This is a genomic window from Flavobacterium sp. GT3R68 (assembly GCF_007109225.1).
Taxonomy (GTDB): domain Bacteria; phylum Bacteroidota; class Bacteroidia; order Flavobacteriales; family Flavobacteriaceae; genus Flavobacterium.
This window is the reverse complement of record NZ_VJZK01000004.1, coordinates 173,015-229,355: the sequence shown is the minus strand read 5'-3', so window position 1 is coordinate 229,355 and position 56,341 is coordinate 173,015. Positions and strand designations below refer to the sequence as shown.

Here is a 56,341-nt window from a genome sequence, read left to right as displayed (position 1 = left end):
ATAATAATTCCCAATACGACACCTTTCAACAAATCGGTAAATACTACGGCGAGCAATGTCGCAATAAACGGCAAAAACTGATATTTCCCCTTTTCCCAAAAATGTTTGAAAGTTGCCGGCTTCGCCAATTTGTAACCAACCAAAAGAAGAACGGCGGCTAGTGTCGCTAGGGGGATTTTATTCAAAATTAGCGGAATTGCCACTACACTTATCAATAACAAAATCCCGTGAATAATGGTAGACATTTTTGATTTGGCACCGGCATTATTATTAGCCGACGAACGAACTACCACAGAAGTCATGGGTAAGCCGCCAATAAGTGCACTTAGGATATTACCAATTCCCTGTGCCTTCAATTCCACGTTGGTATCAGTATACCGTTTTTGGACATCCATTCTGTCAGAAGCTTCAATGCAAAGCAATGTTTCAATAGATGCAACAATAGCAATTGTCAAACCAACAATCCATACTTTCGGATTCATAATCCCAGAAAAATTTGGTGTAACAAAAATGGTTTTAAATTCATCAAAAGATGTTGGAACCGGTAATGAAACAAGGTGTTCTTTGGCAATAGCAAGTGAACTGCCGGAAAGCGTGAAAATTTCATTCAGTACTACACCAATGACAACCGCTACAAGTGCTCCCGGAATTAACTTTAACTTTTTGAGGAAGGAAACTTTGTCCCAAGCAATCAATATCAATAATGAAATTATTGTGATGACAACGGAACCCAACTGGATATAATCAAACACCCCTAACAAAGTGGAAAAAGTATTGCTTCCATCCATTTGTAAAAAGGACTGGTCCCCTTCAAAATCATTGTCGTAACCAAAAGCATGGGGTAATTGCTTAAGAATAATAATAATCCCGATTCCGGCCAGCATCCCTTCAATTACATTGGTGGGAAAATAATTCGAGATACTTCCGGCTTTGATAAAGCCCAGTCCCAATTGGATTAAACCGGCAATAAAAACGGCGGTTAAAAATATATCGAAGGCTCCCAAATCGCTGATGGCCGTTAATACGATAGCCGTTAAACCTGCAGCCGGCCCAGAAACACTGATATGTGATTTACTGAGATAACCGATAACTATTCCACCAATAACTCCTGAAATAATACCTGAAAACAACGGGGCTCCTGACGCCATCGCAATACCTAAACACAATGGCAACGCCACTAGAAAAACCACTAAACCCGAAGCAAAGTCAGATTTAAGGTTGGCAAAAAGATTGATTTTTTTTGTCATAATACCTTAATAAAATTGAATACAAAGATTTGGTCACATTAAAAAATGTAACAGATTGATTTTAAATGAATAAAATCCGTAGTGTATTAAACTTGATCAGGTGGGGGAATGAAAATGCTTCCGGCAATATTATCATGCTTGGATAGATTTTCCGAAAGAATTAGGCTAGACGTAAATCCTGATAAATTAATCAGTTCATAATTGGAATCAAACTTAAACTCTGCCTTGATTTCCTTATGCGATAACTCGTCTTCAGACATACTGTAAAAACAAGATGTATCGGTACTTTTCTCTATCAAACTCACAATTGTGGGAGTCGAAAGAAAAATCACAAAAACGAACAACATTATTTTGACAGCAAATTTCATTGGGGCCAAAAATAGGGTTTAATCGTCGTATTTAAAAGGCATCATCTAATAATTAGAAAAAAATTAACATATTTCAGCTTTATAAAAACGAACAAAAAGCATAACGAAAAACTATAGTTTTTGTAAATTCGCATCAGAAATTACTATAACTATGACTATTACACAATTACAATATGTTCTCGCAGTGGCAGAACACAAAAATTTTACACTTGCTGCTGAAAAGTGTTTCGTTACGCAGCCAACCTTAAGCATGCAGATCCAGAAAATTGAGGAAGAACTCAAGATCCAGATCTTTGACCGGACCAAAAAGCCGATTCAATTAACTGACATTGGTCAAAAAATAGTGACTCAGGCAAAAAACATTGTCAATGAAGCCAATCGGATTAAGGATATTGTTGAACAACAAAAAGGTTTTGTTGGTGGAGAATTCAGACTAGGCATTATCCCGACCATTATGCCTACGCTGCTACCGATGTTTTTAGGTAATTTCATCAAGAAGTATCCAAAGGTAAAACTCATCATTGAAGAACTTAACACCGATGAAATAATCCTACGCTTAAAAAACGGAAAACTTGATGCTGCCATTGCTGCCACTCCTCTTATGGAGGAGAAGCTGAAGGAAATCGTTTTGTATTACGAACCTTTTGTTGCCTACATTCCGGAGAATCACAAAATGGCTAATAAAACTGAAATTGAAGTGTCCGATTTAAATCTGGATGAAATTTTATTATTGCAGGATGGACATTGTTTCCGTGATGGAATTCTAAATCTTTGTAAAAATCAGGATCTTACCTCCGATAATTCTTTTCAACTGCAAAGCGGAAGTTTTGAAACGTTAATCCGTTTAGCGGATGAAGGATTAGGAACTACCCTTTTACCTTTTTTACATACCTTGGATTTAAGAGAAAAAGACCGCGCGAAGCTGCATCATTTTAAGGAACCGAAACCTGCACGTGAAGTCAGCCTTATTTTTCCGAAGACCGAATTAAAAATTCATATAATTGAAGCTTTACGGCAAACCATTGCAGGTGTAATCAAAGGAGCGATTGTTTTTCATAACGTGGAAATCATAAGTCCGATTTCAAAAAAGTAAAAACAACAATAAAGGAGCCAAGTGCTCCTTTTTTTATCGACAGTGGGAAGTTTAATTAACGATGACTAAACACGGCTTTAACTCCGGTTTTTGATTTGTGAAATAAGCCAGCCATTTCTTCAGGTGCTCAATTTCATACGGTAATAAACTTCTGATAGCTTTTTTTAACTCTTTAATAAAAAGCTGTGGGTCGAAACTAACTCTCTCGAGTGTTGATTTGGTGTAATCGTAAATCATTCTAGACATAACAAATAAATTAAAAAGGTTCTTGTAACATTTAACTATTGTAAAGATAACAAGAAAGAATCATATAAAATCAAAAAAACATCGACTAAGTGCTTAAAAATCAGATTATTAACATTTTTTAAGGGATTTTATATAAAATTTCTTACGCTAATTCAAATTTTACATTTATACTAATTATTAGGTAGTTACATTGTTTTTATAAAAAAAGGAAAACATTTCTGATTTCCTTTCCTTTTCTAATCGTTAACTATATATAAGCATTGCTTCAGTTCGGGTTTCTCGTTTGTGAAATACTGAAGCCACCTCTTCAATTGTTCAATTTCATAGGGCAATAAATTCTTGATGGCTTTTTTTAACTCTCTGATGAAAAGCTGAGGATCAAAGCTCACTCGTTCGAGCACCTCTTTCGTGTAATTGTAAATCATTCTAGACATAACAATAAGATTAAGTTATCTTAATAAGAACCTATTGTAAATGTAAAACAAAAAATAATTTATACAATTAAAATCTCCGATAAAATGTATTAAAAACACGATAAAATACATTTTATGTACAAACAATATTATTTATCCTACATATGATCCAATATAATCAAAATCTTGTAACCGATTGTAAATGAGTGATATAAATACAAAAAGAAGCCGTTTAAGCTCCTTTCAGTTTTATTTATTCACAAAAATTAGACATTGTCTTAATTCGGGCTTTTCATTGGTATAATCGAAAAGCCAATCTGTTAGTTGTTCTACTTCGTAAGGGAGCAGCATTTTTAATGCTTTTTCTAATTCTTTACAGAATAGTAAAGGGTCAAAACTCACTCGTTCCAGTATGTTTTTGGTGTAATCAAACATAGTTCTGTTCATAAAATGAATATTCAGTTTGGTGTTGGTTGGGTTATTACTATCTCAAAGTTAAGTAAAATTTTTGTGGTTTTTACAAAAACAACTGATAAATATGAAATCTAAACCCCGAATAATTTCAAGTAAAATGAGGAAATTGTTTCGCTTTTTTTACAATCCTTTGGTAGCCCTAAACATCTCTCTTTTTCCTGGCGGGCCTGCTAGCTTTTCGACTTTAAATCCTACTTCAATCATGCTGCGTTTTACGACACCACGAGCAGCATAGGTCACCAATATGCCATTACTCTTTAAAGACCTGAACATCTTTTCAAAAATTTCAGTACTCCACAATTCGGGTTGCACTCTGTATCCAAAGGCATCAAAGTAAATCAAATCAAACCGGTTCTCGTCTGCAATCTCATTAAAGAATTGTTTTCTTTTCGTTAAATCAAAATTTTCGGAAATTGGGATTTTTTCTTCCCAAGCGCATTGATGCATTTTTTCAAAAACGGTACTAAATGTTTCGGCATCCAGTTCCGAGACATAATTCATCCGTAAAACCTCTTCTGAAGAAATAGGATATGCCTCTACTCCAACATAGTCGATTTGCTGATTGCTTTTTGCAGCCTCCAAAAAAGTAATGAAAGCATTCAGGCCGGTTCCAAATCCAATTTCCAAAATAGAAACAGGCTTCCCTTCAAACAAGGAAAGCCCATTTTTTATGAAAACATGTTTTGCTTCCTGAATAGCACCATGTTTGGAATGATAGGATTCATTCCAATCAGGAAGATGTATCGTTGTGGATCCATCGGAAGTCTGAATAATTTCTCTCTTCAATTTATTGAATATATAATTTCTTGATTTTTGGAATCGGGCCGCCGCATTTCACTTCATGGCAGCGGACACAAGCGTTAATTCCTTCGTTGAAATGTTCTTTGGCATTTTTTGGATCCTTATAAATCAATTCCTGTGCTTTGATAAAAAGTGCTGCTTGTTCTTTAAAGAAGATGTCATTTTCACTTTCATCGGTCATCACTGCTTTGTGAATCTTCAGAAAATGATTCGGGAATTTTCCAATGGTATCCCCATTTTTGATTCTTTCTTTTAATCGTTGGTTGTCAACATACATCTGTTCCATCAAAGCTGCCATTTCGGACATTTCATACATCTCGAATTTCTTTTCCTTTTTATCGGATGAAGTTGAGGAACATTCGGCTTTATCCTCCTTTTTATTACAAGAAATCAAAAAGCAAAAACCAACCAATAGTAAATATTTTTTCATTACCCTTTAATTAAAACACCATTCGCCATTACTGAATAGGTCGTTTTTGGCGAAATAATACTGTCAATAGCAGCTTGCGATTTACCGGCATCTTTGGCATAATGTCTCAATTCATCAATACTCTCAACACTTACATATGCTTTTCCGCTGATTATAACTTGCTCATCTTTGGCATTTTTCGGCACAAAAAAAGCATAATCCTTAAATTTCACGAAAGCTTCTTTGTTCTCGGCTAAATCCAAAGTCATCCAACAACCTTTTTTCTGGCACACTTCTTTTATTTTGGCTTGGAATTTCACATCCAATGTATCCCCAGGTTTCATTTGGTCAAACTTGGTTATCATCTCTTCCTTGGATAAAGCATTTTTAGCAGAAATACTATCACCAAACGTAGCATAAGTTACTTCAGCTTTAGATTCAATTTTAACTTCTTTTTTACAGCTCGATAATACAAAAAGGGAGCAAACGACGATAGCAATACTTTTCATTATGTGTAAGTTTTGGGGTTTAGTGCAATTGTATGAGTGACAAAAATAGTCAGATATTTGAAACATCAAGTTAATATATACCAAAATTCAATTATTATTGAGAATTTGACAATAAATTAAAGTTCCCGAAAAGAAAAAAGAAAAAGTTGCATTATATTTTACCGCAAGTTCAAAATATCTTAATTTTTGTTAATTTAGCAGAGAAAATAACACAACAACTAATTTTTGAATTTACCGCATTAATAACTAACAATCAGTTTATTATAACGTAATATTCCATCTAACAAACTTATAATAAATGAGCTTAAAAGCTACTCAGGAAATAGATACGGTAAAAGTTACAGCTTCAAAAATTGATACAATTGATTTTGAAAACCTTTCTTTTGGGAATGTTTTTACAGACCACATGTTGGTTTGCGATTTTAAGGATGGCGAATGGCAAAAACCCCAAATTACACCTTATGCGCCTTTTCTGTTAGATCCTTCAGCTAAAGTTTTTCATTATGGTCAGGCTATTTTTGAAGGTATGAAAGCCTACAAAGATGAAAATGATGCCATCTGGCTTTTCCGTCCGGACCAAAATTACGAGCGTTTTAACAAATCTGCCGAGAGAATGGCGATGCCCAGAGTCCCTGAAGATGTGTTTATCGATGGTTTGAAGCAATTGATTAATCTGGAAAAAGATTGGGTAAAAAAAGGAATGGGAAATTCGCTGTATATCCGTCCTTTTATGATTGCAATTGGTTCTGGCGTGATTGCGGCGCCATCAACACAATACCGTTTCATGATTATATTATCTCCTGCTAAGTCGTATTATTCAGGTGAAGTAAAAGTAATCATAGCCGATCACTACAGTCGTGCTGCCAATGGAGGAATCGGTGCTGCAAAAGCTGCAGGAAATTATTCGGCACAATTCTACCCAACAAAACTTGCTAACGAAAGAGGGTTCCAGCAGATTATCTGGACTGATGATGCCACGCATACTTTATTGGAAGAAGCCGGAACCATGAATGTATTCTTCAGAATCAATGATACTTTATATACTGCGCCGGCAAGCGAACGTATTCTTGACGGGGTTACCCGAAAAAGTTTGATTTCCCTTGCGGAAAGAGACGGAATTAAAATGGAGGTGCGCCCGGTTTTGGTATCTGAAATAGTAGAAGCAGCCAAAAACGGTACCCTGAAAGAAATTTTTGGAGCCGGTACTGCTGCAGTCGTTAATCCAATCGTTGGGTTTTCATTTGCCGATGTGTATTATGAATTGCCAAAAATCGAAGATTCCATTGCATTACAACTTAAAGACAAACTGACCAATATACAATACAAAACCGCTGAAGATACTTTTGGCTGGACCGTAAAAATATAATTAAAAGATTCAATAAAATGAAAAATCCCGATAACTCGGGATTTTTTTATTTAAGGATTTCAGAAAAATCAGGTTTGAAGTAATTCGGCCCTTTCATCACTTTACCGTCTTCACGATAAATTGGCTTGCCTTGTTCATCTAATTTGCTCATGTTGCTACGCTGGATTTCATCAAAAACAGCTTCAATTTTATGTTGTAAACCGTGTTCGATGATGGTTCCGCACAAAATGTACAGCATATCACCTAATGCATCCGCAATTTCTACCTGATCGTCATTTTGAACGGCTTCCAAATATTCTTCATTTTCCTCCTTCATCAAATTGAAACGAAGCATGTTCTTGTTTTCGCCTAAGTCCCCTTTTAGGATTTCACTGTACCCTATTCCGAAAGCATAGTGAAATTCTTTCACTGCATTGAGTTGTTTCTGCATAATTTTAACTAATTAATTGATGTTGCAAAATAGTAACTTTTGATTACAAATGAGTATTTTTGCCAAAAATTATTAACTATGTTTAGTAAGGGACAATTGATTTTCGCAGGCTTGTTTTTTATTGCCTTTGTCATAGCTGTAGCGTTTTCCTATAGAAAAGATATTGCAGTACACCGACGGGTTTATAAAGGATCCTATAAAATTCTGATAGGATTTTTATTGTTTATTGGATTCTTATTCATCATCAAAATATTTTTTAAGCATTAATCTTTAAAATATCACCATACAAAACGTTCGCTATACCAGTGGGCGTTTTTTTTATATCCGTGCAGATATTCCGATTTAATCATTATACTAACAAATACGGGGCGTTTTGTAATAGACCAATTACAAATTTTAATCACTATATCAATATTATTTCTAACTTTACATCGAACCAATTCAATTGATTATGAGAATCCTTAAATATATATTTTTACTTATCCTGTTGGCTTTTGTGGCGTTGGCAGTTTTCGTTGCTACACAAAAAGGAGAATACGACGTCGTTAGAAGTAAATTTATAAAATCTCCCAAATCAGTTGTATTTGCCTACGTAAACGATTACCGCAATTGGGAAAATTGGGGTGCCTGGAAAGAAAATGATTCTGCTATGCGTTTTTCATATCCGGCAAAAACCATTGGAAAAGGTGGGTCATATTCCTGGTCGGGAACTGACGGTGTCGGAAAAATGAAAACCGTGTTTGTCAAAGAAAACGATAGTATCGTCCAAAAAATGACAATGAATGATGCTCCTTCGGATGTTTACTGGAGTTTTAAAGATACAGCCGGTGGGACAAACGTAACGTGGCGAACCAAAGGTACGATGCCATTCATGTTCAAAATCTATGCAGCTGTAAAAGGTGGGGCCGAAAAGATTATTGGTAATATGTATGAAAAAAGCCTTGTAAATCTGGACCGTAAATTGGATTATGAAATCAATACTTACAAGGTGAAGGTTCATGGGATTGTGATGAAGGCCGGCGGATATTACATGCAGCGCACCATTAATAGCTCTTTTGTTAATTTGCCGAAGAATATGAAAATCATGATGGGCAAACTTGATTACTTTTTCAAAAAAAATAAAATTCCCACCAATGGCAAACCTTTTGTAATTTACCATACTTATGATGTTGTCAATGGAATTACCAAATTTTCTGTTTGCGTTCCTGTAAAAGACCAAATAGTGACGAGCCCGGGCAGCGAAATTATGGGAGGAAAGCTGGAAGCATTTCAAGCCTTAAAAACAACACTTACGGGTGATTATTCACATAGCAAAGAAGCATGGGATGAAGCAGCAGGTTACATTTCACAAAATAATCTTAACAGAAATCCGTCGGGTCCGTCTATGGAAGTATATACTCTCGGGATTGATCAGGAAAAAAGCCCGTCAAAATGGGTTACGGATATCTATATTGCCATCAGTCCGAAAGCGGCAGTTGTACCAATCACACCAACTGTAAAAACAGTTCCAACGCCAAAAGTCACTCTGCCAGCCGTAATCAAACCTGTTATAGATCCTGCGGAAGAATTGTAATTTTTTCGATAAAATGTCTTTTTAGATTAAACCTTTTCACCTTGCGGCATTCTTACTGATAAATAATTTTCTTTGGAAGAAAAGGAATTCATACAACAGTTATTGAACCCCAAAACGCAAAACGAAGCGTTTCAAAAGCTCTTGTCGGATTACCAGAGACCTTTGTACAGTCACATCCGTAATATTGTTTTGAACCACGATGATGCCGATGATGTATTACAGAATACTTTCATCAAAGTGTATCAGTACCTGAAAACATTTAAAGGAGACAGTAAATTGTTTTCATGGATGTATCGCATAGCTACCAATGAAGCGATTACTTTCATCAATCAAAAAGCAAAACGAAACGGCACTACCAGCGAAGCAATGCAAGCCAAACTGGTTGAAAATTTAGTCGCGGACAGCCATTTTGATGGGGATGCCATCCAATTGAAACTTCAAAAAGCGATTACTGCACTACCTGAAAAACAACAATTGGTATTTAAGATGAAGTATTTTGAGGAAATAAAATACGAAGAAATGTCGGAGATATTGGGGACTTCCGTTGGCGCATTGAAAGCTTCTTACCATCATGCAGTGAAAAAAATTGAACTTTTTATGACGAAAGGTTAAACCTTTTAAACGTAATTTTGTCTTATGAATATGAGTGACTTTAAATTACATAACGAGCCTAAAACTATGTCCGGATTTAAAACTCCTGACCATTACTTTGAAACTTTTTCGGCCAAAGTAATGCAGCAACTTCCCGTACAGGAAGAGCGGAAGGTTATATCTATTTTCCAAAGAAGAAAAACCTGGATTATGGCAGTTGCCGCAGTTTTGGTTCTGGCATTGATGCTTCCGATATATAATCGCTTTTCAAATTCCGCAGAATTGGATGAAGTTACATTGGAAAATTATATCACTGACCAATCCAATATCAATCAGTACGATTTGGTAAGTTTGCTTGAAGCGGAAGACATCGAAAAAATGAAAGTGGACCTTCCGTTGGAAGATGAAATGATAGAGGATATACTTTCCACAAATACTAATTTGGAACAAATTATCACAGAATAAATATTAAACAAAATATTTTTAAAAATAAAATACAATGAAATTAAAAAATATACTTCTGATACTTCTTTTATTGGTTTCTTTCAGTTCATTCGCACAAGGCGGCAGAATGAGAGGAAAAAAGGAACAGGTTAAGGCTTTAAAAGTTGCATTCCTGACCAATGAATTATCTTTATCAACTGCAGAGGCCGAAAAATTCTGGCCAGTTTATAACGCTTTCGATGACAAACAATTTGAACTGAGACACCAAAAAATGCGTGCTTATATGGACCGTATGGATGACGGTTCCGTTGAAAAGATGAGCGAGAAAGAAGCTGCGACATTTTTAGTGCAAATGGAAAATACCGAAGATGAATTGTACCAGCTGCGGAAAAAATTTGTTTCCAATTTAAAAGGAATCCTCAGTCCGGTTAAAATCATCAAGCTGAAAAAAGCAGAAGAAGATTTCAACCGAAAATTACTGAAACAATATCGCGACAAACAGCCGAGAAGATAAAAATAGTAAAGAGAGTCAGATGGCTCTCTTTATTTTTTGAAATTAATCATGATGATTTTGTTTCTTCCTGCGGCAAAGGCAGTATCTTCATTTTGAAAATGAATTGTATGTAAGTCTTTGTCTTCGATAATTTTTCTCCAGGTTGTTCCCATATCTTCCGAATAAAAAACTCCGGAAGTTCCCACAGTCACAATTTCTTTACCTTTTTTCCCTGGAACAAACTGCACACACGATGCATAACCAAAGGCGTTGTTGATTCCTTTTAATTCCCAGGTTTTTCCTCCGTTTAGCGTAATAGCTTTATTGGCGGCATTATCTAATGGTTTCTCGTAGTTTCCACCGACTGCAAAGCCCAGTTTTTCACTGTAAAAATCAGCAGAAAAAATTCCAGTCATGTTTTGGCCCTGAATAATTGGGGTATTATAAACTACCCAGGTCGCCCCTTTATCTTCGCTTACAAAAATTCTGGATTTTTTCCCACCGGAAACTATAAATGTTTTAGTGCCTTTTATGATGATGTTGGTATTACTTGCGGCAAAAAATGCTTCTCCATCGGCTAATTTCGGGAGATTTTCGCATGTCGTTTTTTTCCATGAATTTCCTCCGTCCCTTGTAATTAGTAATGAAAAGCAAGCTTCTGTCGGATCTCCCAAGGCAATTCCCTCCGTATCGTTCCAAAACTTCATGCTATCATAAAACACTTTTTCATTCTTTTCCTGATAAACCAGTTTGTGGCTCAGGTCTTTTTTATTGATTTTATACAAAAGTGCTGGATCAGCGACACTTAGAACAAAAACAGCCTCTGATGTTTGGGCCGCACTTCTAAATTCCAACTGCAAAGTATCTTGTATTATTTTGCGTTCTTCTCTTTTTTTTGCAATCAGGTCATAAAATCCAAAACGATTTTTATCGGCTGCATACCACACTTTATTTTTATCAATCAAAATAGCCCTTACACTTATCTTATCTTCCAATAACACCTCTGAAGTTACTGATTTTACTGGCAAAGTGTGTGATGTATACATTTTTGGTTTACAGGAAAAAACCAGAATTACCAGAAGAAAATAAATGTTTTTAGATTTCATAATACGCTATTTATGGAAGCTAAAATACAATTTAAAATAAGAAATAGAAACAGGAGAGAGTAATCTTAAATATTGGCACAGTAATTGGATATAATTAAAAACAGATGAACAAAATTCTTACCCTTATGAAAACTAAAATAATAACACTCGCCCTTTTTGCCTCCCTATTTACAAGTCAAGTATTTGCGCAAGACAGGACCACTGTCAATGCAACCAGCTCAGAGATTAGTGATAACCTGGATTTGAGAGCCGTTGCTTCCATTTTCGGAGATTCAGATAATCTGGATGATTTTGAAAGACGACTTAATGATCCAAAACTTCAGATTTCTAATTTGGATTTAAACAATGATAATCAGGTTGATTATTTGCGTGTTATTGAATCAGTTGAAGGAAGAACCCACTTGATTATTGTACAGGCAGTTCTCGAAAGAGACGTGTTCCAGGATGTCGCTACTGTTGAAGTAGAACGAGACGAACACAATCAGGTGCAGGTACAGGTAGTTGGTGATGTTTATATGTACGGTAATAATTATATCTATGAGCCGGTATATGTTCATACGCCAATAATTTTTACCTCATTTTGGATCACTAATTATCATCCTTATTATTCTTCATGGTATTGGGGATATTATCCAACCTATTATTACGCTTGGAATCCTTTCCCTGTATTCAGATACAGACACCACATAGGTCTTTGCATTAATGTAAACCATCACTATAATTATGTGGATATCCGAAGAAGCCGAACTGCTATGGCAATGCACAACACCAGACGTTCAAACGGATATGAAGTTCAACATCCTACACGTTCCTTTGCTAACAGAAACAGCAGAGTAAGCAATCGTTATGAATTAGATCAAACGAGAACCATTAGAAATGGCGGTACCCGAACTGCATTGGCGAGTAACCAAACAGATGGTAACACAAGAACGGAAGGCATTAGAGGAAATACCAGAAGTACAACTTCTACACCTAGACCGACCGGACAAACTACTCCAAGAGGAAATACCAGAACAGATGGTACAACGCCAAGACCAACATCCGACGGAGTGTATACTCCAAGAGGAAATACCAGAACAGATGGTACAACGCCACGGCCAACCTCCGACGGAGTGTATACTCCAAGAGGAAATACCAGAACAGAAGGTACAACACCAAGGCCAACATCCGACGGAGTGTATACTCCAAGAGGAAATACCAGAACGGAAGGTACAACGCCAAGACCAACATCGGACGGACTAGATAGTCCAAGAGGAAATACAAGAACGGAAGAATCAACGCCACGATCAAACTCTGACGGAGCATACACTCCACGAGGAAATACAGGAACCGAAGCTTCAACACCAAGACCTAACTCTGACGGTGCCTATACTCCAAGAGGAAATACAAGAACCGAAGCTTCCAGTCCAAGAGAAAATACAAGAACAGAAGCTACACCAAGACCCGCCTCAGCCCCGAGAGAGAACAGAAGCGAAAATGCTGCTCCGAGAGGAAACAGAGAACAGGCTTCACCTTCTCGTGATAACGGTTCTCAACGAAACGAGGCTCCAAGAGAAATGGGGCAATCAAGAGGATCCAGACGAGGATAATCTAATAAGAAAAATAAACTTACAAAGCACCGAAAAATATTCGGTGCTTTTTTATTTCAATTCTTTAAAAGTAATACCTTTGCACTCTTTATTAATCAATAATTATGAGTGCGCACAGCCATCAAAAACTTCATAGCAAATTATCTGCTGCCGGGTTACTAATTACACTAGGAATTATTTACGGAGATATTGGAACCTCTCCTCTCTATGTAATGAAAGAAATCATTGGCGAGGGAATCATCAGTAAAGATTTAATTTTGGGCGGATTGTCCTGTATTTTCTGGACTTTAACTCTACAGACCACCTTAAAATATGTAATCATCACCCTTAGCGCGGATAACCATGGTGAAGGTGGTATTTTTGCCCTATACGCATTAGTAAAAAGAACCAAAATCCAGTGGTTGATAGTTCCCGCCATTATCGGAGGAAGTGCTTTGCTGGCCGACGGAATTATTACTCCTCCCATTTCAGTCTCCTCTGCAGTCGAAGGGCTTCGTATTTTTAAACCCGACATTCCAACTGTTCCCATCGTAATTGGAATCTTGTTCGTCCTTTTTATGATCCAGCAGTTTGGCACCAAGCTCGTAGGAAAGTTTTTTGCTCCTATGATGTTGGTGTGGTTTTCAATGTTGGGGGTATTGGGAATTATTCAATTGACCCAGAACCTTGAGGTTTTTAATGCTCTGAATCCTTATTACGCCTATCATTTATTGACTTCCAATGTATCCGGTCATGGATTTTTTGTATTGGGTGCTGTCTTTTTATGTACTACCGGAGCGGAAGCACTATATTCTGACATGGGACACTGCGGAAGAAAAAATATCCGAATCAGTTGGATTTTTGTGAAAATTACCTTAATTCTAAACTATTTCGGACAAGGCGCGTACCTGCTATTACATAACGGTAAGACACTCTCCGAATTAGGCCATTCAAATCCGAATCCGTTTTATTTAATGATGCCCGAGTGGTTCCAGCCTATTGGGATTGTTATTGCTACACTGGCAGCAGTAATTGCTTCTCAGGCTTTAATCAGCGGTTCCTTTACACTGATTAACGAAGCCGTTCGATTGAATTTCTGGCCAAAAATTAAAATTAATTTCCCAACCGATGTGAAAGGACAATTATACATTCCTTCCATAAACTGGCTGTTGTTCCTTGGATGCGTGGGTATCGTGCTTCACTTTGAAGAATCCAGTAATATGTCGCATGCCTATGGTTTGGCAATTATCCTTTGTATGATCATGACCACCATTCTTTTGAATTATTATTTGATAATGAAAAGGGTCAAATGGTATTTTATTGCGCCATTGATTTTAATTTACTTAACGATTGAATTTAGCTTTTTAGCGGCCAACATTACCAAATTCATGGATGGAGGTTATGTTACGTTATTTATTGCCATCTTCTTAATAGGCGTAATGTCAACTTGGTTTTTAGCAAAAAAAATTAGCAAGAATTACACTAAAATTGTAAAAATAGATACTTACAAAAAAGTATTGGCCGAATTAAGCGTGGATTTATCAATTCCAAAATATGCTACCCATTTGGTATATATGACCAACTCAAGCAGGACCGATGAAATTGAAGAAAAAGTAATGTATTCCATTCTTCAGAAAAGACCCAAAAGAGCCGATATCTATTGGTTTATTCACGTGAACATCCTGAATGAACCTTATAAAAAAGAATATAAAGTGTCCGAAGTCATTAAGGATGATATTTACCGTATTGATTTCTATCTGGGTTTCCGCGAACCTACTAAAATTAATCTGATGTTCAAGGAGGTAATCAAGGATATGGTGAAAAATGGCGAAGTAGATATTACCAGTCGCTATGAATCCTTAAATAAAAACAACATTCTTGGGGATTTCAAATTTGTACTATCTGCAAAATTCCTCTCTAATGACAGCGATTTAACCTTCTTCGAAAGCATTGTAATGAACACCTATTTCTTTATGAAGAGATTCAGCTTAACCGAACAAAATGGCTTCGGATTAGACAGCAGCTCTGTAAAAGTGGAACAATTCCCAATGGTTTTACATCCACCGGAAATTATTGACATGCGAAGAATCTATAGTCATAATCATACTAATAGTATTTAAATAACACCAATAAAAAAAGGTATTCTTTAGACTCAAAAGGTTTTAAAGAATACTTCTTTGTTTATAGCAAAAAGCTATACCTTTGCAAACTGATTTTTATAGAACAAATGAGATTACACAGAAATTTAGTTTACACGACAATCGATTCCCTGAATGCGATTTTCAATGAAGGAGAATATGCCGATAAAGTAGTTGCGAGAGCTTTAAAAAAGGACAAACGTTGGGGGAGCTCCGACCGTAAATTTGTTGCAGAAACCATCTACGAAGTTGTAAGATGGAAACGATTATATGCTGAAATTGCAGAAGTAAAAGAACCTTTCGACAGAGATAATTTATGGAGAATGTTCTCGGTATGGGCCGTATTACGAGGATATCCGATTCCGGACTGGAGACAATTGGAAGGAACACCGGAACGAAAAATTAAAGGCCGTTTCGACGAGCTTTCAAAAGTAAGAGCATTAAGAGAATCTATTCCGGACTGGATGGACGAACTTGGTGTTAAAGAGTTGGGAGAAAAAGTTTGGGCAACCGAAATCGCAGCGCAGAACCAACCTGCCAAGGTAATCCTTCGTGTGAATACTTTAAAGACTACAAAAGAACAACTTCGTGCCATTTTAATGGACCAGAATATCGAAACTGAATTTTTAAAAGATCAGCCGGACGCTTTGGTGCTGAAAGAGCGTGCCAATGTATTCCTGACAGATGCTTTTAAATCTGGATTTTTCGAAGTACAAGATGCCAATTCTCAATTGGTTGCCGCTTTCCTGGATGTAAAACCTGGAATGAGAGTAGTAGATACTTGTGCCGGTGCCGGGGGAAAAACATTGCATATCGCTTCCTTAATGGAAAATAAGGGCCAATTGATTGCGATGGATTTGTATGAAAGCAAACTAAAGCAATTGAAATTGAGAGCCAAAAGAAATGGGGCATTCAACATAGAATACCGAATAATTGATTCAACCAAAGTCATCAAAAAACTACATGAAAGAGCGGATCGTGTTTTGATTGATGCTCCATGCAGCGGTTTGGGAGTTTTAAAAAGAAATCCTGATGCCAAATGGAAATTACAACCTGAATTTATTGATAATATCCGTAAAGTTCAGGCGGAAGTTTTAGAAAATTATTCCAAAATTGTAAAGCCTGGAGGAAAATTAGTTTACGCTACTTGTTCGGTGTTACCTTCTGAAAATCAGGAACAAATTAAGCATTTCTTAACTACAGAAGCCGGAAAAAGCTTTAACTTTGTTAAGGATTCTAAGATTTTGGCCTCTGAATCCGGTTTTGATGGATTCTATATGGCTTTATTAGAGCGCAAAGAATAATACATTTTTTACAAATATATAAAAGCTCTCTAATAACATGGAGAGCTTTTTTAATTTACTATTAAGATTAAAATATACTTAATGCTGGCTTTCAATCAAATAAAAATCTTAAAACCAGTTTTATAAAAGAATATAACTTAAATTTGTTGCCCCAAAACTATATAATTTAATACCGTTAAAATGAAAAAAATCTACTTAATACTATTATTGCTTACAGTATCAGTGGCATCCGCTCAGGAAAACCATCGTAACATTACTGAAGCAACCGCTATTCCGGTTGGTTATTATAATGCTGCAACAGGAACAGGATATACTTTGAAAACCCAACTAAAAACCATTATTACGAATGGACATATCGACAGAGGATATGGTAGTGGAAGCAGTACGACAAACAATGGTTTATGGACTGCCTATGGAACAACTGACAGAGATTACTATTACGAAAATGACGGGACTATATTAGATATGTATTCTGAAAACCCAACTGGGGCCGATCCTTATAATTTTTCATACAATGGAAACCAATGCGGAACTTACGCTGTTGAAGGGGACTGTTACAACAGGGAACATATTATTCCACAATCCGTTTTCGCCTCTGCAAACCCAATGCACAATGATCCTCATTTTGTCCCTGCTACGGATGGGAAAGTAAATGGTTTAAGGTCTGATTTTCCACATGGTATGGTAGGAACAGCTTCCTCAACTACACTAAATGGTTCCAAATTAGGTAGTGCTTTGAATAGCGGATATTCTGCAGGATATGCCGGAACTGTGTTTGAACCTATAAATGCATTTAAAGGGGATATTGCCAGAATGTATTTGTATTTTGCAACACGATATGAAAGTACCGTTGCAGGATATTCTTATCCGATGTTTAATGGCAGCAGTAATCAGGTTTTTACCAATACTTTTTTGGAAATTTTGAAACACTGGCATCAGGATGATCCGGTAAGTCAAAGAGAAATTGATCGAAATAATGCCATTTATACCTTCCAGGGAAATAGAAATCCTTACATTGATCATCCGGAGTGGGTAACAACAGTTTGGGGCGCTCCATTGGCTACGACCTCTTTTGATGCTTTAGCTTCTGTTTCTGTGTATCCCAATCCATCAAAAAATCATAAAATTAATATCCAAACGGAAGTAATACTTGACACTATTCAGTTAATTACCGTGAATGGGCAAATTATTCAGGAAATCAAGAAGCCGGTTTCTCAAAATAACAACTATGTGATTGAAGATTTACCACAAGGTTTTTATATCCTGAAATTGACTTCAAATAATCAATCAACAATCAAAAAAGTAATTGTAAATTAATTTAAATTCTACTAATTGAAACCTCTCTATGAAAATAGAGAGGTTTTTTTTACATTTATAACAACTAAATTAACGAGGGGTATGGAACCATGCCAAAATTATATCGCAATAAATAAGGAATTATGGAATAAAAAAACGCCTATTCATTTTGAATCCGATTTTTATGACATCAAGGGTTTTATAAACGGTAATTGCTCCCTCAATGATATTGAATTGACATTATTGGGAGATATTTCAGGCAAAACCATATTGCACCTCCAATGTCATTATCATAGTATTTCCGAAGTTTTGAACAGTTTAACCAAAAATAATCTGGAGATCAATTCCTTGGACGAATTTGATTATTCACCATATTGCTGCTTTAATGAAACTATCGAGATAGCACCAAAAAAATACAGGATAAAACATCTGGACAATAAAATCCCGATGGTCTATACCATTGTGGCAACAAAAAAACACCAATAAAAGGATTTTAATCATTCATTGAAATCAAAAACTCTTCGTTGTTTCTGGTTTTCTTAAATCGATCGTTGATGAAATCCATTGCTTCGACAGGGTTCATATCAGAGAGATATTTTCTCATGATCCACATACGCTGCAATGTTTTCTCATCCAATAACATATCATCTCTACGCGTACTTGAAGAAGTCAAGTCAATAGCCGGGAAGATACGTTTGTTGGCAATTTTTCTATCCAATTGTAATTCCATATTTCCGGTACCTTTAAATTCCTCGAAAATAACCTCGTCCATTTTAGAACCGGTTTCCGTCAAGGCGGTTGCAATGATACTTAAAGAACCACCATTTTCCACATTTCTGGCAGCTCCAAAGAAACGTTTTGGTTTTTGCAGGGCATTCGCATCTACTCCACCACTTAAAACTTTTCCTGAGGCTGGTTGGACTGTATTGTAAGCTCTCGCCAAACGCGTAATTGAATCCAAAAGAATAACCACATCATGACCACATTCTACCAAACGCTTCGCTTTTTCCAAAACGATATTGGCAATTTTTACGTGTTCCTGCGGTTCCCTGTCAAATGTGGAAGCAATTACTTCACCACGAACGCTACGCTGCATATCGGTTACCTCCTCAGGACGTTCGTCTATCAGCAATACAATTAAATATACTTCAGGATGATTCGCAGCAATGGCATTGGCAATGTCTTTTAACAACATGGTTTTACCTGTTTTCGGCTGTGCCACAATCATACCACGCTGTCCCTTACCTATCGGTGAAAACAAATCAATAATTCGGGTAGAAATAGTGCTTTGTTTTTCGGCCAATTTGAATTTTTCAGATGGGAAAACTGGTGTCAGGTGTTCAAAAGAAACCCGATCACGAACTACCTGCGGATCGTGCCCGTTTATTTTTAATACGCGTACCAAAGGGAAGAATTTTTCGCCTTCTTTCGGAGGACGGACCACACCTTTTACAGTATCCCCTGTTTTTAACCCAAACAGTCTGATTTGTGAAGTCGATAAATAAATATCATCCGGTGAGGCCAGGTAATTATAATCTGATGAACGAAGAAATCCGTAACCATCAGGCATCATTTCCAATACCCCTTCACTTTCTATAATACCGTCAAATTCAAAATCAGAATCCCTGAAATTGCTTTTTTTTCCTTTAAAATTTGGATTTTGGTTCCCGTTCGGGTTTTGGTTCCCATTCGCATTCTGATTCCCGCTTTGGTTAGGATTCTGGTTCGGGTTCTGCTTTTGGTTTGGGTTTGGTTTTGGGTGCTGTGGTTTGGGAAGTATTTGTTCGTCTGAAACCTGATTCTGGGTCTTCGGTTCCGATTCATTCGGACTCTCTTCGGTGACGATTGAACCTTCCTTAATAGTATTATTTTTATCGAAATTTGATTTTTTGAATTTAATCAGCTTTCGTTCCTTATTTTCAGGAACAATTAATGCTTCTTTTGCAACCGCTGCATCATCTATTTCTTTCGTATGCTCCACTAACGGTTTTTCATTCGTCAAAACTCTTTCTTCACGTATAAGTTCTTCTTCAGAAAATAAAGGCTGAATCGTATTTTTCTGAATTACCAGTTTTTTTTCCGATGGCATTCGTACTCTTTTTATTTTTTCCTCTTTTGTATCAGCAGTTGGAGCGGATACCACATCAGGATTAGCCGCCTGAAAATCTAATATCTGGTAGATTAGCGTTTCCTTTTTTACACCATTAAATTTTATGGTTTTAGCTGCTTTAGCTATTTCTTGAAGCTCGGAAAGCTTCATTTCTTTTAACACAGAAATATCAAACATGAATGTTATTTGAATTTAATTGATTTTGGAAAAATAATAAATGTGGTAGGGTGTTTTATATTCTTGAATTCCCCGAAGAATGAAGTACTTACGGGTTTGTAATGCAATATTACGAATAAAAATTAATGATACAATAGTATTTATAAAAAAGAAAATATATTTTTGTCAAAGAAAACAGATCAAATGATTCAGAGAATTCAAACTATTTATTTAATTCTGGCCTTAGTAGTCACCGGGGTTCTGCCGTATTGTTTCCCGTTGTGGGAAATGGCCGACGGTACGGCTGTCTATTTCATGACCAACATGCTTTTCACCATATTATTTGGTTTAAGCACCATGCTTTCTGTGATGAGCATATTGTTTTACAAAAAAAGACAACATCAGTTTGTACTTAACAGACTGAATATCATATTGAATTTAATTTTATTAGGATTGTTTATATATCGCTCGCTAAACTTATCTGGAGAGACAAATCTTGTTTCTGAGAAAGGTATTGGGATGTTTCTACCGATTGTTGCTATCGTTTTTTTGGTTTTGGCCAATAAAGCCATCAAGAAGGATGATGATCTCGTAAAATCTGTGGACCGATTGAGATAAACCTATAAACTTAGTTTATTAGTGCGAGGAAAATCCGGATCTTAATTGATTCGGATTTTTTTATTTTAACACTGCAACTGAAAAATATATAATAAAAGTGGAATCATTATAGGAATATTCAATGAATTTAATAACTTCGCGGCTACAATTTTACAATATGAAAACAAAGTTCATTTGCTCACTGCTAACTGCCTTTATTTTAACAAGTTGTAGCAACGATAGGGCAAATCAAGAAAATTTAGATAATAACTTATCAGCTTCAAATTCATCGCTCCAAAGAGTAGATGAGGAGGATGCTTTAGAAGCGCCTTTCCGCTCTTGTTATTATAAATCCCTCGATGCAGACACCTATATTGTTTTTTTTGAGATTCCGGTAAACTATCATTATACGGTATCCGAATTCGAAGGTGTATATTTTATCAAATTGACAGCCGCCAATACAAACAATCATGCGCATTATGTTACCCGAATGGAAAAATTTACCGCTATTAAAGGCATTATAAATGTCACTTTTAAAGTTAATGGAGTAATTATTAAAAAACCAAAAGTGGTGATTAATACTTATTAAAATTCCACAATTCTGATATAAATATTGCAATCCGATTCATTTGAATCGGATTTTTTTATTTTGGTATACCCCTAAATTTAGGGATATAAAAATCACTATATTTAGGGATATCATTATATGAAAATTATATTAAATTTGAGAAAACATATTTTAAAAAATGCCACAAAAAATAAAGATATATCTTGCTGATGACCATCAGGTACTTATAGATGGGATGAAGGCAGTACTCAATACCAATCCTAATTTTATTTTTGTGGGATTTTCTCTTAATGGGAAGAATCTAATCGCTGATGTTACAAAAAGCGGAGCCGATATTCTTATTATGGATATTAATATGCCTGAAAAAGATGGTCTGGAAGTGATGAAGGATTTATCGGGAACAGCATTTCCATTTAAAGTTATTATTTTATCCAGCTATGATGAATTAAAATTGATTAAAGAAGTAATGAACCTTGGTGCCAGCGGTTACCTTACCAAGCAATGTGCCGGGGAAAATATCGTCGAAGCCATCCAGGTTGTCATTAATGGGGAGGAATACTTCTGTCAGACTGTCCGTGAAAAAATATTTAATTCCTTTGCACAGAAAAACCCAAAAATAAATACCGCAGAATCAAAAACCCATCTGGCGTTGACAGAACGCGAACTGGAAATACTTAAATTGATTTCGTTGGAATACAGTGGGAAAGAAATTAGTGAAGAACTGTTTATCAGTACGCATACTGTTGAAAGCCACCGAAAAAATTTAATTAAAAAACTAAATGTCAAAAACACCATTGGCTTAGTAAAATATGCGGTCCTCAATAACCTTATTAACCCTTAAACCTATAACCTATGCCACAAGAACTACTTGGCGATTACGCTGTAAAAAAAGACCCTACTGTCGATTTTATATTGACATTTAAAATCCCGGACAATTGTAACTACAGTACTTCTGTAGATAATGGGGTTAATATTGTCACCATTAAGCTCGATGAAGGCGAAAAAGATCCCTCACCGATTTATGTAAGATATGATATGGACTACAGCATGACTAATGGTCTGCTTACCATTCAATTTGAACAACAGGATATAACTGATACAACAACTGTGATATATGTTAAAAAGCCGAAAGTAATAGTGACTGATTTATAATTGAGATTCAACCCTCGCTATTTTTTTGCATTGAAATACGACCTTAAAATTTATCTACTTCTATTACTGTTATTTAATGGTTTCTGTTTCGGATTTTATCAAAATCCGAAATCAGATTCCATAGCATTGTATGTTGAAAAAAACCACTATAACAAAGCTTTGCTATTCGCCAACAAAACCATTGCATCCAGTCTTAAAAATAAAAATCACCAAAAATATTATGATACCAGTATTGCAAAATCTGCAATCTACTTCAAACTCCATGAAAATGACAAAGCATTTAAAGTGTTATTCGATGCTTTGTTTATTGCGGAAAAGCAAAAGCTGGCATCTTATAAAATTGAAATTTTATTAAAAATAGCATGGAGTTATTCTGCTGTTTTAGAAAACAATGACACTGCAAGAAAATATACTTCTATTGGCAGAAAATTAGCTGTTTTAAATAATGACGTTAATGCACAAGTAAGTTTCGACCGTCTTTCATTTAAAATTCATTCAGCCACAAATTCAGACAGTGCTTTTTATTATCTGAAAGCATTAGAGAAGAACATTAAAAAGATAAAAACCAATAAGCTATTCTGCGAACTCCAGAATAACTATTTTGTATATTACACCTTGGTAAGCAAACCTTATCTGGCCAAAAAACATCTGGACAGTTCGTATTTCTACGCAAAAAAATTAACGAAAAAAGAATTAGCAACTGCTTACGGCAACTTAGGATACCATTATTTGACCGTCGAAAAAAATTATAAAAAAGGAGAACAGCATTATTTAAAGCAATTACAATTATATCCGAACGATACAACGTCTAATGCAGTTACAGATTCTTACCTGAATTTATCGTACGCTTACGAGCAATTAGAAGATTATAAAAATGCAAATATTTATCTTAACAAATATATCAATGGCACCGAAGCCAGGTACAACCAGGAGCTGAACAACAATATCAAGGATATTGAAACCAAATACAGTATTGAAAAAGTAGAAAATCAATACAAGGCAAAACAGCAATTATTGGAAGACAAACAATCTAAAAAGACTAAAATCTTTTTTATTTTCATCGCAGTTTTGGTGCTTTTTATTATCCTGTTTTACTTTTTTTATCAGAATACCAAACTGAAACAAAAAAATAAACTCCAGGATATAGAAAGTCATATTCAGCAGAATATAATTAATGCCACGATTGATGGACAGGAAAATGAACGTAAAAAAATAGCCAGTGTATTGCACGATAATATAAGCGCATTACTTTCCTCTGCCGGCCTGCAATTGTCAGCTTTTGTTGCAACTCATCCTAATCCTTATGAAGAAATATCTAAAACCCGAAGCATTCTAAAAGAAGCGCATGATAAAGTCCGTGGATTATCCCACGAGCTCCTCCCTACCCTTTTGGCAAAATTCGGATTGTTTTATGCGTTGCAGGATTTATGCGAAAAGAATTCCAATTCCCTGATCAAGTTTGAATACGTTAGTAAAGTGCCGCACAGCAAACGTTTCCAGGAAGATTTCGAAATGAAAATCTATTTCATCGTAACCGAACTTTTAAACAATGTATTAAAACACAGTAAAGCCAGTAAAGCCAAACTGTTTATACATGTGCCATCGAATGAGCTAATTATCCAAATAGAAGACAACGGAATCGGTTTTGATGACAAATCGATATCCAGTGAGGGTTTTGGATTAACCCAAATACGGGCGAGAATTTCAAGCATGAAAGGAACATTACAAATTAATTCCAAACCGGAAAGCGGTACAACTATTACTATCAAATTACCTATTCAGGAATAAATCAAACTCGTTTTTCTATCTCGATGATTTCCAAATCCTTTATTTTATCACCGTCAATAGCAAACCGCAGCATCGTCCGGACATCATGAAAGCCGCTTTTGCCGGCAGCTCCGGGGTTCATATGCAGTAAATTCAGCTTCTTGTCAAACATCACTTTCAGGATGTGTGAATGCCCGCAAATAAAGAGTTTTGGAGGATTCGCAGTTAGTTCTGCCCTTATATTAGGATTGTATTTCCCCGGATAGCCGCCGATATGCGTAATCCAGACATCTACATCTTCACACATAAACCGATTGTGCAATGGAAATTCCAACCGCGCCTTATCATCATCAATATTGCCATAAACAGCCCGCAGCGGTTTCCATTTTTTTAGCGTATCAGTTACTGCCAAATCCCCAATATCACCGGCATGCCAGACTTCATCGGCCTGCTGCACATATTTTAAAATCGTATCATCCATATGACTGTGTGTATCAGAAAGCAGTAAAATTTTCTTCAAAATAGTGTTTTTTTAGGAGCTGTTTCCGGCTATCCGCTATATCCACGCCAAAAAAGCGTGGGATACCGCTGCTATCCGGGCTAGGAATTTGCGTAAAATTAAACAATCCGATTCCATTATCAAATTAACATTTTGTTACAATACCAAAATAAAAAAAATCATACATTAATAAGTATCTTTGTACCTTTAAAAAGAACAGGAACCCACTTGAGATACTTTGTAAAACTGGCCTATAACGGAACCCACTACCACGGATGGCAATACCAACCGAATGCTGCGTCTGTACAGGAAACGATGAACAAAGCCTTTTCGATATTGCTCAATGCACCGGTCGAACTGATGGGTGCAGGAAGAACCGATACCGGAGTTCATGCCCGGGAAATGTTCGCTCATTTTGATTTCGGGAATTCTTTTGACATTCCAAATATGATACACAAACTCAATTCGTTCCTTCCTAAAGACATCAGTATTTTCGATATTATTCCGGTTCACCCAGAGGCGCACGCGCGTTTTGATGCCTCCAAAAGAACCTATGAATACCATATCAATACCTTCAAAGATGTTTTTTATCAGGACGGAAGCTGGTACTATCACCAGCCGTTGGATATGGATTTGATGAATCAGGCGGCCGAAAAATTGTTGAAGTATACCGATTTTCAATGTTTCTCAAAAGTCAACACCGATGTCAATACCTTCAATTGTGCAGTTACTGAAGCCTACTGGAAACAAATGGACAATCAGCTTATTTTTACAATATCTGCCGACCGGTTTCTCCGAAATATGGTACGAGCCATTGTAGGGACTTTGGTGAATGTCGGTTTGCACAAAATTGACCTAAAGGGATTCGTACAGATCATTGAAAGCAAGGATCGCAACAAAGCTGGATTTTCAGTGCCCGCGCACGGATTGTATCTGACAAAAATTGATTATAAATACATACCAAAATAGCCCTGGTAGCAGCGAAAATCCTTTTTTGTTTTTTCTTTAAAAACAAAAAATATTGTAGCGAATAACAGGAAACAGCTCCAAATAAAATGAAAGCAAAAGCATTCGACAGTCATTTATTCAAGAGGATTCTCCAATATACCAAACCCTATCAATGGCGGTTTAATGGTGTGATTCTTTTTGCAGTATCGTTATCGGTTTTTGCGGCCCTTCGCCCCTATTTATTAAAACATACCGTGGATGGTTATATCCAGACGCACGATGCGAATGGGTTGCTGTTTTATATATCGTTAATGGGAATCGTCCTTTTATGTGAGGTTTTTTCGCAATTTTACTTTGTGTATTGGGCCAACTGGCTCGGTCAGGACATTGTTAAAGACATCCGTATCAAATTGTTCCGCCACATGCTGAGTTTCCGAATGAAATATTTTGACAATGCCCCGGTAGGACAATTGGTGACACGCTCCGTTTCGGATATTGAAGCGATTGCTAAAATTTTCAGTCAGGGATTGTTCATGATCATCAGTGATATGATGAAAATGGTCGTTGTTATGGGTTTTATGTTCTACATGAACTGGAAACTGACCTGGATTGTAATTATTGCGATGCCTATTTTAGTGTACATCACACGGATTTTCCAAAAGAAAATGCAGCTTGCCTTTGAAGAAGTGCGTACCCAAATTGCCAACATGAATACCTTTGTCCAGGAGCGCGTGACCGGAATGAAAATTGTACAATTGTTTACCCGGGAAGACATTGAGGCCGAAAAATTTAAGGACATCAATGACAAACACAACAAAGCCTGGATCAAAACGATCCTGTATAACTCCATCTTCTTCCCTATTGCCGACATTATTTCATCATTTACTCTAGGATTTATAGTATTGTATGGTGGATTTCATATTTTGGATGGTGATAGTACCACGACCTTTGGGGATTTATTCTCGTATACGATGTTTATAGGAATGTTGTTCAATCCGTTGCGTCAGATTGCGGATAAATTCAATGAGATGCAAATGGGAATGATTGCTGCCAATCGTGTTTTTGACATTTTGGACACACAAAACCAGATTCAGGATAAAGGTATTTTTGAAGCGCCGCTTTTCGAAGGAAACATTCAATTTAAGGATGTTCATTTTGGGTATATCGCTGAAGAATTTGTGATAAAGGGAATCGATCTGGATGTTAAGGCTGGTGAAACGATAGCTATCGTCGGTGCGACCGGCGCGGGAAAATCAACTATTATCAATTTATTGAACCGTTTTTATGAAATCAACAGCGGAACCATCTTCATTGACGACAAAAATATACTTGACTATACGTTAGACTCGCTTCGCAAACAGATTGCCGTGGTTTTACAGGATGTTTTCCTTTTTGCAGACACGATTCTGAACAATATTACACTCAATAATCCGCAAATTTCACGCGAAGATGTAATCCTTGCAGCCAAAAAAATAGGCGTTCACGAGTTTATCATGAGTCTGCCGCATGGGTATGACTATAATGTAAAAGAACGTGGTGTAATGCTATCTTCAGGCCAACGACAATTGATTGCCTTTCTTCGGGCGTATGTGAGCAATCCGAGCATCCTGATTTTGGACGAAGCAACATCATCGATCGATTCCTATTCTGAAGAATTAATCCAGCGCGCCACCGAAACCATTACGCAGGGACGGACTTCAATTGTCATAGCACACCGATTGGCAACTGTAATTAATGCTGATAAAATTGTGGTAATGGACAAAGGACTGATTGTCGAACAAGGCACGCATCAGGAATTACTGAACCGCGAGGAAGGGTTTTACAAAAACTTGTATTACTCCCAGTTTTTGGTCGAAAACAATTCCTAGTTTGGATTTCACAATTGAATAAATATTCTTAATTTCGCTAACTGAACTAAATTTAGAAACATACAAGGAAAGCGGTCATACAGCTTCCTTTTTTATATTTAAAAACAAAAATAAAAGAAATGAAATACGACATCATTGTTTTAGGAAGTGGTCCCGGAGGATATGTTACTGCCATTAGAGCATCACAATTAGGCTTTAAAGTTGCCGTAATCGAAAAAGAAAACTTAGGCGGGGTTTGCTTGAATTGGGGTTGTATTCCAACAAAAGCATTATTAAAATCGGCACAGGTTTTTGATTACCTGAAACATGCTGCTGATTACGGATTGACTATTTCTGAATTCGATAAGGATTTCACTGCAGTTGTCGGGCGCAGCAGAAATGTTGCGGAAGGAATGAGCAAAGGAGTTCAATTCCTGATGAAAAAAAATAAAATCGATGTGATTGAAGGTTTCGGAAAATTAAAACCAGGAAAGAAAATCGATGTTACAGGAAAAGATGAAAAAGTAACTGAATATTCTGCAGACCACATCATTATTGCCACCGGGGCACGTTCCCGTGAGTTGCCAAATTTACCACAAGATGGTGAAAAAGTAATTGGTTACAGACAAGCAATGACTTTAGCTACGCAGCCAAAATCGATGATTGTTGTTGGTTCCGGAGCCATCGGAGTGGAATTTGCACACTTCTATAACGCAATGGGAACTGATGTTACTATTGTGGAATTTTTACCAAATATTGTTCCATTGGAAGACGAAGATATTTCCAAACAAATGGAGCGTTCCATGAAGAAAGCCGGGGTGAAAATCATGACCAACTCTTCTGTAGAGAAGATTGAGATTACCGCTTCTGGTGTAAAAGCAACGGTAAAAACTGCAAAGGGAGAAGAAACTCTTGAAGCGGAGATTGTACTTTCAGCAGTAGGAATCAAAACCAACATCGAGAACATCGGTTTGGAAGAAGTTGGAATTGCTACCGACAGGGATAAAATTTTAGTAAATGATTTCTACCAAACCAACATTCCCGGGTATTATGCCATTGGAGATGTGGTTCCGGGACCAGCTTTGGCACACGTTGCTTCCGCTGAAGGAATCACTTGCGTTGAAAAAATTGCAGGACTTCACGTTGATGCCGTTGACTACGGAAATATTCCAGGTTGTACCTACGCTACACCGGAAATTGCGTCAGTTGGTTTAACTGAAAAACAAGCAAAAGAAAAAGGATACGAATTGAAAGTGGGTAAATTCCCGTTCTCAGCATCAGGAAAAGCAAAAGCAGCCGGAACACCGGATGGTTTTGTAAAGGTAATTTTTGATGCCAAATATGGAGAATGGCTAGGTTGTCACATGATTGGAGCTGGTGTTACCGATATGATTGCTGAAGCAGTTGTAGCACGTAAACTGGAAACAACAGGTCACGAAATCCTAAAAGCAATCCACCCTCACCCAACGATGAGTGAGGCGGTAATGGAAGCTGTCGCCGAAGCCTATGGAGAAGTGATTCACTTGTAAGCTAGATTATTAGATTTATAAAGTCTTAGACTTTTAGATAGAATCCGTTTTGTGAAAGCAAAACGGATTTTTTGTGGCTTATAAATTGTTAAAACCAAAAACACAAAACATAGTTTGCACAGCCAGAAATCGAGTCATAGAACTACCATTTAACGCCTTTAAACAGTCATTTTTTTAATAAAATTAATAATATTATTCAAACGTTAAATTATCAAAGTTATCTAAAAAAACCCAGCGTAATTAGCCTAATTTTGTGCTCTAAATTTATATAAAATAATGACAACAATTACAGATTTCTGGTGGGTATTGCTTTTAGTTTTGTGCTTAGTTCTTTACAAATTTGTTTTACGTGCTTTCTTCGGGATGGTAATAGTTCCTGAGGATAAAATTGGTCTGGTGACCAAGAAATTCGTTCTGTTTGGCGCAGAAAAATCTTTGCCTGATGGCAGAATCATTGCCACTAAAGGGGAGGCTGGTTTTCAGGCTAAAACACTTGCACCCGGATTATACTGGACAATGTGGCCTTGGCAATATGCGGTGGAAATGACTTCTTTCACCATTATCCCGGAAGGGCATATTGGCTTACTATTAAGTAAAGATGGGGCCGAAATTCCAACAGGCCGTATTTTAGCCCAAAAAGTGAATTCTGACAATTTTCAGGATGCCACATTATTCCTTAACAATGGCGGACAAAAAGGTAGACAGTCGGCTTTTATAACCACAGGTTCTTATCGTATCAATACTTATCTTTTCGAAGTAGTATTGAAACCTCAGATTGTTATTTTTGAGAATATGGTCGGAATTGTAACTGCAATGGATGGTGAGCCCATTCCGATTGGTCAGATTGCGGGGAAATTTGTAGAAAATCATAATAACTTCCAGGATTTTGATCAATTTTTAAAAAATGGCGGAAACCGTGGATTACAACCACAGGTAATACTTGCAGGATCGTATTATATCAATACGTGGGCGGTTCAGATTGAACAAAATCCAATGACCGACGTGCCTATTGGTTATGTAGGTGTCGTTATTTCTTATATTGGTGAAGATGGTCAAGACGTTACCGGAGATACTTTTAAACATGGAAATATTGTTTCAAAAGGACAACGCGGGGTTTGGATGGAGCCGTTTGGCCCCGGAAAATATGCTTTAAATAAATACACGACGAAACTGGAGCCTGTACCAACAACCAATTTAGTTTTGAATTGGGCTGATGCGCGCAGCGAGTCGCATAACTTGGACCAGAACCTTTCTACTATTACCGTGCGTTCAAAAGATGGTTTCCCATTTAATTTAGATGTTTCGCAAATTATTCATGTTCCAGCTAACGAAGCTCCAAAAGTGATTGCACGATTTGGAAGTATGAACAATTTAGTTTCCCAGGTTCTGGAACCAACAATTGGTAACTATTTCCGTAATTCAGCTCAGGAAAGTGACGTTATTTCTTTCCTTTCGACAAGAAAAGAAAGACAGGAATCAGCCAAAAATCACATCAAAGTGGTTCTTGACGAATACAATGTTAACGCTGTTGATACGCTTATAGGAGATATTGTTCCGCCGGAATCACTGATGAAAACACTGACCGACAGAAAAATTGCGGAAGAAGAACAAAAAACGTATCAAACTCAAAGAATGGCGCAAGAACAACGTCAGGGAATGGAAAAGGAAACGGCTATCGCAGATATGCAGAAAGAAATCGTAAAAGCATCTCAAAGTGTTGAAATTGCACAAAGAACCGCTGATGCGACGGTTAAAAAAGCAGAAGGTGATGCGACAAGTTTGAAACTGAATGTAAATGCTGAAGCAGAAGCCACTAAAATGCGTGCAAACGCCGAAGCGGAAGCTACCAAAGCGAGAGCTGGCGCACAGGCAGAAGCTACAAAATTGACCGCAAGCGCAGAAGCAGAACGAATCTCAAAAACAGGTTTAGCTGAGGCCGAAAAAATTATGGCAATTGGTAAATCTACAGCAGAAGCGTATCAATTACAAGTTTCGGCAATGGGCGGTGATAACTTCACTAAATATAAAATTACCGAAGAGATCGGCAAAGGGAAAATTAAGGTTATTCCTGATGTTTTAATTTCGGGAACTAATGGTTCTGAAGGTGGAATAAGCGGTCTTTTAGGAATTAAATTAATGGAGATGATCGATACTAAAAAAGATTAATCTAAAGTTTATGCTCTTAATTTTAAAATCCGTTTTGTGAAAACAAGACGGATTTTTTATCTTTTTTACCTGCCTAATAAATAAGCAGCTTACAATAAATTAATATTTTTTTTTGCAAATTAGTACTGCTCAATTAGTTAGTATTTAGCTATTCATAATAAGAAATTTATATACTATTCTTTTTATACAAATCTACACCTATTATTTCATTTGGTTTTCATTTAAAGTGGAACCCAGAAACCACCACAAAAACGGGCGACACCGAAAAGCCTTATGAGTAGCAAACAAAAATTTAAAATCAAAAAAGTACTTGTTCAATTTAACTGTCCTGGAATGAATGCAGAGCAATACGATAAGGTGTGGGAAGATCTTGAAGCGGCAGGTCATTCAAATCCAAGAGGATTAATTCATCATGTGGGTGCACCTACAGCAGATGGCTGGTTGGTAGTCGATATATGGGAATCCAGTGAGCACTTTAATGAATTTGGGAAAACACTGATTCCAATTATGGAAAAAAACGGAGTTCCTCCAATGAATCCGCTTGTAACACCTTTGCACTTTGTGTATAATGGTAGTCATGTAGAAATATATTAATAAAAACACCTGGTAGCTACTTCTGCAGTAAAACAATAACAACCAAATTTTTTGTATTATACTTCTTTAAGAAATATAAAATCCGTTTTGAAAATTCAAAACCGATTTTTTTGTAACATACTTAAAATTTTATTTCAGCAGAAAATTGATCCCAATATTGAAACTGCTTCTTGAGTTTCTTACTGTGGAACCTGAATTCGAAATAAATACATCTGAGAAACCACCCTGCTCTTCATATTCAAGAAATAATTTTGCTTTATCCGAAATTGGTATTTTGACACCGGCCCCCCAAGCGAAACCAATATCAAAAGTTTCAAATGACTTTTTGACATCCGTTTTAAACCTACTATCTTCTGCCCCTAATAAGATTCCGGCGTATGGACCAAAATTCAGATACCAATTTCTTTTTGCACCAAAATGCCAATTTGCCATCACAGGAACTGTTAAGTAATTTACATTATAATTGGTTTTGTAATCGATTCCGGATCCAAACTCCGTGATATAATCATCATCCCATCCTTTTTGGTCATAAATCAATTTTCCCTTAATACTCCATCTGTTCGAAAAATAATAATCTGCCGATCCCGCAAAATTAAGTCCATTTCCGGAATGCGCTCTGTTTTCATTATCGGATATGGTGGAAATGTTGTAACCCGCATTTAAACCAAATTCAACGCTTCCTTTAGAAAGTTGGGCGGATGATGAAAGAGAAAACCCCATACTGCATAGGACTATTACTATTGTTTTTTTCATTTTTATTTATTTAATCAATTTCTAAAAATTAACTGGCAATTTTATATTTTTTTTAAAGCATTCATCAACAAATCAATATCGCCTTTTGTATTGTAATGACTAAAAGAAACACGTAAACCAGGCTTTTTTAAATCTTCCTCTGAAAGCATTTCGGCTAAAACATGTGACGGCCTAATACTCCCCGACTGGCAAGCACTCCCACGGGAAACAGCTATTCCTTTCATATCCAGATTAAGGAGCATCATCGCCGTTTTTTCTTCTGAAAATGGCAACAAGATATTCAACACAGTATAAAATCCATCGCGATTCCCGTTGATTTCAGATGCAGGAAATTCAATCTCCAATCGGTTAATCAGGTAATTTCTTAACTCCATAATATGGCTTCTGTCACGCTCCAGATTATCATACGAAAGCTCTAAAGCCTTAGCCATACCAACGATTTGGTGAACGGCCTCGGTCCCCGGTCGTAATCCTTTTTCCTGTTCGCCACCATAAAAAAGTGGTTGCAATCCGGAATTCTTGCGAACAAAGGCAAAGCCAATTCCCTTCGGTCCATGGAATTTATGCGCACTGGCAACGATGAAATCAACCGGTACCTTCTGCAAATTCAGTTCCGATTTACCGATGGATTGAACGGTATCTGAATGGAATAAAACATTGTGTTGATGGCAGATGCGGCCTATTTTTTCCAAATCCAGCACAGTTCCGATTTCGTTGTTAACATGCATCAGGCTTACCAAAGTTTTCTTTTCCTGCGAAAGTAATTCCACCAGGTCATTCACATCAATACTGCCATCAGCCTTAATCGCGACATAATCAACCTGAATACCAAATTCTATTTCAAGAGCTTCCGCTGTATGCAAAACAGCATGATGCTCAATTTTAGAAGTGATGATTCTCTGAATTTTTAAGTCCCTGACTGCTGAACGTAAAATCCAATTATTGGCTTCCGTACCGCATGAGGTAAAGATTATTTCCTGGGCTGTACAATTCAAATGTTTAGCAATGGATTTCCGGCTCATTTCAAGGACACTTTTGGCATTGCGGCCAAAGCTGTGAGTCGATGAGGGATTTCCATAATCTTCCATCATCACTTTTAGCATTTCCTCAATCACTTCGGGACGCATTTGAGTGGTGGACGCATTATCGAGATATACTTTTTTCATTTATTCAGATGGGAATTATTTAAATCTTTAACTACTAGAAACAGGTTTACTACGTTTGGAAAAAATTATTTTTTCGTTAAATATCACTATCGAAATTAAAATCAGCAGATAGCAAAACAATTGTTGTCCGGTTACTTCTTCTTTGTATAAAAAAATAGCCAGCACGAAATTAATAATCGGATTGATGTACATCATTATTCCTACTGTGGACGAATTTATTCCTTTTAAGGCATAAAGATTCAGGAACAACGGAATTATGGTAAAAACCACTACAATTACAAACAAACAAGTGTAAAATAAAGATTCCGCCGGGAGCTTTCCGCTATATTCCGGATAAAACGGAAGAATGATAATTGCCGTAAACACCAATTGTATAGTCAGTAACAGGAATTTATCAATCTCGGTATTTTTTCGCTGGCTAACTAAATACAAGGCATAGGTAGCAGCAACAACTAAACTATAGAAAATATCCTCAAAATGTTCAAAAGACAAAAATACGCAGCTAACAACACTAATGCAGACCGCCAGCCATTGCCATTTGCTTAATTTTTCTTGCAAAAGAAAGAACGCAAAAACTGTGGTTAAAATGGGACAGATTAAATAAGCCAATGAAGCCGCTTTGACACTGACATGGTTCATTACATAGATAAACACAAACCAATTGGACGCAAGTAATATCCCGCCGCCAAGGGTCAGAAAGACCACACTTCGTTTATTTTGGACTGTCAGATTATTAAAATGATCCCAGTTTTTTACTAAAGATTTTTTGCGAAAAGCAACATTGATAAGTAGCATCATCACAACGCTCAGAAAAACACGATAAAATAAAATATCCAAAGAAGCATATTGCTGCAATGGCTTTAGCGCCAAACTAAAAAAGCCCCAGATTAGAAAGGCTGAAAAGGCGGCAATATAATATTTGTACACTCTCATTTATCAAAATAAGTGCAAAGATAACGATTTACAACCGTTTCGAATTTCCAATTTCCACATGATTCTTTTTCAATAACTTAAAATCTGCTCTTAAATTTTGTTTTTGGGTCCGAAATGCATCAGGAACAAATTAAAAATTCTATTTTTGTTACAAATATGATAACGGATGAAACGATTTTTAGGTTTATTGGTATGTGCATTTATTTTCCATAGTTGTGATGATGGCGATATTAATTTGAAAAATTTCAATTTTGATACCACCGCCCCGGTGAATGACTGCTCAGAAAATAACGGTTTGTTTTTTAAGATCAAAAGCAATGAGGCACTGATTTTGGAAATCCCACTGTCATCGTTTTCGAATGACGTAACTCCGGCGGACCAGCCTGTTTCCCTATTGATAAACAGTGAAAATCACGTCATATACAGACTTTTCAGCAGAACAGTAACGGAAAGTTATTTTTGTTCTTCGGTTCCTCCGGCAGACCCTATAGTTTCGGACGAATGGAATGCATCTCAAGGAGTGGAAGGTGTAAGCGGTATTATAGAAATAACAACCACCCAAATAGTCAATCCTGATACGCAAGTATTGCTAGGTTATAACCACCATATTGTTTTCAAAAACGTTACATTTTCGAATAGCGATAATTCATTTGTATACGAAACTTATGTTTTTGGAAATTATGTGACTTCGATTTAAAACTTCATTTATAATAAAAAAACTCAAATACGGATTACAGCATTTAATTTTTTTTTATTTTACATTTTGACGGATAAAAACTTCTGTCGCCCCGAGGCCATATTTTTGGTAATTGGCATCCTGAAAAGCGATATTATCATAGCGGCCAAATAAAAAATCCAGCTCTGCTTTTAAAACCCCTTCACCAACACCATGAATAAAAACGATTTTCGGGATACGGTTCCGGATAGCAAATTCGATATGTCTTTTGGCTGTATCGGATTGCAAAGTCAAGATATCATAATTACTCATTCCCCTGGAATTAGGAACGAGTTTTTCGATATGCAAATCAAATTCCGGAGCGGGAATCTCGTGTTTTGATTTCTTTTCTTTCAAGAAACTTCGGGCTTTGGGCTCCTCTTTTTCTTTTTTAATCTGATTTAAATTAAAACTTTGTACACTGCTATTTAAATCACTGGTGTTGTTGGTTTTAATAAGCTCATTAAAACGGTATTGCATCACGAAACCATCTTCGGTTTCTATGGTTGCTTCATTATTTTGAACTGACAAAACGATACCGTTGACTGCTTCATCAAGTACCGAAACCTTATCCCCTTTATTGAACATCTTCCTCTTCTTTATCTTGGTTTTTACTAGGAGTTTTTACGCTGAGTTGCATCATTCCATACATAAATATAGCGAAGGCGATAACCAATACAAATACATTTTTATCGGCTTTTGTCTGCTCATATAAAGCGAGTGCTATAGCCCCAATCATTAAAGGAATTACGAACTTTTTCATATTTTCAGGTATCAGTTATCAAAAGTAAGAAACTTAAAAATATAAAGATACTAATAAGGAATGAATATTTTTTTTGTAAAATTGTACTTTAAATCAATTTCTGTGGCTATCGAAAAATACATGATTCCGTGTCTGAATAAAAAACTATTTGGAGTTGACTGTTTAGGCTGTGGCACACAACGTGCTTTGATGCTTCTTTTAAAAGGAGATTTCAGTGGCGCATTCCACATGTTCCCTGCTATTTATACACTGCTTTTTTTACTTCTTTTTTTAGGACTGCATATTATCGACAAATCCAGAAGTTACCACAAAATAATTATTGGTTTGGCAATTGCAAATGCAATTATCATGATAATTTCTTACTTTTACAAAATGACTAACTATTAAAAAATTATTTTAAATTATGGAAAAAAGAAATTTACCCAATGCAACTGCGGTACTCATTTTAGGAATCTGTTCTATTCTGACTTGTTGCTGCTATGGGATTGTCGGGCTGGTTTTTGGGATTATTGCATTGGTGCTTGCCGGTAAGGACATGAAATTGTATCGCGCAGAACCAGAATTATATTCAAATTATCAAAACCTGAATATTGGAAAAATTTTAGCCATCATAGGAATTGTCTTGAGTTCCATATACCTGCTTTTTACCGTTTATCTTTATACCGTAGTGGGCGAAGAAGGCATGAAAGACATGTTGGAAAATCTGCAGGAAAAAATTGAACATCAAAAGCAAGAAGAAGCATAAATAAAAAAGTCCCGATTTCTCGGGACTTTTTTTATAATTTAATCGCAGTTTTATTTTTCGAATGGCTTTAGCGTTTTTATAATAATAGAAACACAATCCAGCAATTGCCCTTCAGTCATAACCAAAGGCGGAGCAAAACGAATGATATTACCATGCGTTGGTTTGGCTAAAAGTCCATTATCGCGTAATGCCATACAGATTTTCCAAGCTGTGTCACTTTCTTCAGTATCGTTGATAACGATAGCATTTAAAAGTCCTTTTCCTCTTACCAAAGTAGCAACATTTGAGGTCGGGATAAACTCATTTAATTTTTCTCTGAAAAGATTCCCAAGATAAGTTGCGTTTTCTGCTAATTTTTCATCTTCCACCACTTGCAGTGCGGCTACAGCTACAGCAGCAGCTACCGGATTTCCTCCAAAAGTAGAACCGTGCTGGCCAGGTTTGATGACATTCATAATCGCATCATTGGCTAAAACTGCGGATACCGGGTAAACACCTCCGGATATGGCTTTCCCTAAAATCAAAATATCAGGTTGCACATTTTCGTGGTGTACAGCCAATAACTTTCCGGTTCTTGCGATTCCGGTCTGTACTTCATCAGCAATGAATAAGGCATTGTATTTTTCACATAATGCTTTGGCTTTCGCCAGATATCCTTCAGAAGGAACATAAACTCCTGCTTCTCCCTGAATTGGTTCCACTAAGAAACCTGCAATATTTTTGGTTGATTTCAGTACATTTTCCAATGCATCCAGATCATCATACGCGATTTTAATAAATCCCGCAGTATACGGACCGAAATTTTTACGCGCATTTTCATCGTTCGAAAATGAAATAATCGTTGTCGTTCTTCCGTGGAAGTTATTTTCGCAAACAATGATCTGCGCTTCATGCTCATCTATTCCTTTTACTTCATAAGCCCATTTTCTACACAATTTGATAGCCGTTTCTACAGCTTCAGCTCCTGTATTCATTGGTAAAACTTTGTCAAAACCAAAATATTTGGTTACAAACTGTTCATAAGGTCCTAATTGGTCATTAAAAAAGGCACGTGAAGTCAAAGTTAGCGTCTGAGCCTGTTGCATCATCGCGCCAACAATTTTCGGGTGACAATGTCCCTGATTTACTGCTGAATATGCAGAAAGGAAATCATAATATTTTTTCCCGTCGACATCCCAAACATAAACTCCTTCTCCTCTGCTTAAAACAACAGGAAGCGGGTGATAATTATGTGCACCGTATTTATTTTCTAAAGCGATTATGCTTTCAGAACTTGTTTTTTCTAAAACTGACATTGCGAAATTATTTTAATTTTCAAAATCCAATTCCTTCTTATGGAGAGAAATCATCCTACGCCCGCAAAATTAGACAATATTCTGATAATTTGTGATAATTGAATGATAATTTGGCTTTTATTGAAAATTAAACTTACTATACTAAGGCCGCATCGGCCAGAGTAGCATCAGTCGAAATGGCGGTGTTCAATACTTTCGATATTATACAATTTTTTTCAGCTTTGGTGACTAATGTCTGAAACTCATCATTGGTAATGCCTTTAACTTTTGCGGTTAAGGTCAATTGTGATGTGACAATGATTTTATCAACCAAATCGATGTCGCATTTGGTTTCAATGCTTTCGACCTCAAAACCAGCCTCGCTAATGTAGGCACCAAGCTGCATCGTGAAACATCCGGCATGCGCTGCGGCGATTAATTCCTCGGGATTTGTCCCCACCCCTTCTTCAAATCTTGATTTAAAAGAATATTGGGTATTCTGTAAAGTCGTGCTTTGTGTGGTCAACTGGCCGGTTCCTTCTTTCAGTGAACCTTTCCAAACTGCGGTTGCGTTTCTTTTCATGACGTGATTTTTTTGTGTTGACTCAAATTTACTGCTTTTTACCTAAAACAACGTGTTGACAATGTGCCATTTTTAAGTTAAAAGATAAAAAATGGATTTTGAATTTCATTTTTATCAGTCATGAAAATCAGTATGTTTGTCAGTAATGAATGAAAAACTGAAACATCATTAATGAGTAAAATATGTTCTTCCATTTTTCGGCTTTAAGCCAAAAAGAAGAAGCAGTAGCCTTTTCCAAGGAGCAGATTAATGAAAGCCTGAATGAAATAATTTCAGATCTGGAACAAAACTATATTTACTTAAAGGATAAAAATGTCGACTTAAATTGTATCCGGGCAAATTTTAAAGGAAAGATTGAAAACATTAATACCGATGAAGATTTGGTGTTGTTTTTCGAGTACCTGTTAGATTAATTTTTTTTGAAGGTATGAAAAGAGCCGAAATTGTGGGCACCAAAATGGAATAATTAGCCGGAGCGATGAACGGATTTGGTTTTAAGAATCTTCCTTTTGGTTATCCCATTTCAATCGAGAAGTTATTTCATCTTAACGGAACCCCACGAGAAAAATTCATCCCAACCCATCTGGTCATTCCCGCGGATATTAACAAAGACGAAATCCTTAATAAAGGAATTAAAATTATAAATACTTTCCAAGTAAAATGAGCCCCAATAACAAATCGATTGCGTTTTTAAAAAATATTTCCCAATTTGAATTTATAAAACCATTCAAACGCTTATTTTTGCGCTATGGCAAAGAAAAATACAGACAAGATCGTTTTTGATCATATAAAAGTCCTTGATGCAGGTGCAAAAGGCGTTTCGGTTGCAAAAGCCCCAGACGGAAAAGTAATCTTCATTCCCAATGTAGTTCCAGGAGATGTGGTGGATGTTCAGACTTTCAAAAAGCGTAAATCGTTTTATGAAGGAAAAGCCACTAAATTCCACGAATATTCAGAACACCGAATTGAACCAATTTGCCAGCATTTTGGCGTTTGCGGCGGGTGCAAATGGCAAAACATGAAATACAGTCAGCAGTTGTTTTACAAACAAAACGAAGTGCTGAATCATTTGCAACGTATCGGAAAGGTAGAACTTCCTGAATTTGAGCCGATTTTAGGTTCCGAAAAACAGTTTTTCTACAGAAATAAAATGGAATTTTCTTTTTCGAACAGCCGTTGGTTGACCGAACAGGAAATCGGAAGTACAGAAGATTTAGGAAACAGGGATGCGTTAGGATTTCATATTCCGAAAATGTGGGATAAAATCCTGGATATCACCAAATGTCACTTACAGGAAGACCCATCGAATGCCATCAGAAATGAAGTAAGAGACTTTGCCATCAAAAATGGTTTGACCTTCTTCAACCCTAGAGCGCATGAAGGTTTATTGAGAACACTGATGTTACGTACGGCTTCCACCGGAGAAATCATGGTGCTGATTCAGTTTTTTGAGAATGATAAAGCCAACAGGGAATTGATTTTGGATCATCTTTTTGAGATGTTCCCACAAATCACTTCTTTGCAGTATGTGATAAACAACAAAGCCAACGACACTTTATACGATACCGATATCAAATTATACAAAGGCCGGGATTACATTTTGGAAGAAATGGAAGGTTTGAAATTCAGCATTAATGCAAAATCTTTTTACCAGACCAATTCGGACCAGGCATATGAATTATACAAAATCACACGCGATTTTGCCGGTTTGACCGGAAATGAAATCGTTTATGACTTGTATACCGGAACGGGAACTATTGCGCAGTTCGTTTCCAAAAAAGCCAGAAAAGTGATTGGTGTAGAAAGCGTACCGGAAGCGATTGCGGATGCAAAAGAGAACGCCAAACGCAATGAAATTACCAATTGTGAATTCTTTGTCGGTGATATGAAAGTTGTTTTCAACGAAAGTTTCATAGCACAACACGGACATCCGGATGTGATTATTACCGATCCACCAAGAGACGGAATGCACAAGGACGTAATTGAGCAAATCATGAAAATCGCACCTGAGAAAGTGGTGTATGTGAGTTGTAATTCGGCTACACAGGCAAGAGACTTAGCGTTGATGGACGAAAAATACAAAGTAACACGCGTGCGTCCGGTAGATATGTTTCCGCAAACGCATCATGTGGAAAATGTAGTACTTTTGGAGAAACGATAAAACTATTTTAAATTTAAACAATGAAAAAAATATTTTTAATAGTATTGGTCGTAGCAGTGTCTTTTTCCGGTTGTGAGAAAGATGATATTTGCGATGCCGCCACTTCGACAACTCCAAGGCTTATCATTGAGTTTTATGATGCTTTAAATCCAACGGTTCTAAAAAATGTCACCAATCTGAAAGTTAAAGACGTAGACATAACTCCCTTTTTATTATTCAACGGAGTGAGTAAAATACAGGTTCCGTTAAAAACTACGGAAGACGTTACCAACTTCAGTTTTACAATTAACAGTAACAGTGTCGACCCACTTATAGTCAACGAAGATGGCCTTCAATTTAATTATGCCAGACAAAATATTTTTATCTCAAGAGCCTGTGGTTTTAAAACTATTTTTACTCTTGATCCCACAACGCCTTACACCAAAACGCCAGGCACAAATGGATTTTGGATTCAAAATATAACTGTTGAAACTTCTAATATCGAAAACGAAAATGACACACACATCAAGATTTACTTTTAGTGTATTGATTGTGCTGCTGTCATTTTTGGCGCATTCGCAAGAGATAACGAAGACCGACAGCCTTACCAAAAGAAATAAAGTGGTCGGCACTATTCCTAACCAGAAATCAACTGTCAAACAGGAAAATAAGAAAGATAGCATTCCACCGAAAACGGAGCGTTATGGTGTTCGTGTGGGTATCGATTTGTCTAAAATTGCCCGTTCGATATATGAAGAAGATTATAAAGGTTTGGAATTTGTCGGTGATTACCGTTTGGCCAAAAATTATTATCTGGCAGCTGAATTGGGTAATGAAAACAAAACAACCGATGACGACAGGCTAAATTTCACTACTAATGGATCCTACTTCAAAGCAGGGTTTGATTACAACGGGTATGAAAACTGGCTGGATATGGAAAACATGATTTACATCGGCTTGCGCTATGGAGTCAGTACGTTTAGTCAGACCCTGAACAGCTACAAGATTTACAATACCAGTCAGTATTTTGGCGAAACTGCCACTATTCTTTCGGGACAAAAATACGATGGATTATCAGCACAATGGGTGGAAGTCGTTGCCGGAGTAAAAGCCGAAGTATTTAATAATATTTATGTGGGTTTCAGTATGCGATTAAACCGATTGGTTTCGAATAAAAAACCGGAAAACTTTGATAACTTATACATTCCCGGATTTAACAGAACCTATAATGGTGATTTTGGGGTAGGATTTAATTATACTGTTTCGTACTTTTTACCTATTTACAAAAAGAAAATCGCTCCAAAAAAAGTAGAAGAAAAGAAGGCCGAAGCCAAGAAGTAAAAAAGATATTCTAAAACAAAACCGCAATGAAAACAAAACTACTTTGAATTCATTGCGGTTTTTTATGCTCGAAAAAAAATTATTTTAAAACCTTAATTCCTTTCATAAAAATCCATTTCATAAACAATCGCTCGCCGTCTTTGGTTTTCACCGCCTGAAATTTGGGAGACAACAAAGTGCCCACTACAAAAGCAGTAACAGGGATCCAAATACCGGTTAAATTAGAATATTTGTCTACCAGATAGCGTATTCCAATGAATAAAATGGCGAAACACAATAATTGATAAATGAAGGCTCTTAGTTGTAACTTGCTCATTATATAAAATTTTTATTATTCTGCAGATGAATTATTATCGGTCTGAAACTTCGTTCTCTTGCTTCCCTCATACATTTCGTATTTCACCAAACGGGCTTCCAGACTGGCATTGAAAAGCTTTATTTTTCTGGAAGGTTTCAATCCAACATATTTCAAGGCTTCCAGATTTGCAGTAATGAACCAGGCATTGGTTCCTGGATAATTTTTCTTTAAGGTATCGCCAATGTTTTTGTAGAATTCTTCCATATGAATGTCCAAACGTTCATCATAGGGTGGATTGAAAACGATATGCAATTTTCCGTCCGATGTTTTCTCTGTATCAAAAAAGTTCTTTTCGTCGATCTTAATATATTCATCCAGATTGGCATTTTTGATATTGTCTTTGGCTTTGTTTACGGCACTTGGTGCTTTATCGTATCCTTTAATCGTATGGTGGAATTCACGCACTTTTTTCATCAGGGAATCCAAAATGGTATCAAACAAATCATTGTCCCAATCATTCCATTTTTCGAAAGCAAATTCCTTGCGGTTGATATTTGCCGGAATATTGCAGGCAATCATCGCAGCTTCCGCTAAAAAAGTACCACTTCCACACATCGGATCCAGAAAATCGGTTTCGCCATCCCAACCGGAAAGCAGTAAAATCCCTGCAGCCAAAACTTCATTTATAGGTGCAATATTGGTAGCGGTTCTGTATCCACGTTGGTGCAACGAATTTCCGGAAGTATCCAATGCTACTGAAACCTGGTCTTTATCGATATGAATATTGATTCTAAAATCCGGAAAAGCCTTGTCAACACTTGGACGCTGACCTGTTCGCTCACGGAACTGATCGACTATGGCATCTTTACATTTTTGGGAAACAAATTCAGAGTGGTTAAAATATTCCGAATGGACTGTAGTATCAATCACAAAAGTCTGGTTCGCATTTAACAATTTAGACCAGTTAATGCCAGAAATCCCTTTATACAAAGCCTGTTCGTTTGTTGCTTTGAAGAAATAAATCGGCTTCAGGATTTTCAAAGCGGTACGCAAAGCCAGATTCGCTTTGTACATAAACCCTTTATCTCCTTTAAAACTCACCATCCTCACTCCTGGCTCGACGTCTTGTGCGCCCAACATCTCTAACTCTTTCGCTAATATTTCTTCAAAACCAAAAAAGGTTTTGGCAACCATTTTAAAATTATTTTCCATCGTAAAATCAAGTATTCGGTGCAAAAATACACTAAATTTGCACTGTTTCAGTATTTAGCACAGAGAATTGAACTAAACTAAAAACTGTAAACCGTTAACTGTAAACTTTAAAAATGCAAAAAGAAGTCAATAACTGGTTCGCCTCTTGGTTCGACAGCCCTTATTACCACATCCTATATAAAGACCGTGATTACGATGAAGCCCAATTATTTATGGACAATATCGTACATTATCTGAATTTGCCGGAAGAAGCTAAAATCCTGGATTTGGCTTGCGGAAAAGGACGTCATGCCATTTATCTGAATCAATTGGGATTTGATGTAACCGGAGCCGATTTATCTGCCAACAGTATTGCTGCCGCTAAAAAATCAGAAAACAAGACCCTTCATTTTCAGGAGCACGATATGCGTTTGCCTTTTGATGAGAAATATGATGCTATTTTCAACCTGTTTACCAGTTTTGGATATTTTGAAAATGACGACGACAACCTGACCACTTTAAAAGCAATGAAGGAAAGCCTTACCGAATATGGTTTTGCAGTCATTGACTTTATGAATGTCGATCGCGTTATTGCCAATTTAGTTCCCGAAGAAGTGAAAACTGTTGATAATATTGACTTTCACATCAAACGCTATGTAAAAGACAATCATATTTTTAAGGAAATTGATTTTGAAGACCAGGGCCAGAAATTCCATTTCACAGAAAAAGTGCAGGCATTAAGACTTCAGGATTTTGAAACGATGATGGAACAGTCCGATATCTTTTTATTGGATATTTTTGGGGATTATAAATTGAGAAAATTCCACAAGACCGAAAGCGAAAGACTAATCATGATTTTCAAATAATGAACAAATTATTACCGCTATTATTACCGTTACTTTCAGTTTTACTGGGTTATTCTTTTGCGCTTTTCCTAAAACCGGAAGCCAAGAAAAACCTGAAACTGTTATTGGCGTTCAGCGGTTCCTTTTTACTTTCCCTGACGGTAATGCATCTGCTGCCGGAGGTCTATGACACCCATAATCCGAAAGTCGGGATCTTTATCATGATCGGGATTTTATTCCAGATTATCCTCGAGTTTTTCTCCAAAGGAGCCGAACACGGACACGTTCACGGCCACGAAAAAATGTTCCATATTCCATGGTTGCTTTTCACCAGTCTGTGCATTCACGCGCTATTGGAAGGCTTTCCGGTGAATCACCACCATGACCTCGCCTGGGGAATTGCGATACACCATTTCCCTATTGCCATTATCCTGACGACCTTTTTTGTCAATGCCCAATTGAGCAAGACCGCCATTTTCCTGTTTATGGTGACATTTGCGGTGATGACGCCTCTTGGAACTTTGATTTCGGATTATATGCCCGTTCTCAATGACTATTACACCGAAATTACCGCTATTGTCATCGGTATTCTGTTTCATATCGCCTCCACGATCATTTTTGAAAGCAGCGAGGGACACAAATTCAACATTGCCAAAGTCTCGATGATTATTTTCGGAATTGTACTGGCGTATATTATGTAATTTTAAATTTGGGCGTGTTCGCCCCGGCGAAAGGGCTATTCACTACAATCTTTTGCATTTCGCTAACGCTACATGATAAAAGGATTTCCGTTTCAATCCCTCACGCAGCAAAAAAATATTTAAAAAAATTATGAAAACCAGATTGAAAATTTCAATACTCGCATTATCTCTTTTGTTCTTAACATCTTGTGGCCTTAGATTAAAAGTTATGTCCGGCGAGCATTTTACCAAACAAACAACATTATCAATCGGTAATAAAGATGATGCAATTGGAACAGTAAAGGAGTTAAATTATCTTTTAGCACAAGAAGGGTTTAATGTGGTTTCTGCAACCGCTGCTTCAAACCTGGTACAATATACAGACCAACTAAATGATTCTAAAAATAAAGACCTCGAAAAAGCATTCAATGTAACGGATGTAAATTCAATTTATTCAATTGCGTTACAATACCGATACTCTAAAGATGAAAATGGATATAGAAGTTTCAGATTGAGTGTCATCGATCGCAAAGGGAAAGTTATTATGTATGGTTACTATTTAGGTACCGGATCTGCCAGTCGAAAAAAAATATTACAAAAAGTAGCTAAAAAATTAGCAACGCAAATGATATAAATTTGAAGTTCTGTTAATCCGATAACTGACTCTAAATTCCCCGGATTTAAGCAAATCTTTGTAACTTTGAAACTCTGAACTCAGACATAAAAAAATGACTTTTACCAAAACCACCGAACAATCCTCCAAATACGAACATTTAGAAAAAATGTCTGTTCCCGAATTGCTATTCAATATCAATCAGGAAGATAAAACAGTTCCTTTTGCAGTCGAGAGAGCTTTATCACAGATAGAAACTTTGATTACGCAGATTGTGGCTAAAATGAAACTTGGCGGAAGGCTTTTTTATATCGGGGCCGGGACCTCGGGCCGATTGGGGATCGTGGATGCTTCGGAATGTCCGCCAACCTTTGGTGTTCCTTTCGAATTGGTCAACGGAATCATCGCCGGCGGCGACAAAGCCATCCGAAGAGCCGTAGAAAATGCCGAAGATAATGCTACCCAAGCCTGGATTGATTTACAGGAACACAATATTAATGAAAATGATGTCGTAATTGGCATCGCCGCCTCAGGAACCACACCTTACGTTATTGGCGGCCTCGAAACTTGTAATCAAAATAATATCATTACCGGATGTATTGTCTGCAATGAAGGAAGCCCGGTTTCACAAACGGCAAAATTTCCGATTGAAGTTGTTGTAGGCCCTGAATTCGTCACCGGAAGTTCCCGCATGAAAGCCGGAACCGCACAAAAATTAGTCTTGAATATGATTTCGACCGCCACAATGATCCAACTCGGAAAAGTAAAAGGCAATAAAATGGTCGACATGCAATTGAGCAATAAAAAATTAGTGGATCGCGGCGTAAAAATGATCATGGGCGAAATTCCGGTTTCCTATGAAGAAGCAAGTGCTTTACTGGAACAAAACGGAAGCGTAAGAAATGCTATCAATCATTATTTAGCCGAAAACAGGTAAATATCATAAATTACACATGAAGACCAAATTACTAATTACTCTATTTTTATTCACTTCGTTATTTTCTTTTTCACAACAATTAACGTACAAATACGGTGGACGAATATTTGACTCAAAAAACCAAAAAATGTCCCCAACTGAGGTCCGTGAATTATTAGCAAAACAACCTGGATTATTAAACTATTATAATACGGGTAGAACTAAAAAAACGGTTGGAAGTGTTATGTTATATGGAGGATTCGCTTTGCTTGCAACTGATTTTCTTATTGCAGCAAGTACTGAATCTGGATATCCAACAGCTTTAACCTATGTGAGTATTGCATCAATTATTATAGCAATCCCAGTAAAAATTGGTTACTCAAAAAAAATAAAAACAGTTGTAAAAGACTATAATCTGTTAGAAAAACCCACAACCTTTACTGTTGAAAAAATAAATTTTGTCTCTAATAAAAATGCTATTGGAGTAGCATTAACTTTTTAAAAATAATCGATGCATACCAATAAAGAAATATTAAACAAAGGAATAAAATTCATTGCATGGGCCTTGCCTTGTATCTTCATTGGCCCAACAGTAATCCATTTTGCATTGATCAATAAACTGCAGCCTATATTTCCGTTAATTTTAGGTTTCGGAATTTTGATTTGCATAGGGGCAATGACCCTTTTATTTCTGGGATTGAAAACAATAATGAAAAGCCTGTTCGGACACTAATGGAAAACCTGATCAACATTCATCAGACTTTCGAGAAAGTCATCGCTATTGATAAAAAAATCAATAACCGTGAGTTTGAGGGCTGCATTTTCAAGAACTGCGACTTTTCTAACAGCGATTTTGGATATAATACTTTTATCGATTGTGATTTTATAGATTGTAATCTGTCCATGACCAAGCTGAACAATAGCAGTTTAAAAACCGTACAATTCAAAAATTGTAAACTCCTTGGCATACACTTCCATACTTGCGATGATTTCCTGTTTCATGTGGATTTTGAAGAATGTATTCTGGATTATTCTTCTTTTGCCAATAAAAAAATGCTTAAAACGAAATTTGTCAGCAGTTCACTGAAAGAAGTCACTTTTATCGGAACCAATCTTTCCCATTCTATTTTCGAAAACTGTAATCTGGCGGGAGCTATTTTTAATGATACCCAACTCAAGGAAGTCAATTTTTTGACAGCCTATAATTATAAGATCGATCCCGAATTCAATCCGATGAAAAAAGCAAAATTTTCAACCGTTGGTATTCAGGGACTTTTGGAAAAGTATGACATCAAAATTCAATAATTATGGAAATCAACAGTCAATATCTTGAAAGCGTAAAAAAACAGTTCCTTTATTACAAAACCATAGGCGAAAAAGCGATGGACCAATTGGTACCGGAGCAACTTTTCATTTCTCTGAATGAAGACACCAACAGTATTGCGACCATTATCAAGCATTTGTCCGGAAACATGCTTTCACGGTGGACGGATTTCCTGACAACGGACGGTGAAAAAGAATGGCGCAACCGAGACAGTGAGTTTGAAAATGACATCAATGATAAAGCAGAACTTCTGAAGAAATGGAATGAAGGTTGGGATTGTTGTTTTAATGCCATCAACTCCTTGCAGCCGGAACAGCTTTCGGATATCATTTACATTCGCAATGAAGGCCATTCGGTTGCCGATTCGATCAACAGGCAATTGGCACATTATCCTTATCACGTAGGACAGATTGTATTTTACGCAAAATTGCTTAAAAAAGGGGATTGGGAGAGTTTGTCTATTCCCAAAAACAAATCCGCTAATTATAATGCTGATAAATTTTCGAAAGAAAAAACGATTAAAAATTTTACTGACGACGAATTAAACAAGTTAAAATGAAAAAAACAGTATTGCTTTTCGTTCTGATATTACTTACTTCCTGCTATAACCAACAACGCAACTGCACCGATTTTAAAACAGGGAAATTTGAATTTGTACAGGAAATTGATGGTGTAAAAAAAACATCAGTTTTTGAAAGATCCGAAAATATCCAAATCGAGACCTATGAAGGTAAAACTGATACGGCCTCCATCCGATGGGTAAATGACTGCGAATATATCGTGCAGAAACTGCATCCCAAAAATATGGCTGAAAAAAAAGCAATTGGCATTAAAATTTTGACCACTTCAGAAAATTCATATACCTTTGAATATGGAATTGTGGGAAGCGATCAAAAACAAAAAGGGATTGCCCAAAAAATCTAATATTTTCAATAGTACAGCCAATATAAATTATAACTCAAATTAAACAGAATGGAAGTATTTTTAAATGCCGATGCGTGGATTGCCTTATTAACATTAACTTTTCTTGAAATTGTCCTGGGAATTGATAATATTATTTTTATATCGATTGCAACTGGAAAATTACCTGCTGAAAAACGTAAAAGAGCCACCAAAATAGGAATGTTTTTAGCTATGTTCATGAGAATCGTACTTCTGATGGGAATTTCATACCTGATTGCAATGAAAGAACCATTATTCAGTATTAATTGGAGCTGGCTACAAGCTCAGGTTAGCGGCCAAAGCATTATTCTTCTCCTTGGAGGACTTTTTCTTTTATATAAAAGTACCAATGAAATCAGAGAAAAAGTGGACGAGAGAGGCGAAGAAGAAAAACAATTGGGAAAAGCTGCAACCAAAACTTTTGGAAACGTTATTTTTCAAATTATAATAATCGATTTGGTTTTCTCGTTTGACAGTATTCTTACTGCTGTTGGAATGACAAACGGTGTGGATGGTGCTTTGTATATAATGGTTGCTGCCGTAGTAATTTCGGTCCTGATTATGATGCAGTTTGCTGTTCCTGTTGGAAGTTTTGTAAATAAACACCCATCGATTCAAATACTGGGACTCTCATTTTTACTCTTAATTGGATTCATGTTGATAACAGAAAGTGCCCATTTAGCTGATGCCGCCATTTTCGGAAATCATGTGACACCGGTTTCAAAAGGATATCTATATTTTGCGATTTCTTTCTCACTACTGGTGGAAGTTCTGAACATGAAAATGAAGAAAAATAAAGCCAAATAAAAATATTTCAACCAAATACCACTTAATTGGGTGACTTTTATTATGCCAAAGGTCACGTATTCCGGCACTTGACGGGAAAAAAATTATTTGGCATACTATTTGCAAATATCATTAAAATACAAATGATTATGCAGATAACTATTTGTTTTTTATCTTTATAAAAACTTAAATCAACGATTATGAAAAAGATAGTATTTATTTTAACATCATCCATTCTTCTGATTTCCTGTAAAAATACTGGAAACGAAGCAGGAGTTACAGAAAACTCCAAACAAGCTACTATTGATTCCATGAATGTAGTGATTGAGCAACAACAAGTGGAGCTCGCAAAACAGAAAAGCATAGATTCTATGCAGACGATTATGGATAATCAGCGTCCGCAAAAAGTTATCGTTCACCACTCAGCTTCAGCAGCTCCAGCAGCTCCTGTTACTGCTGCCCAAAAGAAAAAAGGATGGAGTGGCGCTGCTAAAGGTGCAGTGATTGGTGCGGGTGTCGGAGCCGTAACTGGTGCTGTTATCAATAAAAAAGATCGTGGTACCGGAGCCGTAATTGGCGGTTTGGCCGGAGCCGGACTTGGAGCAGGAACTGGTGCAATTCTTGATGCTGAAAAGAAAAAGAAAGCAGAAAGAGAAGCAGCAGCACAAAAATAATATATAATAAAAACCCCGAATTCTTTAAAGATTCGGGGTTTTTTTTATTCTAAAGTCAGCGTAATCTGGCCATCATCCTCGAGGCTTATATTTTCTCCGCCCATATCTGTTTCATCCAGAACTTCCATTTCTTCAGGGATTTCTTCTATCGGTGGTACATAAGGCAATGGTTCCAACAGATTTACCTGTTTAAGTTTATCGGTCGTTAATTGATTCCCTAATGCTTTTAATCCCTTCACAGAGATAAAGTTTTCTATATCAACAGTCAGATTTTCTTTTTGAACGCCTTTCACTTTGCTGAACACCAATTCTGCCATAGGTCGATAATCAGTAGCTACAATTTCTAATTGGGAATTAGGATGCTCGGTGATAAAAATTTCGTCCTTGTTTTCATTTTCAATGAGGAAACGTTTGATATAATAACGTTCCTTTTCCCCATCAAAATAAATCGCAGAAACCGGTTTTTTAGGAACCCATTTTTCCAAAACAACCATGTCTTCATCAAAATGCGTCGTCAGTTCCGGAGTAATGACTTTCAGTTTTCCGGATTGCTGAATAATCAGTATTTTATCGTTAGGCCTGAATTCGCCTAATAGTTCTCCTCTTCCATCCACGTTCAGACGTTGTACGGTATCATCAAACCAAATTTTTCTCGGAAGCAATGTCGAAATCCCTTTTTCTTTCAGTTCAATTTTCTTGATTGGGTATTTTGTCACGAGATTCCCTTTCGAACTTCTGCCTTTAATGCCCAAACTTGCAAAATCAATGTCGAATTTCAGTTTCTTGACACTTCCGATCTGACGCAGTAAAATGGTAATCACTTCTGCTTCTCCATTTGGATTATGTGAAAAATACAACACTTGTGAACCAGCGGTTTCATTGGTCAGATCATACGCTTTATCACGGGTAACTCCCGAAACATGGAATCGCTTAATATAAGAAGGTCCTGATTTTCCATCACGGTAAATCATATTATACACCGTTCGTTTATCATTTTTGTCGAAAATATCCACATGGATAATATCTTTTCCGATAAATTTCTTGTCATCTACTTTACAGACCATCATCGTACCGTTGCGCAGAAACACTATTACATCGTCAATATCCGAACAATCGGTCACATATTCGTCTTTTTTCAGGCTGGTTCCGATAAAACCTTCTTCCCTGTTTACGTACAATTTGGTGTTACGCAAAACTACTTTCGTTGCTTCGATATCATCAAAAATACGCAGTTCGGTCTGGCGTTCCCTTCCTTTTCCGTACTTCTCTTTTAATTTGGTAAAATAAGCAATGGCAAAATCAATTAAATGTGCCAAATCGTGTTTTACCTGTTCGATATCACCTTCCAGCGCTTCAATCTTATCTTGGGCTTTATTACTATCGAATTTTGAGATACGCATAATCCGGATTTCCGTCAGGCGTAAAATATCTTCTTCGGTAACTGCTCTTTTTAAATGTTTAATATGTGGTTTCAAACCTTCATCGATAGCAGAAATCACACCTTCTTTGGTGGTTTCCTCTTCAATAAGACGGTATACTTTCTTTTCGATAAAAATTCTTTCCAATGAAAGGAAATGCCATTGCTCTTCGAGTTCGGAGAGTTGTATTTCGAGTTCACTCTTAAGTAAGCCCACGGTTCTCTCAGTCGAAATTTTCAACATATCCGTAACGCCAACAAAAAGCGGCTTGTTGTCCTGAATCACACATCCCAATGGCGCTACCGAAGTCTCACAACCAGTAAAAGCAAAAAGGGCATCGATTGTTTTATCAGGGGAAACACCAGGATACAAATGGATTAGAATTTCTACTTCCGCGGCCGTATTGTCCTCAATTTTCTTGATTTTTATTTTCCCTTTTTCGTTCGCTTTCAAAATACTGTCAATCAAAGTCGTAGTATTGGTAGAAAATGGAATTTGGGTAATCACCAATGTATTTTTATCCAACTGCGCGATTTTCGCACGCACACGGATTCTTCCGCCACGCATTCCGTCATTATAATTGGATACGTCGGCAATACCCGCAGTCATGAAATCGGGAAAGATGGTGAACGGTTTCCCTTTCAGGATTTTTATCGAGGCGTCAATCAGTTCGTTAAAATTGTGCGGCAGTACTTTGGTGGAAAGACCAACTGCAATACCTTCGGCTCCCTGTGCCAAAAGCAACGGGAATTTTACAGGAAGATTATTTGGTTCTGCCCTTCTTCCATCATATGAAACACCCCAATCCGTAATTTTTGGGCTGTAAATGACTTCCAAAGCAAATTTGGATAATCTGGCTTCAATATAACGCGAAGCTGCAGCCCCATCTCCTGTGAGAATGTTACCCCAGTTTCCCTGACAGTCAATGAGTAATTCCTTTTGGCCAATCTGCACCATTGCATCACCAATACTCTGATCTCCGTGCGGATGATATTGCATGGTGTGACCTACGACATTGGCAACTTTATTATAACGGCCATCGTCCAATTCCTTCAAAGAGTGCATGATTCTGCGCTGAACAGGTTTGAAACCGTCTTCAATGGCAGGAACAGCACGCTCCAGAATTACATAGGATGCATAATCCAGAAACCAGTCCTTATACATGCCGGTTACTTTCGTAATTGTATCATGACTGTCTTCCTCGTTATTATCGTAAAAATGGCGGCCTTCAGAAGGTTTTATCTCTGCTTGATTTTCATCAAAAGAGTTTGCTTCATTCTGGTCTTCGGGGTTTATATTTTCTTCGTCTTCGTTCATTATATCTTGGTACTATTATTTAAAGTTAAATAACTTTAAACTCTTTAAATATTCTCAACCGTATCCAACTCTACCTTCAAATTATTAATAATAAACTCTTGTCTGTCCGGCGTATTTTTACCCATATAGAAAGACAATAACTGTTCAATCGAAGTATTTTTATCCATCATAATCGGATCCAAACGAATGGTTTCTCCAATAAAATTCTTAAACTCATCTGGTGAAATCTCTCCCAATCCTTTAAATCGGGTGATTTCGGGTTTTGGTTTTAATTTTTCAATCGCATCTCTTCGCTCCTGGTCCGAATAACAGTAAATGGTTTCTTTTTTGTTCCGAACCCTAAAAAGAGGCGTCTGCAAAATATACAGATGACCTTCTTTGATTAGTTCCGGGAAAAATTGCAAAAAGAATGTAATTAAAAGCAAACGAATGTGCATTCCATCGACATCGGCATCCGTTGCAATAACGATATTGTTATAACGCAAATCTTCCATGGCTTCCTCGATATTCAGTGCCGCCTGAAGCAGGTTGAATTCCTCGTTTTCATAAACAATTTTCTTGCTCATTCCGTACGAGTTCAAGGGCTTTCCACGCAAACTGAAAACCGCCTGTGTATTCACATCACGGGATTTGGTAATGGAACCGGAAGCGGAATCTCCCTCGGTAATGAAAAGAGTACTTTCCAGATACCTTGGATTTTTAATATCCGGTAAATGAACGCGGCAGTCACGCAGTTTCTTATTGTGCAGACTGGATTTTTTCGCACGGTCCTTGGCCAGTTTCCGGATTCCGGAGAGTTCTTTACGTTCTCTTTCGGCCTGAAGTATTTTACGCAACAGCAAGTCGGCGACCTCCGGGTTTTTATGCAGGTAATTATCTAATTTATTTTTGATGAAATCATTGACGAAAGTCCGTACGGAAGGCATTCCGGGATCAGAACCCATATCGGTAGAACCTAATTTGGTTTTGGTCTGCGATTCGAAAACCGGTTCCATAACCTTAATACTGACGGCACTTACAATCGATTTCCGAATATCGGAAGGTTCAAATCCTTTGTTATAAAATTCCCGGATTGTTTTTACCAACGCTTCGCGAAATGCAACTAAATGCGTTCCGCCCTGAGTGGTATTCTGACCGTTAACAAAGGAATGATATTCTTCGCTATATTGGGATTTACTGTGTGTTATGGCAATTTCTATATCTTCTCCCAAAAGATGGATAATTGGATACACCATGTCCTCTTCCGAGATATTTTCATCCAACAAATCTTTCAGACCATTGTCCGAATAGAATTTCTCTCCGTTATAAATGATGGATAATCCGGTATTCAGATAGCAATAATTCTTCAGCATCTTGATTACATACTCATTTCTGAATTTGTAATTTTTGAATATCGCTTCATCGGGAGTAAAAGTTACTTTCGTCCCTTTCCGTTTGGTGGTTTCAATAATATCTTCTTCCAGAACCAGATTTCCGGCTGAAAACTCAGCAGCTTTCTGTTTGTCCTCCCGAACAGATTCCACCCTGAAATAATTCGATAAAGCATTTACTGCTTTGGTACCGACACCATTAAGACCCACGGATTTTTTAAAGGCAAGCGAATCGTATTTACCACCGGTATTCATTTTCGAAACTACATCCACGACTTTCCCTAACGGAATTCCACGGCCATAATCGCGTACCGTCACCGTTTTGTCCTTGATGGTTACTTCGATGTTCTTCCCGGCGCCCATAACGAATTCATCGATACAGTTGTCGAGTACTTCCTTTAATAAAATATAGATACCATCGTCCGGGGAGGAACCATCACCCAATTTCCCGATATACATTCCGGGACGCATTCGGATGTGTTCTTTCCAATCGAGTGAACGAATGTTATCTTCGGTATAATGATTTTGATCGGACATGGTAAAATTTATCGATTTGTTGCTAATGTAGTGTATCCTGCCAAAAAATAAAAGCACTACAAGCGAAAGTTATCAATAAAATATTGACAAGAAAAACGACGAAAAATGTAGGAAATTAAAGCTCTGAAACGATTTTTTTGATTTCCTGGTCCAATTCCGGATTGGAAATTTTCATATTTGGAACGTCAAAATTTTCATTGAAAAGTGGCAGTGAAAAAGTCGCTTTTATATCGGCTCCATACCGCGGAAATGCATTTTTGGCAATTTCAAGAACCGTCGCTCCTCCTCTTTTTCCATCCGAAGTCGCCATCAATAACATCGGTTTTTGCTGAAAGACTTTCACATTTATTCGGGAACACCAATCAAACAGGTTTTTGAATGCCGCCGAATAATTTCCGTTGTTTTCGGCCATGGAAACTACCAGAAAATCAGCACCGGCGATTTTGTCCAGAAATGCTTGAGCCAATTCGTGATGCCCAATCTCTTTTTCGATATCGACGGTAAATAATGGAATTTCGTAATCATTTAAATTCAATACCTCAACAGTGGCGTTTTGAAACAAATGCGAAACATAGGTCGCTAATTTTTTGTTGATGGAATTTTTACTGGGACTTCCTGCGAAAGCGATGATTTTCATTTTTGGTGGATTAGGATGAATTTAAAAGTACTGAAATTTCGGATACAAAATAGAAAATTGATTCCTAATTCTTTGCCCCGGATTGCAATGGAAAGCATTTTGAAGTAAAAGCCTATTTTTTATTAAAATAAAAGAGCGACCATAGAAGCTCCTTTTATGTTTATATAAAAAAAGGATTTGACGAAAAAATCTTGGAATGAAAAGCCGGAATGAGGCACAAAAAAACCTGCAAAATTACTCTTGCAGGCATTTTTTATGTTTAAAACTATTAAACGTTAAAACGGAAATGCATCACATCACCATCTTTCACGATGTATTCTTTTCCTTCTACTTTAAATTTTCCGGCTTCTTTAGCTTTAGCCTCAGATCCGTAGTGTACGAAATCTTCATAAGAAATCACTTCGGCACGGATAAATCCTTTTTCAAAATCAGTATGGATCACGCCTGCAGCTTGTGGTGCAGTAGACCCGATATTGATGGTCCACGCACGAACTTCCTTAACTCCAGCGGTAAAATAGGTCTGTTGTTTTAATAATTTATAAGCGGCACGAATTAAAACGGATGCTCCCGGCTCTTTT

Annotated in this window: 65 protein-coding genes (2 of these 65 cut by a window edge); 40 read left to right on the top strand and 25 right to left on the bottom strand. The window is 36.9% G+C overall.

Annotation, left to right across the window (positions count from 1 at the left end):
* Both FNW07_RS09685 and FNW07_RS09680 read right to left on the bottom strand, forming a co-directional pair.
* Positions 1-1,247, bottom strand: partial view of a SulP family inorganic anion transporter gene (locus FNW07_RS09685; protein WP_126742608.1) — the 5' portion only. The gene continues 409 nt to the left of window position 1, outside the view; only the first 1,247 of its 1,656 coding nucleotides appear in the window; the start codon lies at positions 1,245-1,247; its stop codon lies beyond the left edge, outside the window.
* An 86-nt stretch (positions 1,248-1,333) separates the two neighbouring features.
* Positions 1,334-1,615: a hypothetical protein gene (locus tag FNW07_RS09680; RefSeq protein WP_255512744.1), complete on the bottom strand. Its 282-nt coding sequence runs from the start codon at positions 1,613-1,615 to the stop codon at positions 1,334-1,336.
* 151 nt (positions 1,616-1,766) lie between these two features.
* Here FNW07_RS09680 and FNW07_RS09675 point away from each other — a divergent pair, with 151 nt between their 5' ends.
* Entirely contained in the window at positions 1,767-2,708 is a 942-nt protein-coding gene (locus FNW07_RS09675) for a LysR substrate-binding domain-containing protein (RefSeq protein WP_126742609.1), read from the top strand.
* A gap of 51 nt (positions 2,709-2,759) precedes the next feature.
* Here FNW07_RS09675 and FNW07_RS09670 read toward each other — a convergent pair whose 3' ends face one another.
* From FNW07_RS09670 to FNW07_RS09645, 6 genes are all read right to left on the bottom strand, one after another.
* On the bottom strand, positions 2,760-2,954 hold the full coding sequence (locus FNW07_RS09670) for a hypothetical protein (RefSeq protein WP_126742610.1): 195 nt from the start codon (positions 2,952-2,954) through the stop codon (positions 2,760-2,762).
* Positions 2,955-3,190: 236 nt separating this feature from the next.
* Complete coding sequence (locus FNW07_RS09665) at positions 3,191-3,388, bottom strand: hypothetical protein (protein WP_126742611.1); 198 nt, start codon at positions 3,386-3,388, stop codon at positions 3,191-3,193.
* A gap of 228 nt (positions 3,389-3,616) precedes the next feature.
* The gene (locus FNW07_RS09660; protein WP_126742612.1) at positions 3,617-3,814 is read right to left on the bottom strand and encodes a hypothetical protein; all 198 of its coding nucleotides are present in this window, start codon (positions 3,812-3,814) and stop codon (positions 3,617-3,619) included.
* A gap of 147 nt (positions 3,815-3,961) precedes the next feature.
* Entirely contained in the window at positions 3,962-4,627 is a 666-nt protein-coding gene (mnmD, locus tag FNW07_RS09655) for a tRNA (5-methylaminomethyl-2-thiouridine)(34)-methyltransferase MnmD (protein WP_126742613.1), read from the bottom strand.
* 1 nt (position 4,628) lies between these two features.
* Positions 4,629-5,072 (bottom strand): hypothetical protein, encoded by a 444-nt coding sequence (locus FNW07_RS09650; protein WP_126742614.1) that lies wholly within the window; start codon positions 5,070-5,072, stop codon positions 4,629-4,631.
* A complete protein-coding gene (locus FNW07_RS09645) occupies positions 5,072-5,560 on the bottom strand; it encodes a DUF4920 domain-containing protein (protein WP_126742615.1) in 489 nt (162 codons plus the stop codon). The genes FNW07_RS09650 and FNW07_RS09645 overlap by 1 nt, the downstream gene beginning before the upstream one ends.
* Before the next feature lie 298 nt (positions 5,561-5,858).
* Between FNW07_RS09645 and FNW07_RS09640 the strand changes: the two genes are divergently transcribed.
* Positions 5,859-6,926 carry a branched-chain amino acid aminotransferase gene (locus tag FNW07_RS09640; protein WP_126742616.1) on the top strand — a complete coding sequence of 356 codons (1,068 nt, stop codon included), beginning with the start codon at positions 5,859-5,861 and terminating at the stop codon, positions 6,924-6,926.
* Between the two features lie 46 nt (positions 6,927-6,972).
* Here FNW07_RS09640 and FNW07_RS09635 read toward each other — a convergent pair whose 3' ends face one another.
* Positions 6,973-7,356: a nucleoside triphosphate pyrophosphohydrolase family protein gene (locus FNW07_RS09635; RefSeq protein ID WP_126742617.1), complete on the bottom strand. Its 384-nt coding sequence runs from the start codon at positions 7,354-7,356 to the stop codon at positions 6,973-6,975.
* Positions 7,357-7,434: 78 nt separating this feature from the next.
* Here FNW07_RS09635 and FNW07_RS09630 point away from each other — a divergent pair, with 78 nt between their 5' ends.
* The 5 genes from FNW07_RS09630 (at position 7,435) to FNW07_RS09610 (ending at position 10,478) form a co-directional block, all read left to right on the top strand.
* Entirely contained in the window at positions 7,435-7,623 is a 189-nt protein-coding gene (locus FNW07_RS09630) for a hypothetical protein (protein WP_126742618.1), read from the top strand.
* 184 nt (positions 7,624-7,807) lie between these two features.
* On the top strand, positions 7,808-8,929 hold the full coding sequence (locus FNW07_RS09625) for an SRPBCC family protein (protein WP_126742619.1): 1,122 nt from the start codon (positions 7,808-7,810) through the stop codon (positions 8,927-8,929).
* 72 nt (positions 8,930-9,001) lie between these two features.
* Positions 9,002-9,541: an RNA polymerase sigma factor gene (locus FNW07_RS09620; protein ID WP_255512743.1), complete on the top strand. Its 540-nt coding sequence runs from the start codon at positions 9,002-9,004 to the stop codon at positions 9,539-9,541.
* A gap of 66 nt (positions 9,542-9,607) precedes the next feature.
* Complete coding sequence (locus tag FNW07_RS09615; RefSeq protein WP_255512742.1) at positions 9,608-9,985, top strand: hypothetical protein; 378 nt, start codon at positions 9,608-9,610, stop codon at positions 9,983-9,985.
* Positions 9,986-10,019: 34 nt separating this feature from the next.
* Positions 10,020-10,478, top strand: coding sequence for a sensor of ECF-type sigma factor (locus FNW07_RS09610; protein WP_126742621.1), 459 nt, complete (start codon positions 10,020-10,022; stop codon positions 10,476-10,478).
* Positions 10,479-10,507: 29 nt separating this feature from the next.
* Here the strand turns inward: FNW07_RS09610 and FNW07_RS09605 are convergent, their stop codons facing one another.
* Positions 10,508-11,563: an oxidoreductase gene (locus FNW07_RS09605; RefSeq protein ID WP_126742622.1), complete on the bottom strand. Its 1,056-nt coding sequence runs from the start codon at positions 11,561-11,563 to the stop codon at positions 10,508-10,510.
* 125 nt (positions 11,564-11,688) lie between these two features.
* Here FNW07_RS09605 and FNW07_RS09600 point away from each other — a divergent pair, with 125 nt between their 5' ends.
* From FNW07_RS09600 to FNW07_RS09580, 5 genes are all read left to right on the top strand, one after another.
* On the top strand, positions 11,689-13,152 hold the full coding sequence (locus tag FNW07_RS09600; RefSeq protein ID WP_126742623.1) for a hypothetical protein: 1,464 nt from the start codon (positions 11,689-11,691) through the stop codon (positions 13,150-13,152).
* A gap of 104 nt (positions 13,153-13,256) precedes the next feature.
* On the top strand, positions 13,257-15,251 hold the full coding sequence (locus FNW07_RS09595) for a KUP/HAK/KT family potassium transporter (RefSeq protein WP_126742624.1): 1,995 nt from the start codon (positions 13,257-13,259) through the stop codon (positions 15,249-15,251).
* Between the two features lie 107 nt (positions 15,252-15,358).
* Positions 15,359-16,573 (top strand): RsmB/NOP family class I SAM-dependent RNA methyltransferase, encoded by a 1,215-nt coding sequence (locus FNW07_RS09590; RefSeq protein WP_126742625.1) that lies wholly within the window; start codon positions 15,359-15,361, stop codon positions 16,571-16,573.
* Positions 16,574-16,753: 180 nt separating this feature from the next.
* Positions 16,754-17,890, top strand: coding sequence for an endonuclease (locus FNW07_RS09585; protein WP_126742626.1), 1,137 nt, complete (start codon positions 16,754-16,756; stop codon positions 17,888-17,890).
* An 81-nt stretch (positions 17,891-17,971) separates the two neighbouring features.
* Positions 17,972-18,355 (top strand): hypothetical protein, encoded by a 384-nt coding sequence (locus FNW07_RS09580; protein WP_126742627.1) that lies wholly within the window; start codon positions 17,972-17,974, stop codon positions 18,353-18,355.
* 7 nt (positions 18,356-18,362) lie between these two features.
* Here FNW07_RS09580 and rho read toward each other — a convergent pair whose 3' ends face one another.
* Positions 18,363-20,156: a transcription termination factor Rho gene (gene rho, locus FNW07_RS09575; RefSeq protein ID WP_126742628.1), complete on the bottom strand. Its 1,794-nt coding sequence runs from the start codon at positions 20,154-20,156 to the stop codon at positions 18,363-18,365.
* A 183-nt stretch (positions 20,157-20,339) separates the two neighbouring features.
* Between rho and FNW07_RS09570 the strand changes: the two genes are divergently transcribed.
* From FNW07_RS09570 to FNW07_RS09550, 5 genes are all read left to right on the top strand, one after another.
* Positions 20,340-20,753, top strand: coding sequence for a DUF4293 domain-containing protein (locus tag FNW07_RS09570; protein ID WP_126742629.1), 414 nt, complete (start codon positions 20,340-20,342; stop codon positions 20,751-20,753).
* A gap of 157 nt (positions 20,754-20,910) precedes the next feature.
* Positions 20,911-21,321, top strand: a complete 411-nt coding sequence (locus tag FNW07_RS09565; protein ID WP_126742630.1) for a hypothetical protein — start codon at positions 20,911-20,913, stop codon at positions 21,319-21,321.
* A gap of 157 nt (positions 21,322-21,478) precedes the next feature.
* Entirely contained in the window at positions 21,479-22,141 is a 663-nt protein-coding gene (locus FNW07_RS09560; protein WP_126742631.1) for a response regulator transcription factor, read from the top strand.
* 11 nt (positions 22,142-22,152) lie between these two features.
* Positions 22,153-22,452, top strand: a complete 300-nt coding sequence (locus FNW07_RS09555; protein ID WP_126742632.1) for a hypothetical protein — start codon at positions 22,153-22,155, stop codon at positions 22,450-22,452.
* Positions 22,453-24,240: a sensor histidine kinase gene (locus FNW07_RS09550; RefSeq protein ID WP_255512741.1), complete on the top strand. Its 1,788-nt coding sequence runs from the start codon at positions 22,453-22,455 to the stop codon at positions 24,238-24,240.
* 1 nt (position 24,241) lies between these two features.
* On the opposite strand, the gene FNW07_RS09545 is transcribed toward FNW07_RS09550, so the two are convergent.
* Positions 24,242-24,739, bottom strand: a complete 498-nt coding sequence (locus FNW07_RS09545; RefSeq protein ID WP_126742633.1) for a metallophosphoesterase — start codon at positions 24,737-24,739, stop codon at positions 24,242-24,244.
* A 207-nt stretch (positions 24,740-24,946) separates the two neighbouring features.
* On the opposite strand from FNW07_RS09545, the gene truA reads away from it, so the two are divergent.
* The 5 genes from truA (at position 24,947) to FNW07_RS09520 (ending at position 31,802) form a co-directional block, all read left to right on the top strand.
* On the top strand, positions 24,947-25,687 hold the full coding sequence (truA, locus tag FNW07_RS09540; protein ID WP_126742634.1) for a tRNA pseudouridine(38-40) synthase TruA: 741 nt from the start codon (positions 24,947-24,949) through the stop codon (positions 25,685-25,687).
* An 86-nt stretch (positions 25,688-25,773) separates the two neighbouring features.
* Positions 25,774-27,534 (top strand): ABC transporter ATP-binding protein, encoded by a 1,761-nt coding sequence (locus FNW07_RS09535; RefSeq protein WP_126742635.1) that lies wholly within the window; start codon positions 25,774-25,776, stop codon positions 27,532-27,534.
* A gap of 119 nt (positions 27,535-27,653) precedes the next feature.
* On the top strand, positions 27,654-29,042 hold the full coding sequence (lpdA, locus tag FNW07_RS09530; RefSeq protein ID WP_126742636.1) for a dihydrolipoyl dehydrogenase: 1,389 nt from the start codon (positions 27,654-27,656) through the stop codon (positions 29,040-29,042).
* 276 nt (positions 29,043-29,318) lie between these two features.
* Entirely contained in the window at positions 29,319-31,208 is a 1,890-nt protein-coding gene (locus FNW07_RS09525; RefSeq protein ID WP_126742637.1) for an SPFH domain-containing protein, read from the top strand.
* 333 nt (positions 31,209-31,541) lie between these two features.
* Complete coding sequence (locus FNW07_RS09520) at positions 31,542-31,802, top strand: hypothetical protein (protein ID WP_185964638.1); 261 nt, start codon at positions 31,542-31,544, stop codon at positions 31,800-31,802.
* A 129-nt stretch (positions 31,803-31,931) separates the two neighbouring features.
* Here the strand turns inward: FNW07_RS09520 and FNW07_RS09515 are convergent, their stop codons facing one another.
* From FNW07_RS09515 to FNW07_RS09505, 3 genes are read right to left on the bottom strand one after another with little or no spacing between them, the layout of a single operon-like run.
* Positions 31,932-32,555 carry a porin family protein gene (locus tag FNW07_RS09515; protein ID WP_126742639.1) on the bottom strand — a complete coding sequence of 208 codons (624 nt, stop codon included), beginning with the start codon at positions 32,553-32,555 and terminating at the stop codon, positions 31,932-31,934.
* Positions 32,556-32,596: 41 nt separating this feature from the next.
* Positions 32,597-33,721 carry a cysteine desulfurase family protein gene (locus tag FNW07_RS09510; RefSeq protein WP_126742640.1) on the bottom strand — a complete coding sequence of 375 codons (1,125 nt, stop codon included), beginning with the start codon at positions 33,719-33,721 and terminating at the stop codon, positions 32,597-32,599.
* Positions 33,722-33,748: 27 nt separating this feature from the next.
* A complete protein-coding gene (locus FNW07_RS09505) occupies positions 33,749-34,654 on the bottom strand; it encodes an EamA family transporter (RefSeq protein ID WP_126742641.1) in 906 nt (301 codons plus the stop codon).
* A gap of 166 nt (positions 34,655-34,820) precedes the next feature.
* Here FNW07_RS09505 and FNW07_RS09500 point away from each other — a divergent pair, with 166 nt between their 5' ends.
* Complete coding sequence (locus tag FNW07_RS09500) at positions 34,821-35,351, top strand: hypothetical protein (protein WP_126742642.1); 531 nt, start codon at positions 34,821-34,823, stop codon at positions 35,349-35,351.
* Between the two features lie 54 nt (positions 35,352-35,405).
* Here FNW07_RS09500 and FNW07_RS09495 read toward each other — a convergent pair whose 3' ends face one another.
* Together FNW07_RS09495 and FNW07_RS09490 are read right to left on the bottom strand one after the other, a co-directional pair.
* Positions 35,406-35,957, bottom strand: coding sequence for a Smr/MutS family protein (locus tag FNW07_RS09495; protein ID WP_126742643.1), 552 nt, complete (start codon positions 35,955-35,957; stop codon positions 35,406-35,408).
* Positions 35,947-36,132, bottom strand: coding sequence for a hypothetical protein (locus FNW07_RS09490; RefSeq protein WP_126742644.1), 186 nt, complete (start codon positions 36,130-36,132; stop codon positions 35,947-35,949). Before FNW07_RS09490 ends, FNW07_RS09495 begins: the two co-directional genes overlap by 11 nt.
* A 102-nt stretch (positions 36,133-36,234) precedes the next feature.
* On the opposite strand from FNW07_RS09490, the gene FNW07_RS09485 reads away from it, so the two are divergent.
* Both FNW07_RS09485 and FNW07_RS09480 read left to right on the top strand, forming a co-directional pair.
* On the top strand, positions 36,235-36,519 hold the full coding sequence (locus tag FNW07_RS09485; protein WP_126742827.1) for a DUF2752 domain-containing protein: 285 nt from the start codon (positions 36,235-36,237) through the stop codon (positions 36,517-36,519).
* A gap of 16 nt (positions 36,520-36,535) precedes the next feature.
* Positions 36,536-36,877, top strand: a complete 342-nt coding sequence (locus FNW07_RS09480) for a CCC motif membrane protein (RefSeq protein ID WP_126742645.1) — start codon at positions 36,536-36,538, stop codon at positions 36,875-36,877.
* Between the two features lie 50 nt (positions 36,878-36,927).
* On the opposite strand, the gene rocD is transcribed toward FNW07_RS09480, so the two are convergent.
* Positions 36,928-38,172 carry an ornithine--oxo-acid transaminase gene (gene rocD, locus FNW07_RS09475; RefSeq protein ID WP_126742646.1) on the bottom strand — a complete coding sequence of 415 codons (1,245 nt, stop codon included), beginning with the start codon at positions 38,170-38,172 and terminating at the stop codon, positions 36,928-36,930.
* A gap of 136 nt (positions 38,173-38,308) precedes the next feature.
* On the bottom strand, positions 38,309-38,734 hold the full coding sequence (locus FNW07_RS09470; RefSeq protein ID WP_126742647.1) for an OsmC family peroxiredoxin: 426 nt from the start codon (positions 38,732-38,734) through the stop codon (positions 38,309-38,311).
* 182 nt (positions 38,735-38,916) lie between these two features.
* Between FNW07_RS09470 and FNW07_RS09465 the strand changes: the two genes are divergently transcribed.
* From FNW07_RS09465 to FNW07_RS09450, 4 genes are all read left to right on the top strand, one after another.
* A complete protein-coding gene (locus tag FNW07_RS09465) occupies positions 38,917-39,147 on the top strand; it encodes a hypothetical protein (RefSeq protein ID WP_126742648.1) in 231 nt (76 codons plus the stop codon).
* Between the two features lie 335 nt (positions 39,148-39,482).
* Entirely contained in the window at positions 39,483-40,895 is a 1,413-nt protein-coding gene (gene rlmD, locus FNW07_RS09460; protein WP_126742650.1) for a 23S rRNA (uracil(1939)-C(5))-methyltransferase RlmD, read from the top strand.
* 20 nt (positions 40,896-40,915) lie between these two features.
* Positions 40,916-41,416, top strand: a complete 501-nt coding sequence (locus tag FNW07_RS09455; protein WP_126742651.1) for a DUF6452 family protein — start codon at positions 40,916-40,918, stop codon at positions 41,414-41,416.
* On the top strand, positions 41,388-42,215 hold the full coding sequence (locus FNW07_RS09450; RefSeq protein ID WP_126742652.1) for a DUF6048 family protein: 828 nt from the start codon (positions 41,388-41,390) through the stop codon (positions 42,213-42,215). Before FNW07_RS09455 ends, FNW07_RS09450 begins: the two co-directional genes overlap by 29 nt.
* A gap of 79 nt (positions 42,216-42,294) precedes the next feature.
* Here the strand turns inward: FNW07_RS09450 and FNW07_RS09445 are convergent, their stop codons facing one another.
* Together FNW07_RS09445 and FNW07_RS09440 are read right to left on the bottom strand one after the other, a co-directional pair.
* Positions 42,295-42,531: a hypothetical protein gene (locus FNW07_RS09445; RefSeq protein ID WP_126742653.1), complete on the bottom strand. Its 237-nt coding sequence runs from the start codon at positions 42,529-42,531 to the stop codon at positions 42,295-42,297.
* Positions 42,532-42,546: 15 nt separating this feature from the next.
* The gene (locus FNW07_RS09440) at positions 42,547-43,725 is read right to left on the bottom strand and encodes a class I SAM-dependent RNA methyltransferase (protein WP_126742654.1); all 1,179 of its coding nucleotides are present in this window, start codon (positions 43,723-43,725) and stop codon (positions 42,547-42,549) included.
* Positions 43,726-43,838: 113 nt separating this feature from the next.
* On the opposite strand from FNW07_RS09440, the gene FNW07_RS09435 reads away from it, so the two are divergent.
* The 11 genes from FNW07_RS09435 (at position 43,839) to FNW07_RS09385 (ending at position 50,484) form a co-directional block, all read left to right on the top strand.
* Positions 43,839-44,570, top strand: a complete 732-nt coding sequence (locus FNW07_RS09435) for a cyclopropane-fatty-acyl-phospholipid synthase family protein (protein WP_126742655.1) — start codon at positions 43,839-43,841, stop codon at positions 44,568-44,570.
* The gene (locus FNW07_RS09430) at positions 44,570-45,250 is read left to right on the top strand and encodes a ZIP family metal transporter (protein WP_126742656.1); all 681 of its coding nucleotides are present in this window, start codon (positions 44,570-44,572) and stop codon (positions 45,248-45,250) included. The genes FNW07_RS09435 and FNW07_RS09430 overlap by 1 nt, the downstream gene beginning before the upstream one ends.
* A 130-nt stretch (positions 45,251-45,380) precedes the next feature.
* Complete coding sequence (locus tag FNW07_RS09425) at positions 45,381-45,863, top strand: hypothetical protein (protein ID WP_126742657.1); 483 nt, start codon at positions 45,381-45,383, stop codon at positions 45,861-45,863.
* 94 nt (positions 45,864-45,957) lie between these two features.
* On the top strand, positions 45,958-46,779 hold the full coding sequence (gene murQ, locus FNW07_RS09420; RefSeq protein ID WP_126742658.1) for an N-acetylmuramic acid 6-phosphate etherase: 822 nt from the start codon (positions 45,958-45,960) through the stop codon (positions 46,777-46,779).
* A 16-nt stretch (positions 46,780-46,795) separates the two neighbouring features.
* Positions 46,796-47,260: a hypothetical protein gene (locus FNW07_RS09415; RefSeq protein WP_144265623.1), complete on the top strand. Its 465-nt coding sequence runs from the start codon at positions 46,796-46,798 to the stop codon at positions 47,258-47,260.
* 9 nt (positions 47,261-47,269) lie between these two features.
* Entirely contained in the window at positions 47,270-47,491 is a 222-nt protein-coding gene (locus tag FNW07_RS09410; RefSeq protein ID WP_126742660.1) for a DUF6095 family protein, read from the top strand.
* Positions 47,491-48,063, top strand: a complete 573-nt coding sequence (locus FNW07_RS09405) for a pentapeptide repeat-containing protein (RefSeq protein WP_126742661.1) — start codon at positions 47,491-47,493, stop codon at positions 48,061-48,063. The genes FNW07_RS09410 and FNW07_RS09405 overlap by 1 nt, the downstream gene beginning before the upstream one ends.
* A 2-nt stretch (positions 48,064-48,065) precedes the next feature.
* Positions 48,066-48,641 carry a DUF1572 family protein gene (locus FNW07_RS09400; protein ID WP_126742662.1) on the top strand — a complete coding sequence of 192 codons (576 nt, stop codon included), beginning with the start codon at positions 48,066-48,068 and terminating at the stop codon, positions 48,639-48,641.
* Positions 48,638-49,006 carry a DNA topoisomerase IV gene (locus FNW07_RS09395; RefSeq protein ID WP_126742663.1) on the top strand — a complete coding sequence of 123 codons (369 nt, stop codon included), beginning with the start codon at positions 48,638-48,640 and terminating at the stop codon, positions 49,004-49,006. Before FNW07_RS09400 ends, FNW07_RS09395 begins: the two co-directional genes overlap by 4 nt.
* Before the next feature lie 48 nt (positions 49,007-49,054).
* Positions 49,055-49,831 (top strand): TerC family protein, encoded by a 777-nt coding sequence (locus FNW07_RS09390; protein ID WP_126742664.1) that lies wholly within the window; start codon positions 49,055-49,057, stop codon positions 49,829-49,831.
* A gap of 179 nt (positions 49,832-50,010) precedes the next feature.
* Entirely contained in the window at positions 50,011-50,484 is a 474-nt protein-coding gene (locus tag FNW07_RS09385) for a glycine zipper family protein (protein ID WP_126742665.1), read from the top strand.
* A gap of 44 nt (positions 50,485-50,528) precedes the next feature.
* Here the strand turns inward: FNW07_RS09385 and FNW07_RS09380 are convergent, their stop codons facing one another.
* The 4 genes from FNW07_RS09380 to ychF all read right to left on the bottom strand — a co-directional run.
* Complete coding sequence (locus FNW07_RS09380) at positions 50,529-53,219, bottom strand: DNA gyrase/topoisomerase IV subunit A (RefSeq protein WP_126742666.1); 2,691 nt, start codon at positions 53,217-53,219, stop codon at positions 50,529-50,531.
* A 44-nt stretch (positions 53,220-53,263) separates the two neighbouring features.
* Positions 53,264-55,126 carry a DNA topoisomerase IV subunit B gene (locus tag FNW07_RS09375; RefSeq protein WP_126742667.1) on the bottom strand — a complete coding sequence of 621 codons (1,863 nt, stop codon included), beginning with the start codon at positions 55,124-55,126 and terminating at the stop codon, positions 53,264-53,266.
* Positions 55,127-55,241: 115 nt separating this feature from the next.
* Positions 55,242-55,763 (bottom strand): NADPH-dependent FMN reductase, encoded by a 522-nt coding sequence (locus FNW07_RS09370; protein WP_126742668.1) that lies wholly within the window; start codon positions 55,761-55,763, stop codon positions 55,242-55,244.
* A 268-nt stretch (positions 55,764-56,031) separates the two neighbouring features.
* Positions 56,032-56,341 carry the final stretch of a redox-regulated ATPase YchF gene (gene ychF / locus FNW07_RS09365; protein WP_126742669.1) on the bottom strand. It continues 785 nt past the right edge of the window, so only the last 310 of its 1,095 coding nucleotides appear in the window; its start codon lies beyond the right edge, outside the window; it ends in the stop codon at positions 56,032-56,034.

Coding starts and splice junctions, on each gene's coding strand:
- FNW07_RS09680 (WP_255512744.1), bottom strand. CDS start 1,615: ATGAAATTTGCTGTCAAAATAATGTTGTTCGTTTTTGTGATTTTTCTT.
- FNW07_RS09675 (WP_126742609.1), top strand. CDS start 1,767: ATGACTATTACACAATTACAATATGTTCTCGCAGTGGCAGAACACAAA.
- FNW07_RS09670 (WP_126742610.1), bottom strand. CDS start 2,954: ATGTCTAGAATGATTTACGATTACACCAAATCAACACTCGAGAGAGTT.
- FNW07_RS09665 (WP_126742611.1), bottom strand. CDS start 3,388: ATGTCTAGAATGATTTACAATTACACGAAAGAGGTGCTCGAACGAGTG.
- FNW07_RS09660 (WP_126742612.1), bottom strand. CDS start 3,814: ATGAACAGAACTATGTTTGATTACACCAAAAACATACTGGAACGAGTG.
- FNW07_RS09650 (WP_126742614.1), bottom strand. CDS start 5,072: ATGAAAAAATATTTACTATTGGTTGGTTTTTGCTTTTTGATTTCTTGT.
- FNW07_RS09645 (WP_126742615.1), bottom strand. CDS start 5,560: ATGAAAAGTATTGCTATCGTCGTTTGCTCCCTTTTTGTATTATCGAGC.
- FNW07_RS09640 (WP_126742616.1), top strand. CDS start 5,859: ATGAGCTTAAAAGCTACTCAGGAAATAGATACGGTAAAAGTTACAGCT.
- FNW07_RS09635 (WP_126742617.1), bottom strand. CDS start 7,356: ATGCAGAAACAACTCAATGCAGTGAAAGAATTTCACTATGCTTTCGGA.
- FNW07_RS09630 (WP_126742618.1), top strand. CDS start 7,435: ATGTTTAGTAAGGGACAATTGATTTTCGCAGGCTTGTTTTTTATTGCC.
- FNW07_RS09625 (WP_126742619.1), top strand. CDS start 7,808: ATGAGAATCCTTAAATATATATTTTTACTTATCCTGTTGGCTTTTGTG.
- FNW07_RS09615 (WP_255512742.1), top strand. CDS start 9,608: ATGTCCGGATTTAAAACTCCTGACCATTACTTTGAAACTTTTTCGGCC.
- FNW07_RS09610 (WP_126742621.1), top strand. CDS start 10,020: ATGAAATTAAAAAATATACTTCTGATACTTCTTTTATTGGTTTCTTTC.
- FNW07_RS09605 (WP_126742622.1), bottom strand. CDS start 11,563: ATGAAATCTAAAAACATTTATTTTCTTCTGGTAATTCTGGTTTTTTCC.
- FNW07_RS09600 (WP_126742623.1), top strand. CDS start 11,689: ATGAAAACTAAAATAATAACACTCGCCCTTTTTGCCTCCCTATTTACA.
- FNW07_RS09595 (WP_126742624.1), top strand. CDS start 13,257: ATGAGTGCGCACAGCCATCAAAAACTTCATAGCAAATTATCTGCTGCC.
- FNW07_RS09590 (WP_126742625.1), top strand. CDS start 15,359: ATGAGATTACACAGAAATTTAGTTTACACGACAATCGATTCCCTGAAT.
- FNW07_RS09585 (WP_126742626.1), top strand. CDS start 16,754: ATGAAAAAAATCTACTTAATACTATTATTGCTTACAGTATCAGTGGCA.
- FNW07_RS09580 (WP_126742627.1), top strand. CDS start 17,972: ATGGAACCATGCCAAAATTATATCGCAATAAATAAGGAATTATGGAAT.
- rho (WP_126742628.1), bottom strand. CDS start 20,156: ATGTTTGATATTTCTGTGTTAAAAGAAATGAAGCTTTCCGAGCTTCAA.
- FNW07_RS09570 (WP_126742629.1), top strand. CDS start 20,340: ATGATTCAGAGAATTCAAACTATTTATTTAATTCTGGCCTTAGTAGTC.
- FNW07_RS09565 (WP_126742630.1), top strand. CDS start 20,911: ATGAAAACAAAGTTCATTTGCTCACTGCTAACTGCCTTTATTTTAACA.
- FNW07_RS09560 (WP_126742631.1), top strand. CDS start 21,479: ATGCCACAAAAAATAAAGATATATCTTGCTGATGACCATCAGGTACTT.
- FNW07_RS09555 (WP_126742632.1), top strand. CDS start 22,153: ATGCCACAAGAACTACTTGGCGATTACGCTGTAAAAAAAGACCCTACT.
- FNW07_RS09535 (WP_126742635.1), top strand. CDS start 25,774: ATGAAAGCAAAAGCATTCGACAGTCATTTATTCAAGAGGATTCTCCAA.
- lpdA (WP_126742636.1), top strand. CDS start 27,654: ATGAAATACGACATCATTGTTTTAGGAAGTGGTCCCGGAGGATATGTT.
- FNW07_RS09525 (WP_126742637.1), top strand. CDS start 29,319: ATGACAACAATTACAGATTTCTGGTGGGTATTGCTTTTAGTTTTGTGC.
- FNW07_RS09520 (WP_185964638.1), top strand. CDS start 31,542: ATGAATGCAGAGCAATACGATAAGGTGTGGGAAGATCTTGAAGCGGCA.
- FNW07_RS09515 (WP_126742639.1), bottom strand. CDS start 32,555: ATGAAAAAAACAATAGTAATAGTCCTATGCAGTATGGGGTTTTCTCTT.
- FNW07_RS09510 (WP_126742640.1), bottom strand. CDS start 33,721: ATGAAAAAAGTATATCTCGATAATGCGTCCACCACTCAAATGCGTCCC.
- FNW07_RS09505 (WP_126742641.1), bottom strand. CDS start 34,654: ATGAGAGTGTACAAATATTATATTGCCGCCTTTTCAGCCTTTCTAATC.
- FNW07_RS09500 (WP_126742642.1), top strand. CDS start 34,821: ATGAAACGATTTTTAGGTTTATTGGTATGTGCATTTATTTTCCATAGT.
- FNW07_RS09495 (WP_126742643.1), bottom strand. CDS start 35,957: ATGTTCAATAAAGGGGATAAGGTTTCGGTACTTGATGAAGCAGTCAAC.
- FNW07_RS09490 (WP_126742644.1), bottom strand. CDS start 36,132: ATGAAAAAGTTCGTAATTCCTTTAATGATTGGGGCTATAGCACTCGCT.
- FNW07_RS09480 (WP_126742645.1), top strand. CDS start 36,536: ATGGAAAAAAGAAATTTACCCAATGCAACTGCGGTACTCATTTTAGGA.
- rocD (WP_126742646.1), bottom strand. CDS start 38,172: ATGTCAGTTTTAGAAAAAACAAGTTCTGAAAGCATAATCGCTTTAGAA.
- FNW07_RS09470 (WP_126742647.1), bottom strand. CDS start 38,734: ATGAAAAGAAACGCAACCGCAGTTTGGAAAGGTTCACTGAAAGAAGGA.
- FNW07_RS09465 (WP_126742648.1), top strand. CDS start 38,917: ATGTTCTTCCATTTTTCGGCTTTAAGCCAAAAAGAAGAAGCAGTAGCC.
- rlmD (WP_126742650.1), top strand. CDS start 39,483: ATGGCAAAGAAAAATACAGACAAGATCGTTTTTGATCATATAAAAGTC.
- FNW07_RS09455 (WP_126742651.1), top strand. CDS start 40,916: ATGAAAAAAATATTTTTAATAGTATTGGTCGTAGCAGTGTCTTTTTCC.
- FNW07_RS09450 (WP_126742652.1), top strand. CDS start 41,388: ATGACACACACATCAAGATTTACTTTTAGTGTATTGATTGTGCTGCTG.
- FNW07_RS09445 (WP_126742653.1), bottom strand. CDS start 42,531: ATGAGCAAGTTACAACTAAGAGCCTTCATTTATCAATTATTGTGTTTC.
- FNW07_RS09440 (WP_126742654.1), bottom strand. CDS start 43,725: ATGGAAAATAATTTTAAAATGGTTGCCAAAACCTTTTTTGGTTTTGAA.
- FNW07_RS09435 (WP_126742655.1), top strand. CDS start 43,839: ATGCAAAAAGAAGTCAATAACTGGTTCGCCTCTTGGTTCGACAGCCCT.
- FNW07_RS09430 (WP_126742656.1), top strand. CDS start 44,570: ATGAACAAATTATTACCGCTATTATTACCGTTACTTTCAGTTTTACTG.
- FNW07_RS09425 (WP_126742657.1), top strand. CDS start 45,381: ATGAAAACCAGATTGAAAATTTCAATACTCGCATTATCTCTTTTGTTC.
- murQ (WP_126742658.1), top strand. CDS start 45,958: ATGACTTTTACCAAAACCACCGAACAATCCTCCAAATACGAACATTTA.
- FNW07_RS09415 (WP_144265623.1), top strand. CDS start 46,796: ATGAAGACCAAATTACTAATTACTCTATTTTTATTCACTTCGTTATTT.
- FNW07_RS09410 (WP_126742660.1), top strand. CDS start 47,270: ATGCATACCAATAAAGAAATATTAAACAAAGGAATAAAATTCATTGCA.
- FNW07_RS09405 (WP_126742661.1), top strand. CDS start 47,491: ATGGAAAACCTGATCAACATTCATCAGACTTTCGAGAAAGTCATCGCT.
- FNW07_RS09400 (WP_126742662.1), top strand. CDS start 48,066: ATGGAAATCAACAGTCAATATCTTGAAAGCGTAAAAAAACAGTTCCTT.
- FNW07_RS09395 (WP_126742663.1), top strand. CDS start 48,638: ATGAAAAAAACAGTATTGCTTTTCGTTCTGATATTACTTACTTCCTGC.
- FNW07_RS09390 (WP_126742664.1), top strand. CDS start 49,055: ATGGAAGTATTTTTAAATGCCGATGCGTGGATTGCCTTATTAACATTA.
- FNW07_RS09385 (WP_126742665.1), top strand. CDS start 50,011: ATGAAAAAGATAGTATTTATTTTAACATCATCCATTCTTCTGATTTCC.
- FNW07_RS09380 (WP_126742666.1), bottom strand. CDS start 53,219: ATGAACGAAGACGAAGAAAATATAAACCCCGAAGACCAGAATGAAGCA.
- FNW07_RS09375 (WP_126742667.1), bottom strand. CDS start 55,126: ATGTCCGATCAAAATCATTATACCGAAGATAACATTCGTTCACTCGAT.
- FNW07_RS09370 (WP_126742668.1), bottom strand. CDS start 55,763: ATGAAAATCATCGCTTTCGCAGGAAGTCCCAGTAAAAATTCCATCAAC.